The sequence below is a fragment of the Luteibacter sp. GL_149 genome, from assembly GCF_057834065.1.
The window spans coordinates 2812615-2869185 of the sequence record NZ_CM174395.1 but is presented as its reverse complement, the minus strand read 5'-3'; the positions used below and the strand labels follow the sequence as shown (position 1 = coordinate 2869185).

52 protein-coding genes, 1 other RNA gene and 1 riboswitch (1 of these 54 only partly in view) are annotated in these 56571 nt (G+C 61.2%); of the genes, 29 read left to right on the top strand and 24 right to left on the bottom strand.

Annotation, left to right across the window (positions count from 1 at the left end; genetic code table 11):
* Positions 1 to 91: 91 nt before the first annotated feature.
* The 3 genes from AC3IR3_RS12680 (at position 92) to AC3IR3_RS12670 (ending at position 7738) form a co-directional block, all read left to right on the top strand.
* Positions 92 to 1303: a hypothetical protein gene (locus AC3IR3_RS12680; RefSeq protein ID WP_489192578.1), complete on the top strand. Its 1212-nt coding sequence runs from the start codon at positions 92 to 94 to the stop codon at positions 1301 to 1303.
* Positions 1304 to 1548: 245 nt separating this feature from the next.
* Positions 1549 to 2523 carry a hypothetical protein gene (locus AC3IR3_RS12675; protein WP_489192577.1) on the top strand — a complete coding sequence of 325 codons (975 nt, stop codon included), beginning with the start codon at positions 1549 to 1551 and terminating at the stop codon, positions 2521 to 2523.
* A 31-nt stretch (positions 2524 to 2554) separates the two neighbouring features.
* A complete protein-coding gene (locus AC3IR3_RS12670) occupies positions 2555 to 7738 on the top strand; it encodes an RHS repeat domain-containing protein (RefSeq protein ID WP_489192575.1) in 5184 nt (1727 codons plus the stop codon).
* Between the two features lie 165 nt (positions 7739 to 7903).
* Here the strand turns inward: AC3IR3_RS12670 and AC3IR3_RS12665 are convergent, their stop codons facing one another.
* The gene (locus tag AC3IR3_RS12665; RefSeq protein WP_489192573.1) at positions 7904 to 8122 is read right to left on the bottom strand and encodes a CsbD family protein; all 219 of its coding nucleotides are present in this window, start codon (positions 8120 to 8122) and stop codon (positions 7904 to 7906) included.
* A 164-nt stretch (positions 8123 to 8286) separates the two neighbouring features.
* Between AC3IR3_RS12665 and AC3IR3_RS12660 the strand changes: the two genes are divergently transcribed.
* Both AC3IR3_RS12660 and AC3IR3_RS12655 read left to right on the top strand, forming a co-directional pair.
* Positions 8287 to 9609 carry an Nramp family divalent metal transporter gene (locus AC3IR3_RS12660; protein ID WP_489192571.1) on the top strand — a complete coding sequence of 441 codons (1323 nt, stop codon included), beginning with the start codon at positions 8287 to 8289 and terminating at the stop codon, positions 9607 to 9609.
* A 72-nt stretch (positions 9610 to 9681) separates the two neighbouring features.
* Entirely contained in the window at positions 9682 to 10188 is a 507-nt protein-coding gene (locus AC3IR3_RS12655) for a DUF6496 domain-containing protein (RefSeq protein WP_489192569.1), read from the top strand.
* 54 nt (positions 10189 to 10242) lie between these two features.
* On the opposite strand, the gene purB is transcribed toward AC3IR3_RS12655, so the two are convergent.
* The gene (gene purB, locus AC3IR3_RS12650) at positions 10243 to 11610 is read right to left on the bottom strand and encodes an adenylosuccinate lyase (protein WP_489192567.1); all 1368 of its coding nucleotides are present in this window, start codon (positions 11608 to 11610) and stop codon (positions 10243 to 10245) included.
* A 285-nt stretch (positions 11611 to 11895) separates the two neighbouring features.
* On the opposite strand from purB, the gene AC3IR3_RS12645 reads away from it, so the two are divergent.
* A complete protein-coding gene (locus AC3IR3_RS12645) occupies positions 11896 to 13293 on the top strand; it encodes a class II fumarate hydratase (protein WP_489192566.1) in 1398 nt (465 codons plus the stop codon).
* A gap of 179 nt (positions 13294 to 13472) precedes the next feature.
* On the opposite strand, the gene AC3IR3_RS12640 is transcribed toward AC3IR3_RS12645, so the two are convergent.
* The 6 genes from AC3IR3_RS12640 to AC3IR3_RS12615 are packed head-to-tail and all read right to left on the bottom strand — an operon-like array spanning position 13473 to position 17499.
* A complete protein-coding gene (locus tag AC3IR3_RS12640) occupies positions 13473 to 14717 on the bottom strand; it encodes a serine hydrolase domain-containing protein (RefSeq protein WP_489192564.1) in 1245 nt (414 codons plus the stop codon).
* Between the two features lie 36 nt (positions 14718 to 14753).
* Positions 14754 to 15713, bottom strand: coding sequence for a hypothetical protein (locus AC3IR3_RS12635; protein ID WP_489192563.1), 960 nt, complete (start codon positions 15711 to 15713; stop codon positions 14754 to 14756).
* The gene (locus AC3IR3_RS12630) at positions 15710 to 16567 is read right to left on the bottom strand and encodes an ABC transporter ATP-binding protein (protein ID WP_132142918.1); all 858 of its coding nucleotides are present in this window, start codon (positions 16565 to 16567) and stop codon (positions 15710 to 15712) included. Before AC3IR3_RS12630 ends, AC3IR3_RS12635 begins: the two co-directional genes overlap by 4 nt.
* Entirely contained in the window at positions 16564 to 16938 is a 375-nt protein-coding gene (locus AC3IR3_RS12625) for a GntR family transcriptional regulator (protein WP_132142916.1), read from the bottom strand. The genes AC3IR3_RS12630 and AC3IR3_RS12625 overlap by 4 nt, the downstream gene beginning before the upstream one ends.
* A 4-nt stretch (positions 16939 to 16942) precedes the next feature.
* A complete protein-coding gene (locus tag AC3IR3_RS12620; protein ID WP_489192561.1) occupies positions 16943 to 17278 on the bottom strand; it encodes a hypothetical protein in 336 nt (111 codons plus the stop codon).
* 38 nt (positions 17279 to 17316) lie between these two features.
* Positions 17317 to 17499 (bottom strand): hypothetical protein, encoded by a 183-nt coding sequence (locus AC3IR3_RS12615; RefSeq protein ID WP_489192559.1) that lies wholly within the window; start codon positions 17497 to 17499, stop codon positions 17317 to 17319.
* Positions 17500 to 17711: 212 nt separating this feature from the next.
* Between AC3IR3_RS12615 and AC3IR3_RS12610 the strand changes: the two genes are divergently transcribed.
* A complete protein-coding gene (locus AC3IR3_RS12610) occupies positions 17712 to 18506 on the top strand; it encodes an SDR family NAD(P)-dependent oxidoreductase (RefSeq protein ID WP_489192558.1) in 795 nt (264 codons plus the stop codon).
* 238 nt (positions 18507 to 18744) lie between these two features.
* Here the strand turns inward: AC3IR3_RS12610 and AC3IR3_RS12605 are convergent, their stop codons facing one another.
* Positions 18745 to 21012: a TonB-dependent receptor gene (locus AC3IR3_RS12605; RefSeq protein ID WP_489192556.1), complete on the bottom strand. Its 2268-nt coding sequence runs from the start codon at positions 21010 to 21012 to the stop codon at positions 18745 to 18747.
* Between the two features lie 305 nt (positions 21013 to 21317).
* Here AC3IR3_RS12605 and AC3IR3_RS12600 point away from each other — a divergent pair, with 305 nt between their 5' ends.
* Positions 21318 to 22724, top strand: a complete 1407-nt coding sequence (locus AC3IR3_RS12600; RefSeq protein ID WP_489192554.1) for a porin — start codon at positions 21318 to 21320, stop codon at positions 22722 to 22724.
* Positions 22725 to 22847: 123 nt separating this feature from the next.
* Here the strand turns inward: AC3IR3_RS12600 and AC3IR3_RS12595 are convergent, their stop codons facing one another.
* Positions 22848 to 24566, bottom strand: coding sequence for a M28 family metallopeptidase (locus AC3IR3_RS12595; RefSeq protein WP_489192553.1), 1719 nt, complete (start codon positions 24564 to 24566; stop codon positions 22848 to 22850).
* A gap of 113 nt (positions 24567 to 24679) precedes the next feature.
* On the opposite strand from AC3IR3_RS12595, the gene AC3IR3_RS12590 reads away from it, so the two are divergent.
* The 3 genes from AC3IR3_RS12590 to AC3IR3_RS12580 all read left to right on the top strand — a co-directional run bounded on the left by AC3IR3_RS12590 (position 24680) and on the right by AC3IR3_RS12580 (position 28645).
* A complete protein-coding gene (locus AC3IR3_RS12590; protein ID WP_489192552.1) occupies positions 24680 to 26038 on the top strand; it encodes an Hsp70 family protein in 1359 nt (452 codons plus the stop codon).
* Between the two features lie 392 nt (positions 26039 to 26430).
* Complete coding sequence (locus AC3IR3_RS12585; protein ID WP_489192551.1) at positions 26431 to 27423, top strand: helix-turn-helix domain-containing protein; 993 nt, start codon at positions 26431 to 26433, stop codon at positions 27421 to 27423.
* Positions 27424 to 27685: 262 nt separating this feature from the next.
* Positions 27686 to 28645, top strand: coding sequence for an LD-carboxypeptidase (locus tag AC3IR3_RS12580; protein ID WP_489192549.1), 960 nt, complete (start codon positions 27686 to 27688; stop codon positions 28643 to 28645).
* Between the two features lie 36 nt (positions 28646 to 28681).
* On the opposite strand, the gene AC3IR3_RS12575 is transcribed toward AC3IR3_RS12580, so the two are convergent.
* The 3 genes from AC3IR3_RS12575 to AC3IR3_RS12565 form a co-directional block, all read right to left on the bottom strand.
* Entirely contained in the window at positions 28682 to 29023 is a 342-nt protein-coding gene (locus AC3IR3_RS12575) for a type II toxin-antitoxin system HicB family antitoxin (RefSeq protein WP_489192547.1), read from the bottom strand.
* The gene (locus tag AC3IR3_RS12570) at positions 29020 to 29274 is read right to left on the bottom strand and encodes a type II toxin-antitoxin system HicA family toxin (RefSeq protein WP_489192545.1); all 255 of its coding nucleotides are present in this window, start codon (positions 29272 to 29274) and stop codon (positions 29020 to 29022) included. Before AC3IR3_RS12570 ends, AC3IR3_RS12575 begins: the two co-directional genes overlap by 4 nt.
* Positions 29275 to 29369: 95 nt before the next feature.
* On the bottom strand, positions 29370 to 29807 hold the full coding sequence (locus AC3IR3_RS12565) for a MarR family winged helix-turn-helix transcriptional regulator (protein ID WP_489192543.1): 438 nt from the start codon (positions 29805 to 29807) through the stop codon (positions 29370 to 29372).
* A gap of 75 nt (positions 29808 to 29882) precedes the next feature.
* On the opposite strand from AC3IR3_RS12565, the gene AC3IR3_RS12560 reads away from it, so the two are divergent.
* The 6 genes from AC3IR3_RS12560 to AC3IR3_RS12535 all read left to right on the top strand — a co-directional run bounded on the left by AC3IR3_RS12560 (position 29883) and on the right by AC3IR3_RS12535 (position 36787).
* Positions 29883 to 31013 (top strand): FAD-dependent oxidoreductase, encoded by a 1131-nt coding sequence (locus AC3IR3_RS12560; protein WP_489192541.1) that lies wholly within the window; start codon positions 29883 to 29885, stop codon positions 31011 to 31013.
* 472 nt (positions 31014 to 31485) lie between these two features.
* Positions 31486 to 32151: a dihydrofolate reductase family protein gene (locus tag AC3IR3_RS12555; protein ID WP_489192539.1), complete on the top strand. Its 666-nt coding sequence runs from the start codon at positions 31486 to 31488 to the stop codon at positions 32149 to 32151.
* Between the two features lie 788 nt (positions 32152 to 32939).
* Complete coding sequence (locus tag AC3IR3_RS12550; protein WP_489192537.1) at positions 32940 to 33320, top strand: YciI family protein; 381 nt, start codon at positions 32940 to 32942, stop codon at positions 33318 to 33320.
* A 285-nt stretch (positions 33321 to 33605) separates the two neighbouring features.
* Positions 33606 to 33779, top strand: coding sequence for a hypothetical protein (locus tag AC3IR3_RS12545; RefSeq protein ID WP_489192535.1), 174 nt, complete (start codon positions 33606 to 33608; stop codon positions 33777 to 33779).
* 252 nt (positions 33780 to 34031) lie between these two features.
* Entirely contained in the window at positions 34032 to 35342 is a 1311-nt protein-coding gene (locus tag AC3IR3_RS12540) for a DUF1254 domain-containing protein (protein ID WP_489192534.1), read from the top strand.
* A gap of 23 nt (positions 35343 to 35365) precedes the next feature.
* The gene (locus AC3IR3_RS12535; RefSeq protein ID WP_489192532.1) at positions 35366 to 36787 is read left to right on the top strand and encodes a DUF1214 domain-containing protein; all 1422 of its coding nucleotides are present in this window, start codon (positions 35366 to 35368) and stop codon (positions 36785 to 36787) included.
* Positions 36788 to 36944: 157 nt separating this feature from the next.
* Here AC3IR3_RS12535 and AC3IR3_RS12530 read toward each other — a convergent pair whose 3' ends face one another.
* Positions 36945 to 37229, bottom strand: a complete 285-nt coding sequence (locus tag AC3IR3_RS12530; protein ID WP_489192530.1) for a helix-turn-helix domain-containing protein — start codon at positions 37227 to 37229, stop codon at positions 36945 to 36947.
* Between AC3IR3_RS12530 and AC3IR3_RS12525 the strand changes: the two genes are divergently transcribed.
* On the top strand, positions 37161 to 37541 hold the full coding sequence (locus AC3IR3_RS12525; protein ID WP_489192529.1) for a PLxRFG domain-containing protein: 381 nt from the start codon (positions 37161 to 37163) through the stop codon (positions 37539 to 37541). The genes AC3IR3_RS12530 and AC3IR3_RS12525 overlap by 69 nt on opposite strands.
* Positions 37542 to 37658: 117 nt before the next feature.
* Positions 37659 to 37937 carry a hypothetical protein gene (locus tag AC3IR3_RS12520; RefSeq protein ID WP_489192528.1) on the top strand — a complete coding sequence of 93 codons (279 nt, stop codon included), beginning with the start codon at positions 37659 to 37661 and terminating at the stop codon, positions 37935 to 37937.
* A 101-nt stretch (positions 37938 to 38038) separates the two neighbouring features.
* Here the strand turns inward: AC3IR3_RS12520 and AC3IR3_RS12515 are convergent, their stop codons facing one another.
* From AC3IR3_RS12515 to smpB, 6 genes are all read right to left on the bottom strand, one after another.
* Positions 38039 to 38311 (bottom strand): hypothetical protein, encoded by a 273-nt coding sequence (locus AC3IR3_RS12515; protein WP_489192526.1) that lies wholly within the window; start codon positions 38309 to 38311, stop codon positions 38039 to 38041.
* Between the two features lie 114 nt (positions 38312 to 38425).
* Positions 38426 to 38857, bottom strand: a complete 432-nt coding sequence (locus AC3IR3_RS12510; protein ID WP_489192525.1) for a hypothetical protein — start codon at positions 38855 to 38857, stop codon at positions 38426 to 38428.
* Between the two features lie 471 nt (positions 38858 to 39328).
* Positions 39329 to 39685 (bottom strand): hypothetical protein, encoded by a 357-nt coding sequence (locus AC3IR3_RS12505; RefSeq protein ID WP_489192524.1) that lies wholly within the window; start codon positions 39683 to 39685, stop codon positions 39329 to 39331.
* Between the two features lie 101 nt (positions 39686 to 39786).
* A protein-coding gene (locus tag AC3IR3_RS12500) for an IS3 family transposase (protein WP_489192523.1) occupies positions 39787 to 40862 on the bottom strand; the annotation gives its coding sequence in 2 pieces (ribosomal slippage) (positions 39787 to 40604 and positions 40604 to 40862; 1077 coding nt in all).
* Between the two features lie 218 nt (positions 40863 to 41080).
* Positions 41081 to 41434, bottom strand: a transfer-messenger RNA (tmRNA) gene (gene ssrA / locus AC3IR3_RS12495).
* 81 nt (positions 41435 to 41515) lie between these two features.
* Positions 41516 to 42016 carry an SsrA-binding protein SmpB gene (gene smpB / locus AC3IR3_RS12490; RefSeq protein WP_132147625.1) on the bottom strand — a complete coding sequence of 167 codons (501 nt, stop codon included), beginning with the start codon at positions 42014 to 42016 and terminating at the stop codon, positions 41516 to 41518.
* A 95-nt stretch (positions 42017 to 42111) separates the two neighbouring features.
* Here smpB and AC3IR3_RS12485 point away from each other — a divergent pair, with 95 nt between their 5' ends.
* Positions 42112 to 42540 carry a type II toxin-antitoxin system RatA family toxin gene (locus AC3IR3_RS12485; protein WP_132147622.1) on the top strand — a complete coding sequence of 143 codons (429 nt, stop codon included), beginning with the start codon at positions 42112 to 42114 and terminating at the stop codon, positions 42538 to 42540.
* Positions 42533 to 42817, top strand: a complete 285-nt coding sequence (locus AC3IR3_RS12480) for an RnfH family protein (RefSeq protein WP_489192520.1) — start codon at positions 42533 to 42535, stop codon at positions 42815 to 42817. The genes AC3IR3_RS12485 and AC3IR3_RS12480 overlap by 8 nt, the downstream gene beginning before the upstream one ends.
* Positions 42818 to 42820: 3 nt before the next feature.
* On the opposite strand, the gene AC3IR3_RS12475 is transcribed toward AC3IR3_RS12480, so the two are convergent.
* On the bottom strand, positions 42821 to 43297 hold the full coding sequence (locus AC3IR3_RS12475; protein WP_489192519.1) for an outer membrane protein assembly factor BamE: 477 nt from the start codon (positions 43295 to 43297) through the stop codon (positions 42821 to 42823).
* 71 nt (positions 43298 to 43368) lie between these two features.
* On the opposite strand from AC3IR3_RS12475, the gene fur reads away from it, so the two are divergent.
* Entirely contained in the window at positions 43369 to 43782 is a 414-nt protein-coding gene (fur, locus tag AC3IR3_RS12470; RefSeq protein WP_132147613.1) for a ferric iron uptake transcriptional regulator, read from the top strand.
* 428 nt (positions 43783 to 44210) lie between these two features.
* Here fur and AC3IR3_RS12465 read toward each other — a convergent pair whose 3' ends face one another.
* Positions 44211 to 45824 carry an MASE1 domain-containing sensor histidine kinase gene (locus AC3IR3_RS12465; protein ID WP_489192517.1) on the bottom strand — a complete coding sequence of 538 codons (1614 nt, stop codon included), beginning with the start codon at positions 45822 to 45824 and terminating at the stop codon, positions 44211 to 44213.
* Positions 45825 to 45909: 85 nt separating this feature from the next.
* On the opposite strand from AC3IR3_RS12465, the gene AC3IR3_RS12460 reads away from it, so the two are divergent.
* Complete coding sequence (locus AC3IR3_RS12460) at positions 45910 to 46539, top strand: response regulator transcription factor (protein ID WP_132147607.1); 630 nt, start codon at positions 45910 to 45912, stop codon at positions 46537 to 46539.
* Positions 46540 to 46579: 40 nt separating this feature from the next.
* On the opposite strand, the gene recN is transcribed toward AC3IR3_RS12460, so the two are convergent.
* On the bottom strand, positions 46580 to 48250 hold the full coding sequence (recN, locus tag AC3IR3_RS12455) for a DNA repair protein RecN (RefSeq protein ID WP_489192514.1): 1671 nt from the start codon (positions 48248 to 48250) through the stop codon (positions 46580 to 46582).
* Between the two features lie 144 nt (positions 48251 to 48394).
* Between recN and hrcA the strand changes: the two genes are divergently transcribed.
* From hrcA to AC3IR3_RS12425, 6 genes are all read left to right on the top strand, one after another.
* On the top strand, positions 48395 to 49456 hold the full coding sequence (gene hrcA, locus AC3IR3_RS12450) for a heat-inducible transcriptional repressor HrcA (RefSeq protein ID WP_489192513.1): 1062 nt from the start codon (positions 48395 to 48397) through the stop codon (positions 49454 to 49456).
* Positions 49457 to 49538: 82 nt separating this feature from the next.
* Entirely contained in the window at positions 49539 to 50078 is a 540-nt protein-coding gene (gene grpE / locus AC3IR3_RS12445) for a nucleotide exchange factor GrpE (RefSeq protein WP_132147598.1), read from the top strand.
* Positions 50079 to 50208: 130 nt separating this feature from the next.
* Entirely contained in the window at positions 50209 to 52137 is a 1929-nt protein-coding gene (gene dnaK, locus AC3IR3_RS12440) for a molecular chaperone DnaK (RefSeq protein ID WP_489192511.1), read from the top strand.
* A 110-nt stretch (positions 52138 to 52247) separates the two neighbouring features.
* Positions 52248 to 53375 (top strand): molecular chaperone DnaJ, encoded by a 1128-nt coding sequence (gene dnaJ / locus AC3IR3_RS12435; RefSeq protein ID WP_489192509.1) that lies wholly within the window; start codon positions 52248 to 52250, stop codon positions 53373 to 53375.
* 85 nt (positions 53376 to 53460) lie between these two features.
* Complete coding sequence (gene dapB, locus AC3IR3_RS12430; RefSeq protein ID WP_489192507.1) at positions 53461 to 54261, top strand: 4-hydroxy-tetrahydrodipicolinate reductase; 801 nt, start codon at positions 53461 to 53463, stop codon at positions 54259 to 54261.
* A 234-nt stretch (positions 54262 to 54495) separates the two neighbouring features.
* Positions 54496 to 54597, top strand: a riboswitch (yybP-ykoY riboswitch).
* Between the two features lie 108 nt (positions 54598 to 54705).
* Positions 54706 to 55713: a sodium:calcium antiporter gene (locus AC3IR3_RS12425; RefSeq protein WP_489192505.1), complete on the top strand. Its 1008-nt coding sequence runs from the start codon at positions 54706 to 54708 to the stop codon at positions 55711 to 55713.
* A 201-nt stretch (positions 55714 to 55914) separates the two neighbouring features.
* Here the strand turns inward: AC3IR3_RS12425 and AC3IR3_RS12420 are convergent, their stop codons facing one another.
* Positions 55915 to 56571, bottom strand: the 3' portion of a protein-coding gene (locus AC3IR3_RS12420) for a 2OG-Fe(II) oxygenase family protein (protein WP_489192503.1). Its footprint extends 63 nt past the window's final position; 657 of the gene's 720 nt are visible here — the last part of the coding sequence; its start codon lies beyond the right edge, outside the window — the gene reads right to left on this strand; its stop codon occupies positions 55915 to 55917.

Below are 56571 nucleotides of genomic sequence, written 5' to 3'. Positions count from 1 at the left end.
GTGCACCTACGACTGAAGTGATATTGCGGGTGGGTGATTATGTCGGGATGCTCGTACTTGTCATTGGCTGGCAAGTAGCGAGGGACGTACCGTGAAACTGACGAAGCGCACGACCACGACGACAAAAAAAACCCGCAAGATCGAAGAAGAATGGGCGGACGGGTCAGGCGAGGTTATCAGACACGCCGAGGATCACTATGCGGCCCATGCGGTTGGCATAAGCGAAGAGAAGCAGGCAACGTGGACCCACCCCAGCGTCTTTTATATCGAGTACCCACCGGCGGCTGGTGCCAATGAGCCCCCTTCGGTCAAGGTGTTTGCGAACGGCCGGCAGCAGATACGGATTCGAGTCATTATATCGGCTCGCAACGCCGCCGAAGAATACGTTCCGCTGGACATTGAAACGCTCAAGACAATAACCCTTGTCAATTACAATACCGGGCTCCCACTTCCTTCCGGGTGGAGTACGTCCTTCATAAAGAATGAGTATACATATGACTCATCGGTTATTTCTGGAGTTGGCCCCGATGCATCGTTGACGGAGGTTATTTTTTCCGATCACGACAATCGCCCCGGGCCGCGACCCCGGGTTCCGGATCAGAATGAAATTGATATTTACATCACAACGACGGATATCAGTGACAATGCCGTGCGTATTGCGGCGTCGATTAAGCCAAACGGGTCGTCGTATACATATCAGACCCGGCCGGGTGCATCGGGTGGGGGGCCTGGTAGTTTCGATAGCTCGGTGAATGTCTATGGCCGGCCACCTTTGAATCCGGGCCTGGCCGATTTTAAGGTCGAAGAGGTGGGTCTTAACCACCAGGTTAAGAACTTTTATGCATCAAATTATTATTTCTCTCTGGAATATCAGAACGTTAAGCATATAGATCTTATTCGCCTGGAGCCTCAGGGGAGTGAGGAGCGTCTGAATGTCCATGTCGACCTTGGTGACAATGGTGGGTGGGAAGGGAGTTTTACCATCTGTCAGAAAAAATACAGTACGAATAGATGGGATTTCAGCAGGGCATATGTGCCGTCCTATCTGGACAATAAAGAGCTGAGTACTATTTTAGTAAGTCCTCCTGTTCAGAATGCAAGGTATGGGTCGATTGTTTATGTTCATCATCAATTTAATAAGAACTGGCATTTTTACTGGGATGCGCCATTTGCCAACAGGGCTGGCCAGGTTATCCAGCAGAAGGTGTATTTTGTCGACGAATACGGTAATCGTCATAAAGTAGTGGTTGGCTTTCGTGCGCAGGATGAATTTCGGTGGCTTACGGTTGTTTCGAAATGGTAAATGCACAGGTGCTATTGGTTTAGTCTGGGTTCTGTATGTAGAGGAAGTAATGCGACCGCTCGACCGATCGACGGCTAAGCGAATCAAGAAGGGTGTCGTAATTTTTTCTCACAGATTGTACGAGGATGCGTCTTATGATTTCCCTGATTCGTTCATTAAGGCGGTTATACGGAATGTTTTGGGGGAGGCGAGATGGCGGGTCTGGTCGGGACCGGAAAAGAAACAATTGTCCTGCATGGACATGCGTGGAGTTTCGTACGAATCTCGCTTCGCCAAGCAAATTTGTCTATATCAACGGTTTGCAGCAGATCAGGGTTGAGGTGGTCTTTCTTTTTACTGATGGGGCGGGGAAGACAGTAAAACTTTCCGATAGTGAGAAGAAAAGTCTGGCCATTATTTACTATAAAACCGGAGAATCTGTTCCTGTCGACCACGGCATGAGTGCCGGGTGGGTAGCTAGTCCTGGTGTTGAAGATATTGGCGACGAACGTTTCTATAAAGGATATGCATTTAATCCCGATGAGCAGGTTTCGCCGGTGGCACGGCGCGAAGGAGGGCGTGAGTACTTCTATTTCTATGTTGCGTGTCGGAGTGGGGCGGCACAACCAATGGACTTGGGTGCCTCGATAAGATGTGACAGTGATCATTGGATTTATCGCTCCAGTGGAGATTGCACCGATGATCTGGGGGACGAGTATCCCGATCGGTATCCCGGTACGCCTCTGAAAGTTAACAGCGTTTCGCCGGTCGCCTATCCGATCGATAACTATCCATGGTTGGAGGAAGTCGTTTCCGGTGGTGAAACCAATCCGACATTCGAGAAGCACTATATTTTGTCTTTCAAGGATGGGACTGGTGAGCCTGGGCTGAGAAAATTGAGTCTGGAACCTAAGGGCATGATTCAGTGGCATGACAAGGTCTCGACTGAGTCTCGGGCGAGTTACACGGGATACGCCGAACCGAACTCCATGGACCTGATCTGGAACACCGATAGTGTCGTGCCTGTGGGTTCGTCGGCACGACCCGTACTGACTTCTGCGAGAAAGAACATGGGGGTCGTGGTCCTGGCTGGCAGGAGTGACATTCCTTATCAGAGCTCGCATGAAAATGGCCCTTGCAAGATCGCTGCCGTGGACGGATACGGAAACACGGTCAACCTGACAGTACGTTTCGAGAACGCTACGTCCGAAGGGCGACTGAAATTGATTCTTACGAAGTGAATTCGGAGCGTCGCGATTCACGGGAATCCCCATGCGCAAGCAAGCCGCGGTGCCCAAGCCCGCCCGAGTCCCCAAGCCGGCCAAAGCGCGCCCGTCTGGCGGGGGAAGCAAACGCAAGACGATCCTGGCGGGCGACACCGGCGGCATCCACTCGAACGCCTTCAATTTCCTGAGTTGCGTTACGACCGGGGTGGACCCCCGTACGGGGATGTATTCGTGCTCGATCAGCCTGCCGGGCGTGGCGGCCAATGGCCTGTGCGGGCCGACGGTGGGTTTGGGCCTGAGCTTCAGCGCGCTGAACCCGGCGAACGCGGGATTCGGTCGTGGCTGGTCGCTGTCGACGACGCGCTACGACGGCCGGCGGCAGGTGTTGCAGCTCTCGACCGGCGAGTCGTTCAAGGCGGACAGGCTGGTCGCCGGGACGATGACCTTCAAGGACCGCAAGCTGCGTTCGTTCGATATGGTCCAGGAGGCCGGCGGTTACCGGGTGACCCACAAATCGGGCCTGTCGGAGTTTCTGAAAACCGATCCGGGCAGCGACGGCGTGGCGGTGTTGCGTGAGATCCGTTCGCCGGAAGGCTACGTAGTGACGTTGCAGCAGCAATCGACAAACGGCATCACCCGCCTGATGAGTATGTCGGACCGGTCCGGGGTGTTGCTCGCCGTGGCCTATCAAACCGGCCGGGCCACGGTGACCCTGCACCCGGACACGCCGCAGGCCAGCGTTTTCACCCTGCACCAGACCAACGATCGGCTGGTGACGCTGGCGTTGCCGGAGGGGACCGGCGAGGGCTGGGCGTTCGGTTACGAGTCGACCGCCACGGGATTGCTGCTGCTGAAGACGACGACCGTGCCGACCGGTGGGCGGGAAGAGGCGCTCTATAAGCTGGCCGGGCATCAATTGCCCGGCGGGGCGGAGCGGCCGCTGACGCACATGCCGGTGGTCGATACGTTCCGGCGCTACCCCGGCCACGGCCAGCCGACGATGGTGACCCGGTATACCTATTCGGCCCGTAATTTCTTTGGCTACGGGGCGCTGGACGACTGGATGGACGATGAGGACAACCTCTATCGGATCGTCGCCGTGGCGGGAGCCCCTTACCTCTACAGCTCGACCGAAACGGCGATGGACGGCATCGACGCGGTGAAAACCATCGAGCGGACCTTCAACCGGTTTCATCTGCTGACCCGCGAGGTCACCACGCAGGATGGGTGCATCAGCGAGACAGTGACCGAGTACGACGAGAACCCCTCGTGGCCGTTCGATCGGCAGCCGCCGTGGTGTCAGTTGCCGGTCAAAACGATCGAGACGCTTTCCCGGGTCGGTTCGCCGGACACCCGCGTGATGGTGGAAAGTCGCACGTACGACGCGCATGGCAATCTGCTGACGCACACGGATGCGCGCGGTGCGCTGGAAACCAACACGTACTACCCGATGGAAGGGATCGTCGGGTTTTGTCCGGCCGATCCGCTGGGCTTCGTGCGCTGCCTGCAGGAAAAGCGGGTGCGACCGCCGGAAGGGACGCTGGGGCCGGTGCGGTTGACCCGCCATCGCTACGAGCTGCTGCCTTCGCTCGTCGATGGAGCACCGAAGCATCTGGTATCGGTTTACGAAGCGATCCAAGAAGAAGCCGCCGATGGTGCCGCGCTCCTGTTGAGCGAGACGATCACGGTCTTCATGGCCGACGGCGGCGAGCATCACGGCCGGCTATCGCGCGTCATCTCGACGGTCGGTGGCGTCGAAAACGCGACTGAATATGCCTACGAGGCTCCGGTCATCGAGACCAATGCGCGCAACGAGGCGTTGCCCACACTGGTCGTCGCCGCCACACGCATCGGCAGCAACGGTCATGACAGCCTGCGGATGACCACGCGCAGCGCGCGCTCGCTGTTCAGTGGGCAGGCCGTCCTGGAACAAGGGCCTGGTGGTGTGTTGATGCGTTATGCACATGATGCGCTGGGGCGTCGGGTGCTCGAAACCGTCGCGGCCGATTCGGACTTCGCGGCCACGAACACCACGGACTATTCGGTATCGAACGGTGGGAGCTGGGTGGAGACGACCAACGTCGCCGGTCAGCATGCGCGCACCGAACTGGATGGCTTCGGGCGCGAAGTCCGCCGGGTGGCGATCGACTGGATGGGCGACGGCCTCGAGCACGAGATATGGAAAATGGCGTTCGACACCCGCGGCCGCAAGCTATCGGAAACGACGACGGATGTCGGTGTGCCGGTAGCCAGGCGTGTGACGCGACGTAAGGCGAAAACACTTATCGCGACGAAGGCGGTCACGTTGCCGCTGACCACACGCTATCGCTACGACGGCTGGGGCAACTGCATCGAGACGGTCGGTCCCGACGGGGTCATCGCGCACAACCGGGAGGATCCCATCCTTCGGACGGTCGAAAGCTGGCAGGAGGTCATCGCCGCAGGCTTGCGCCAGCGTAGCGGCAGCCTACGAACCACCAGCTCGCCGAGCGGCAAGCCGCTGACGGTCGAGCGCCTGAATGCGCAAGGGATCGTGCAAAACACGCGTCGCTATGCTTACGACGGACTGGATCGCTGCATCGTCGACACGGCGTCGGCACCCGGCACCGTGGACAAGGTCACCCGGTATCGTTACGACGTCTACGACCGATTGATTGAAACGACGTTACCGGATGGCGCAGTCGTCACCCGCGACTATGCCGCGTACAGAGACGAAGCGATCGTCGAGGCGATCCGCATTCGCCATGCGTCGCTCGGAGGTACCGACATCATCCTGGGTCGACAGGCGTTCGACGGACTGGGGCGACGCACACTCTTTCGCGCCGGTCGGCGGGACATCCGTTACGCCTATGTCGATAACGCATCGGGGAGTCCCGGGCAGATCCATCTGCCCTCGGGAAAAACGCTGACGTGTCGTTACGAGAAGCATCTGGGCGACCGTCTGGTGGAACTGTCCAGTACAAGCGACACGGCGACCTTCGTGCACGACAAGATACGTGGCGCGCTGACGTCGGCGAACAACGCGCTGGGCACGCAGACGGTGAGCTATCTGCCGTCCGGCCGTGTCGACCAGGAGACCTATCGCTATGCAGGCGATCCCGGTACCTCCCGGCAAACCCAGTACGGCTATACGTTATTGGGCTTGTCGACCGCATACACCGGCGTCGACGGCGAGGTTCGCCGTGCGAGTTACGACACGCTCGGTCGACTGGCCACGGTGCAGGGCGATACGCTGACTGTCACGGTTTCCTATGACGCGTTCTCGCGAACACACCGCCTTGTCACGCAGACCCGCGACGGTACGCGCTCGATGGACACGGTGCTGAGTTACGACGAGGACGGGCGGGAGATCGAACGCGTCCTCACCGCGCGTGTCGGCGCGACGACGCAGGTCCAGACGCTGACCCAGACCTATACGCCCGACGACAAGCTTGCCACGCGCCGCTTGCGCATGGACGAAGAGGCGCGCGGGGAAACCTATATCTACGATGTGTGCGGCCGGTTGACACACTATGTCTGCACGGGCACCCATGGGCCGCAGGATTCTTCGGGGCACACGATCGCCGAACAGGTCTTCACCTTCGATGCGCTGAACAATATCCGCACGCTTGTGACTGCTTATGCGGAGACGAATGAGCCGACGAAGACCAGCACCTTTAGTTACAACACAGACGACCCGACTCAACTCGTCGATATCCTTCACCAGCAGTCAGCACGCGCGGACGAACACCAGACATTGGCATACGACGAATCCGGAAATCTGACGAGCGACGAGGCAGGCCGTCGGCTCGAGTACGACGCGATGGGGCGTCTGATCGGCTGGACGCATGCCGGCGAACGACGCGGCTACCGTTATGACCCGCTTGATCGGATCGGCGCGGTCGTCGATACGGCCGGTACGCGCTATCGCTACTACCAGGGCGGTCAGGTTGCCCACGAAGCCGGCGAGCACGAGTCCTCGTCCTTCCATGGTATCGGCGGTACGGTACTCGCGCAGACACGTCTGGCCAACGCGATCGGCCAGACCATCCTGCTTGGCAACGATGCTCAGAGCTCCGTGGTGAGCGAAGCGGGCGACGTGCTGAAAACGCCAGCCTACGGGCCGCACGGGCACCGGGCGGATGACGCCGGCGATAGCGACATGGCTTATGCGGGCGAACTGAAGGATCGGGATACCAGGTGGTATCCGCTAGGCAGTTATCGTGTGTACAACCCGGCGCTGATGCGTTTCCATAGCCCCGATGCGGCCAGCCCGTTCGGCAAGGGCGGTCTCAACGCGTACGCTTATTGCGCGGGCGATCCGGTCAACCATATCGACCCCAGTGGCGAAGGCCTGCTCGACTGGATACTGATCGGCATCGGCGCGATCGGTACGGCGATCGGTGTCGGCCTTTCATTCGGCACGTTGGCCCCCGCCGCCGCGGCCTTGTGGGCCGGTGCGGCTGTGACTTTCAGTCAGGCCGCCGCAGTGGTTTCGACTGGCGTGGGCATCATGTCGGTGGCTACCGGAGCCGCATCCGTCGCGCTCAATGAAACGGGACATGCGTCCGAAGGCCGTGTGCTGGGCTGGATGTCTATGGGCTATGGCGTGGGCTCGGCCGTCGTGGGCGCGGCACCCGCTGTTGCCGCAGGACTGAATAAGGTTCGTAGCGCGTATAAGGCCATTAGCGAACTGCCGGTTAGATTGCGCAATGCCGGTGGGGCACCTCGTGGTCTTCCGAATATGCGGCGAATACCTGGGCCGGTACTGGATGAAATGCCGGATGTCGTTCTCGACAATGTCACAGGAAATCTGCGTGCGGGGGCGGACCGCATTAATGCGGCGGCGGTCTTTCCGGGTGCGCGACAATCATTGTTGAACCGCGGATTGCTAAGCCAAAGTATGTTCGATGAGTATCCCGAAGGAATCAACATCAACAACATGACGACAAGGATTCAGCTTCGTCATGCCTCTGCCGGTTTGCATCGTACGATTTCACCCGACGACCTTGCCAGGAGCGGCTTCGATCGCGAAACGCTCCTGTCGCTTCGTCCCGGCGATCTTCATCCCACGGGACCTCGCCAGGTAATTTTTAACGCTCGGGGAGAATATGAAGGACATATGCTAGGGGTACGTCAAGGACGTTTCATGGATGGGGAGCTTAGTTACCGCCGGTTCCTGCAGACAGAAAATATCAACGACTACTATGAATATCTGCAGCAGTACGTTATCGCGAGGACGGCCCCTTAATGCCGATGACATGAGGCATCGCTCGCCGTAGAAGCGCTCTCAAACGCGATTCCTGCGAAGCGGAAGGCCGACAATCGGCTATCGCTTCAGGAAATCACGCCCAAGAGCACTCCCGTATGGCTACCGCTGGTCCAGTGAGCGACGCGCCTTCACGACAAACATCGTTCAATGATGCGAACGCTTGTCTGTATCGCGTGCAGCATCGACGTGCTTGCCGTGTTCGTTCTGCATCTTGCCCGCGTTCTTTTCAATGTTGCCGGCAACCTGCTTGGCGGTGTTGCCGGTTACCTTGCCAAGACCTTCCTTGATGGCGCCTTTTACTTCGTGTTTCATGCCTTCGGTACGATTCTTGTCCATCGTGTTTCTCCTCGCGATCTGCGGCATTGCAGATCCTGCGATTAGCGCGCCGCACGCATAATCTTTCCGTGAAGTGTCCGTGCGGAGGCCGTCACCTTAGGGCGGCGACGTTCGCACGCGGCGCGAATTTCTGGGTAGCATGAGACGCGAGCGAGCCGCTCGTCTTCGTTCTTCGTGGATAAGCCCGCCCCATGTTCCGTTTGCCCAAGACCGCCACGGCGCCGTTCTGTCCTTCCGAGGTGGCCGGTTCGGTCGTCGTGTCGCCAGATGCTCCGTTCTGGAAGCAGCTTTTCCGATTTGCCGGGCCCGGCCTGCTGGTCGCCGTGGGGTATATGGATCCGGGCAACTGGGCTACCGATATCGAGGCGGGTTCACGCTATGGTTACCGGCTGCTGTTCGTTGTCGTGTTGTCCAGTCTGGCGGCTATCGTGCTCCAGTGCCTGGCCGCGCGCCTGGGTATTGCTACCGGCAAGGATCTCGCGCGGCTTTCCAGCGAACGCTATTCGCCGGCCGTGGGTCGCATGCAATGGGTACTGGCCGAAATATCGATCGTCGCCTGCGACCTGGCCGAGGTACTTGGCAGCGCGCTCGCATTCCATCTTCTGTTCGGCGTGTCGTTGCCGGTCGGGGTGGCGCTGACCGCGCTGGACACGTTTATCGTCCTGGGATTGCAGGGCAGGGGATTCCGGCGCGTCGAGGCAATTATCCTCGGGCTGGTCGGTACGATCGCGATCTGTTTCCTGGTCGAACTGCTGCTCATCCGGCCACACTGGCCGGATGTCGCGGCGGGATTCGTACCGTCGCTTCACGCGCTTTCGTCGCGTGAGCCGCTGTATCTGGCCATCGGAATCCTTGGCGCCACGATCATGCCGCATAACCTGTACCTGCACTCGTCGATCGTCCAGACGCGCGTTGTGGGGGCGGGCGATTCAGGTCGGCGCCGGGCGATCCGGTTGACCCGCATCGACACGATCGTGTCTCTTCTGATCGCACTGACGATCAACGCGGCCATCCTGATCCTGGCTGGCGCCGCCTTTCATTCGACCGGACGCACGGACGTTGCCGACATCAGCGACGCATACCAGCTGCTCGCACCGATCGCGGGCACCACGGCGGCGGCGGTGATTTTCGCGATAGGGCTCTTCGCATCGGGCCAGAGCTCGACGTTCACCGGGACCATCGCGGGGCAGGTGATCATGGACGGATTCCTGCGTCTGAAGATTCCCTGCTGGCAGCGTCGGCTGATCACGCGTGGTCTGGCGATCGTGCCGGCCTTCATCGGAGTGATGCTATTGGGCGACCGGGCGGTGGGGCAGCTGCTCGTCGCCAGTCAGGTGGTGCTGAGCCTGCAACTGCCGTTCGCGATGTATCCGCTGATTCGATGCACGGACGATCGACAACTCATGGGCAGCTTCGTCAATACGCGATCTGTATCGGTTTGCGCATGGCTGTTCTTCGCGGTGATTTCAGGCGCGAACTTCTGGCTGGTGCTGCAAGTGTGTGGTGTCGCGTGACCCGATCGCGACGTAGGTATCACATAGTCGCGTGCAGTCTCGGGCATCGTGGATATCACCGGAGACGTTGCCATGCCCGAGAAGAAAACCATCGCCAAAGCCCGCGAGGACAAGCGCCGGGGCAAAGCTCCGTCCACCCAGGCGGGTGAATTCGTTCACGAGGAAATCGAACATATTCGCGAGGGCAAGCACGGCGCCCGATCGACGAAGCAAGCCATTGCCATCGGTCTTTCCAAGGCGCGTCGTGCCGGCGTGAAGATCGGCGCGGGAAAATCCGCGAGCACGGTCACGAAGAAGAAGGCAGCATCCGATACCAGGGCGTCGCGGAAGCGTTCGTCGGGCACGGCGGCGAAGACGTCGCCGACGCGTTCGCGTGCGACGACGAGGGCGTTGAAGAAAGAAGGCCACGCTGCCGCGTCCAAGCGGGCGCTTTCGGCGCAGGCACGCAAGAGCGCGGCGAAACGTCCGGCGGCGAGCCGTTCGGCTGCAGCGAAGAAGGCCGCGCATACGAAGGGTGCGGCGGGGCGTTCGGCAGCCGCGAAGAAAGCGGCACGTACGCGCGCAAAAAAGGTGTCTTGACCGGTACGACGGCGAGAAATATCCCTCGCCGTCGTACCGTGCAGGCAATGTCGTTCAGACGTTCTTCGCCAGAACGTCGGCCAGACCGATATAGCTACCCGGCGTCAGGTCGAGTAATCGCTGCCTGGCATCGGCGGGCATATCCAGCCCGGTGATAAACGCACGCATCGAATCGCGAGTAATACCCTGGCCACGCGTGAGCGCTTTCAGCTGTTCGTACGGCTCGGGCAGGCCGTAACGGCGCATGACGGTCTGCACGGCTTCGGCCAGCACTTCCCAACTGGCGTCAAGATCGGCCGCGATGCGCTCGGGGTTCGCGTTGAGCTTGCCCAGGCCTTTCTGCAGCGACTCGACGGCAACCAGCGTATGTCCGAAGGCCGTACCCAGCGCGCGCAACACCGTGGAGTCGGTGAGATCGCGCTGCCAGCGGCTGATGGGCAGTTTTTCGGCGAAGTGGCCGAGCAGGGCATTGGCCAGACCGAAGTTGCCTTCGGCGTTCTCGAAGTCGATGGGGTTGACCTTGTGCGGCATCGTCGACGAACCGACTTCGCCTGCTTTCAGGGCTTGCTTGAAGTAGCCGAGCGAGATGTAACCCCAGATGTCGCGGGAGAGATCGATCAGAATGATGTTCACGCGACGCAGTACGTCCGCGAATTCCGCGATGCCGTCGTGCGGCTCGATCTGGGTGGTATACGGATTGAAGGTCAGGCCGAGACCGGTGACGAAGCGATCCGCCAGTACCGGCCAGTCGACATCGGGATACGAAATGACATGCGCGTTGTAGTTGCCGACGGCGCCGTTGATCTTGCCCGGAATGTCGATGGCGACGAACTGGCGACGCTGGCGCTCCAGACGGGCGACGACGTTGGCCAGTTCCTTGCCCATCGTGCTTGGCGACGCGGTCTGGCCGTGCGTACGCGAAAGCAGCGAAAGTCCGGCATGCGTATGCGCCAGTTCGCGCAACCGGGCGATGAGCGCATCCAGGGCGGGAAGCAATACGTCCTGACGCGCGTCGCGCAGCATCAGCGAGTAGGCGAGATTGTTGATATCTTCGCTGGTGCACGCGAAGTGGACGAATTCCTTCGCTTGGGCGAGTGCCGGTTCGTTGCCGATGCGCTCTTTGATGAAGTACTCGACGGCTTTGACGTCGTGATTCGTCGTCGCCTCGATTTCCTTGATGCGTTCGCCGTCGTCCACGCTGAAGCCCTCGGCGATGGCGGTCAGGCGCGCCACGGCCTCGGCCGGGAAGTCGGGCAGTTCGACGATGCCCGGGTGGGCCGCCAGTGCCAGCAGCCAGTGGATTTCGACGTGCACGCGGCGGTGCATGAGGCCGAACTCGCTGAAGATCGGACGAAGCGGACCGGCCTTGGCGGCGTAACGGCCGTCCAGGGGCGAAAGAGCGGTCAGCGTGGCGTGGGACATGGCGGGGGCCTGGGTGAAGTGAGACGAAGCGGGGGATTATAGCGTGAGGCGGGGCGGGCTCTTTTGGGGATGGGGGATGGGTAGTGGGGGCGTGTCTCCGGCAATCGCATGAGGGAACGGCTAGCGCCATGCGGACGGTGCCTCCGCCGGACGGATCCAGCCCCCTCGGGCGATCGCCGGGACTGCGCGCCCACTACCCATCCCCCATCCCCGCTTCATCCCCACTTGCCTCCAGCCCCAACACCGCCACTTAATAGAAAGACCCCCGAAAACCGGAGCCCCCGCATGACCAAGTACCGTACCGAACGCGACAGCATGGGCGAGCTGAAAGTACCTGTCAGCGCCCTGTATGGCGCGCAGACCCAGCGCGCTGTCGACAATTTCCCGGTCTCGGGGCTCACTATGCCGCGCGAGTTCATCCGCGCGCTGGGCCTGATCAAGGCCGCCGCCGCCGAGGCTAATGTGAAGCTCGGGCAGCTGAAAAAAGGCGAGGCGAAGGCCATCCGTGCCGCCGCCGAGCGGGTGGCCTCGGGCGAGGTCGACAACCAGTTCCCCATCGATGTCTTCCAGACCGGGTCGGGGACCAGTTCCAACATGAACGCCAATGAGGTCATCGCGCACCTCGCCGCACTCGCCGGTTCGAAAGTTCATCCGAACGATCACGTCAACGCGGGCCAGAGTTCCAACGATGTCATCCCCACCGCGATTCTCGTCAGCGCGACGCTGGCGACGCACGAAAAACTGCTGCCGGCGCTGAAGCACCTCGGCAAGACGATCGACAAGCGCGCACGTGAATTGAAGAAGGTGGCCAAGACCGGGCGCACGCATCTGATGGATGCCATGCCGATCACGTTCGGCCAGGAGCTTTCCGGTTGGTCCGCCCAGATCGCTGCCGCGTCGGAACGCATTGTCGACACGTTGAAGCGTACACGTCGCCTGCCGCAGGGGGGCACCGCCGTCGGTACGGGTATCAACGCCGATCCGAAATTCGGGCCGGCCGTGGCCGTCGAACTTTCGAAACTGACCGGCGTGAAATTCGAGTCGTCCGACAATTATTTCGCAGGCATGGCCGCTCAGGATGCCCCGGTCGAGCTATCGGGCCAGCTGCGTGCACTGGCCGTGGCCGTGATGAAGATTTCGAACGATTTGCGCTGGATGAATTCCGGTCCGCTGGCCGGTCTGGGCGAGATCGAACTGCCGGCATTGCAGCCGGGCTCGTCGATCATGCCAGGCAAGGTGAACCCTGTGATCCCCGAGGCCGCCGCCATGGTCGCCGCGCAGGTCATAGGCAACGACGCGACCATCGCCGTGGCCGGTCAGTCGGGCAATTTCCAGTTGAACGTGATGCTGCCGGTGATCGCGTACAACCTGCTTCAGTCGATCGAGATCCTGGCCAACGTTACAACGTTGCTCGCGGATAAGGCGATCGCTGGATTCAAAGTGAATACGGATCATATTCGCGAGGCGTTGGATAAGAATCCGATCCTGGTGACAGCGCTCAATCCGGTGATCGGGTATGAGAAGGGCGCGGCGACGGCGAAGCAGGCTTATAAGGAAAAACGGCCGATTCTGGATGTGGCGCTGGAGACGACGGGGCTATCGAAGGGTGAGCTGGCTGCGTTGCTCGATCCCATGGCGTTGACGAAGGGTGGGATTCATGGAGGTGGCGGTGGTGGCGGTTGATTGAGGGTATGGCGCGCTGAAAGCGTGAACTGGCCGTATCGCTAAAATCCATTGCACCGCACGGGGCCCCTGCCTGCGCAGGGGCGACGGTGAGGGGTAGGTTTCATCTCATGTCGTTCCTGCGCAGGCTTCGAACCCAGGGCGATGCGAACGGTTTCGCGACCCCGTCCGTTCAGGTTCTACAACGTGCAAGCCGGATGCGCATTCATCACGGGCTTCGCCGTCCGCCACTCCGGATGATCGTACGGAATGTAACTGTCCCAGTACCACGGAAAGCACGTCTTCCCGAGTACATCGTCGATCAGATACGTAAAGATCTTCTCGCCGTTCGAGCTATTGCTCATCAGCAGTACGCAGTTCTTCGAGTCCTCGATACACACGGCGACGTTGTTCGTCCCGTCGTCGTGCCCCTCCTTGAAGAACGCGTTGCCCTGCGGCGACGTGAACGTTCCCACGCCCAGCGCGTAACCCAGCGATATCCCGTCGTTGTCGCTGGAGTCGGGCAGGCCGATGGTCGGAAATTGCCGCACCGACCGGATACGAACGACAGGCGTCAACCAGCGCTTATGCGCCGCATCGCTCAAGCTTTCGCCACGGACCATGCCGGCAAGCAGATTCGCGTAATCGGCGACGGTCGTGTCCATCGAGCCGGCCGCCCGCACGGAACCGCGTTGTTTGTGTCCCAGTGCCTTGCCGTTTTCGTCATAACCGATGGCGACGTTCGCGGCGAAATCGTCGCGCCAGGTCATCGAGGTGCGGCGCATGTCGAAGCGTGCGAACAGATGTTCGCGCATCAATGTATCGACGTCTATGTTCTTGCCGTTTTCCAGTACGAACTGGAGCAGGTTGATGCCTTCGCCCGAATAGGCGAAGCGCGTTCCTGGATCGAAATAGAACTGGAGTTTGCCGTTCGGATCGTCATCCTTGCCGGGTTGCCAGAAGCGGAAGTTCGCGAATCCGGAACGGTGACTGAGCAGAATGGCCGGCGTCAGCGACTTCCAGCGCCGATCATTCGAAAGATCCGCATATTTTTCATACGAGGAAAGTGGTTTGGGCAGGTCTTTGTCGATCGTGCCGTCCGGGTCGAGCCGCCCCTCGTCGACCAGCGTCATCGTGGCGTAGCCGAACGCGGCCTTGGTCAGCGACGCCGCGTACATGATCGTATCGGTCTGTAGTGGCAATCCCTTTTCGACATCGCGTTTGCCATACGCTTTTACGCTGACGACGCGGCCGTTCTCGATGATAGCCACGCCGAGGCCCGGCACGTTCGCCGCTTCCATCAGCTGTGCGATGCGGCGATCCAGATCGGTGCCGCGCAGGCGGGTATGACTGGTTGCGACCGGATGTGTCGCGCAGCCCGCGAGCAGCATGCCAAGCAGGATGGGAAGCGTGCGACGGAGTATGTCGATCTCCTCACGGCTCATGGAAAGACGGCTCCCGAGGGAGCCGTCTTTGTTCGATCAGGTATCTTCGCGCCAGCGGCGGAACCAGATGGCGCCGGCGATCATCAGCGCTCCGGCGATGGCTCCGACCCAGATGTTCGGCGAGGCCAGCGTGCTGTAGTGGTAGGAGAGGCCTACAGCGTCCAGGATCGAACCGGGGTCGTGCTTGTCGAGGTAATCGAGATTATCTGCGTAGCGAACCCACCCGCCGGGGATGATGCTGAGCAGCAGGCGTCCCGGCACGTTGATCCAGAACCACTGGGCGGACCGTTCGAAGATGCCCATCAGACCGAACCACTGGACAACGACCGCGGCACCGATCGGGAGAGCGATAGCCCAGAGGAACGGTTTGCTACGAGCCCAGGCGGAGCAGAGCAGCAGCCAGCCGATCGTCGGCAATGCCCAGAGTGCATACAGCGGGATCAGGCAGATCAGATTGAAGGCGACACGGAACGGATGGGCCTCGACCAGGAACTGCCAGAGCGGCACGCCGTGCAGCGTTGCGACGATGGTTGCCATCAAGGCCAGGACCAGGCCGCCGAGGACACCGACCACCACACCGATCACGGGGGCGACGAGAGCGGCACTGGCTACCTTGGACAGCACGGTGTTGGTGTCGGAGATGGGTAACGATTTCCAGAACAGGACGCTGCGATCGCGACGGTCGTCGTACAGCGCGCCAAGGCAATAGAAGAAGACGACGATGGCGGTGACGGCGAGGATAAGCGCGGTGAAGCCGTAGAGCGTGACATCCAGTGCCGCGCCGGCGACCGCCAGACCGTGTTCGTCCAGATGGCTCAGCGTGTCGACTTCGCCGGTGAAGTGGAAGCCGCCCATCCGGCGCCCCATCACTTCGCCGACCACCATGGCCATCAGGTTCAGCACCAGGAAGACGATGGCGGTGATCAGGGGGGCCCGGTAGAAGCCGCCCCGGTTCTCCCAGAACTCGCGTTTCACGAGCCAATAGAAGGTTTTCATGCGTAGGTTCCCTTCATGGTGGCGACGAAGAGGTCGCCGATCGACGGCCGTCGCACTTCGCCCAGCTCTTCCAGCTGCGGGCGACTCACGTTGTCGAACAGGAAAATGCTCTTGCCGAATACCTGGCGTTCGTCGAGGGGTTTCAGTTCCCGTGCCGCGGCTGCCCGTTCGGCACCTACCAGCACTTCGGTAAACCGTTCGCCCAGGGCTTCCATGTCGGTATCCAGGACGATCTTGCCGTCGCGGATGAACATCAGGTCGGTGAGGATGTGTTCGATCTCCTCGACCTGGTGGGTCGTGACGACGATCGTCTTGTTCTCGTCGAAGTAGTCTTCGAGCAGGCTCTGGTAGAACTGCTTGCGATAGAGGATGTCCAGGCCCAGCGTCGGCTCGTCCAGAATCAGCAGGCGGGCATCGATGGCCATGACCAGGGCAAGGTGCAGCTGCACGATCATGCCCTTGGACATCTGCTTGACCTTCTGATCCGGCTGCAGCTTCGTGCGGGCCAGGAAGGACTCGCATTTGGCGCGATCGAAGCGCGGATGCACGTTGGCGACGAAGTCGACGGCGTCCTTCACCTTGATCCAGCGCGGCAAGACGGCCACGTCGGCGATGAAGCAGACCTGTTCCATCAGCTGGTCGCGCTGCTTGCGTGGGTCAAGTCCCAGCACCGACAGCTCGCCGGTAAACGTGGTCAATCCCAGGATGGCCTTCAGCGCGGTCGTCTTGCCGGCGCCGTTCGGACCGATCAGGCCGACGATGCGTCCGGCGCCGATCTGGAAGCTGGCGCCATCCAGCGCCAGGGAATTCTTGTAGCGCTTGGTGAGGCCGGTGGCGGTAATGACCGCGCTCATGACTGATCCTCCGCAGAGCCCGAGGCCTCGCGCATCAGGGTTTTCAGATCCAGGCCCATGCGCTGCAGGCGGGCGAACAGCGCCGGCCACTCTTCGCGCAGGAAGCGCTCCCTTTCGGACTTAAGCAGCGCTTCGCGCGCTCCATCGATGACGAACATGCCCAATCCCCTCCGTTTTTCAACCAGTTGTTCGTCCACCAGCTCCTGATACGCCTTGGAAACGGTCAACGGGTTGATCTGAAAATCCCCCGCGACCTGACGTACCGACGGCAGCGGGTCGCCCTCGCTCAAGGCGCCGTCCAGGATCATCGCGACTACGCGCTCGCGCAGTTGACGGTAGATCGGGACGCTGTCGTTCCAGGTAATGGACATGTAGTTAATCCTTGGCCGTACGGCTCAAAACATTGCCAAACGAATAGTAGGGCATGGCCAGCTGCGAACCGAGAAGCGCCATCGCGCGCTCCTCGGCGTTGCGCCGGATAGCCGCTGCCGCGTTATCCAGTGTCGCCTCGCTCGTCCGGGTCGCCTCGCGCACATCTGCGGCGGTGGGGCGGACCGTGACGGGGGCCAGGTCGATGACGCGTACGCCGTTGATCGTGGCGGGCGCGGCGGCGAGTGTGGGAATGCGGTCATCGAAGGAGCGCAAGACGAACACGCTGGCTCCGGCGATCAGCAGGGAGGCGGTGACGGCTATCAGGTTCGGCGCTTTCATGGGGAAACTCCGATGACGGTTTTAAGCGGGCGGTGCGGTTAGAGGGAGGCGACGTTCGCGCCGGCGTCGGCGTAGACGACGATCGGTGCCATGTCGGTGACGTGCGTGCCGTTGATTTCGGTCAGCGGGGCGGCGGTCGTGCTGCTTTCGTGGAAAACGGCGATCGAGGCGGCGGCGAGAACGAAGGAGGCTGTCAGGGCGATGTAGTTCGGGCTTTTCATGTTGTTCTCCAGTAGTGGTCTGGGTGACCGGTGTTGTAGTGAACTATAACACCATAATTTGAGTCGTCAACAAGAATTTCGTGAAATTCCATATGACTTATGGCCTACGGGGTGGTTGCCGCGGTCACTGGTGTGATGCGCTAGCACGCCAGAACGTTGATACGCCGCGTTTGGGGCATCATCGGGGCTTTATTCGGTCGACGAGGCGAGTCATGGAGTCGGGTCTTAAGGACAGGCGGGTGCTGGTTACCGGGGCCAGCAAGGGCATCGGGCTGGCCTGTGCCAGGGCATTCGCGGCCGAAGGCGCCAGCGTCGTGGGTGTCTCCCGGAGCATCGATAACCTGCATGCGGCCAGGGAGGATCTGCGCCGTGCCGGGTTCGATATGGATGTTCATGCCGTGGACCTGCGCGACAGCAAGGCCGCCGCGGCACTGATCGCTTCGCTGGAGGAGGGAGGTACGGCGATCGATGTCCTGGTGAACTCCGCGGGAGCCGCGCGACGTTTCCCTCTGGACGAGCTGGGGCACGAAGCGTTTCAGGGTGCGCTGGACGCCAAGTACTTCACCTATCTCAATGTGCTCGCGCCCCTGATCAAGCGTATGGCGGCGCGCGGGCGCGGCAGTATCGTCAATATCGTCAATATCGTCGGCCAGGGCGGGAAGCAGGCCAATCCGATTCATATCGCGGGCGGCGGAGCGAACGCCGCGTTGATGCTCGCCTCGGTGGGTTATGCCCGTGCGTACGCCGACAAGGGCTTGCGGGTGAACGTCATCAATCCCGGCATGACTCGTACCGATCGGGTGGAAGAGGGCATCTCGGCGTCGATGCGTGCTTCGGGGCGTGGGCGTGAGGAGCTTTTGGCCGAGCAGGTTGCCGAGATCCCCATGGGGCGTATGGCGGAGCCGGATGAGATCGCGAACGTTGCCGTGTTTCTAGCCAGCGATCTGGCCAGCTATGTGACGGGTGCCGTGATTCCGATGGATGGGGCAAAGACTTCGGTGATCTGAAAAGCTGATCGGGTGTTTTCGCGAGAACCGATTGCATCGCACTAGGTTCCTGCCTGCGCAGGAACGACGAAGAGGGTTGCGCAAACATTTCCACAAACCTCAACGTCGCCCCTGCGCAGGCAGGGGCCCAGAGCGAACACGCACATTCGAGCGACATAGCGCACGATCGCGCTCTTAACCGCAGACGCAAAAAAAGGCCGGTCGCAAGCGACCGGCCTTTCCGTATCCACTAACCTGATTAAAGCTCCGCGCGGAACTCGATACCCACAACGCGCGGATCGTTCACGAACGCCGTACGGTTGTTGAAGTCGATGCCGCCGGTGATCACCTGCTTGCCCGTGATGTTGCGGCCGTACAGGGCGACTTCGCGCTTGCCGAAGTTCCAGTTGTAACCCACGCGCAGCCCGCCTTCGAGGAACGCCTTGCTGCGGAACTCGGCCGAGTCGTACAGGAAGAAGTTCACTTCCGAGCGATAGTTCCAGTCGGTGTAGACGAAGAATTCGCCGCTATCGCCGTACGGAATGCCGTAGCGTGCCGTGAACGTGCCGATCCACTTCGGCGCATTCGGCAGCGGGTTGCCGTCGATGATGGCGTTGCCGGTGCTGTTGAGCGGATCGAGGACGGTGCAACCGCCGCCGCAGGGTGCGACCGCCAGGTTCGGATCTTTCAGTTCCGTATGGTTGTAGCTGCCGCCGGCCGTGACGATGAGGTTCGGCGACAGGTAGGCTTCGAGGTCGAACTCGGCGCCGTAGCCCTCGGTCTTCTTCGCGTTGATCAGCTGCGTGACGTTGGTGGCGCCGCCAACCGCGGTGAGCTGCTGGTTGTGCATGTTGTACTTGTACACGTCGGCGTTGAAGCGGACCTTGTTGTCGTCGCTGGTGGTTTTCACGCCGAGCTCGTACGAGGTGATCGTTTCCGGCTTCGCCGTCGAGATCGAATTGCTGAAGTTGATGCGGCCCTGCACGCTGGGCGCGCGGAAGCCATTGGCGATGCGTGCGTAGACATTGGTGTTCGCTGCTACCGCCCAGGTGCCCGTGAGGTCGCCGCTCCAGCGTGCGTCGACCGGATCGGAAGTAAGCGGGGCCACCGGGCCGGTGAAGCCGAGCGTGCGCGTGGCCGTGAAGTTGCGCTTGTCGTGCGAATAACGCGCGCCGGCACGGACATCGAACGTATCCGTGAAGCTGTAGTCGGCCGAGCCGAAGATCGCCCACGCCTTCGTGCGCTGCGCCTGGCTGACGTCGCCATTCAGCACGTGGTTGTTGAGCGTGTCGTAGGAGAAGTTGCGGATCGCGATGTCTTCGTCGAAGTAGTACGTGCCGACCTGCCACTTCAGCTGATTCGACGGATCGTTCGCAAGGCGGAATTCCTGCGTGATCTGGCGATCCTTCGGGAGCGCGTCGGCGGTTTCCGAATAGAACGGCGTGGTGTAGCGATTGCCCAGACCCGGCGTCGCGGGTGTTTCGGAGGCGTCGTAGCCGCCATCGATGTCGCCGAGACTGTACGTGGTGGCGCGCTCCAGACCCGTGATCGACGTGAGCGTCAGGTCGCCGAAGTGCCAGTTCATGTGCAGGTTGCTGCCCCACGTGAACAGGTGCTGGCGGTTTTTGCCGTCCTGCGCGACGGTCTCGCGGTCGAAACCGGGAACGAAGCTAGGGCCGCCGAGTTCGATGGCGTTGGCGCGATTGACCATCGCGCTGCCGTCGAGCCAGCGGGCATGGACATTGATCAGCGCATCGAACGTTTCGCTGGCTTTGTACAGCGCCTGCAGGCGAATGGCGCGGTCGTTGTAACCGCCCAGCGCATTCTTCTCGCCGGTATAGGCGTTGTCGATCCAGCCATCGCGATGCTGGGCCAGCGCGGACACGCGTGCGGACCAGTTCGGGCTGAGCGCGCCGCCAAGGGCGGCTTCGGCGTTGGCGGTACCCAGCGAACCGTACGAAACGCGCGCGTAGCCCGTGGTTTCCTGCGTCGGCTTGCGCGATTCGAACTTGATGACGCCGGCGGGTGAGTTACGACCGAACAGCGTGCCCTGCGGACCGCGCAACACTTCGACCTGTTCCAGATCGAACAGCGGGAAGCCCTTCAGGATCGGATTTTCCTGGACGATGTCGTCAAAGACCATCGATACCGGCTGCGAAGCGTTGAGATCGAAATCGCTATTGCCCAGACCGCGGATATAGAAGCGCGGGAACTCGCGACCGTAAGAGGTTTCGGCGTAGACGCTCGGCGCGCGCGATGCCAGCTGAAGCACGCCATCGCCGGCCTGGCCGAATGCTTCGAGCTTTTCGGCAGGGAGCACAGTCATGGAAATCGGCACTTTCTGCATGTCTTCGACACGCTTTTCGGCGGTGACGTTGATGGTTTGCAGCGTTGCCGTTTTCGGCGGCGCGGTGCCGGTGTTTTCGGCGGGAGCATTTTGCGCGACGGCGGAGCCGGCAGCGAGGACGGCGGCGATGTGCAGGGCAATGGCAAGACGTCGCGGCGTCCGCGTGTTCCCGAAGGTCATGGTCGTAAGTTCCCGATTGGCTTGAAGGTCGTGGAGCGCGACAGGCGCGGTTATTGACCGGCCACCCCTTGAACGCCGTTCCCCTGGCTGCGCGCTGGCGGAACGGATTATCCCCCGGCATCGCTACGTTACGAAAGTGTTGCGCTGCGGCAACGAAAAGGTTACTGCCCGGCCCGAGTCTGTCATCCCGGCGAAATATTGGCCGGTTAACGTCGCGCCGCTCTCGGGCGATAAGTGCGCGTTGACATCTGTTGATGCCTATATCGCCGACGTTTGAGTATTTTCTCAAAATGATGAGGTTAGGGATGAAGAAGCGAGCGCTGGCTACCGCCATGTGGGGAATGTGTGCCTCGGTGACTGCCGAGACCGCGCCCCAGGCGGCTCTGGAGCTGTACGTCGATACGAAAACGCAGCAGATTTACGCCGAGCCGGGTCCGGGCAGGCAGAAACTGGGGCGTTTTGTGCGCGCGGAAGAGGGCTCCGCGGCGGGCGTGGCCGCGACGCAGCCCGCGACGGCCGGTGCCGCGACTCCGGGGGCCGTCGTTGCGGCACCGGCCGCGTCTTCCGCGAAAAGCAGCAAGTGGTACGACCGCATCGGCCTTCGCGGGTATGTACAGATGCGCTACAACCAGGAAGCCGGCGGCGACGCCAAGGATTTGCGAGCGCCGGGCGACAAGTTCATCGGCAAGGATCAGGGTTTCGGCATCCGCCGCGCACGCGTGGTACTGAGTGGCGATGTCTCCGATCGCATGTCGATCTACCTGCAGCCCGATCTGGCCAGCACGCCTACGGGTTCAAGCACGACGAATTTCGCGCAGTTGCGCGATGCGTATGCGGACATCTATTTCGATAAGGCGAAGACGTTCCGCGTGCGTGCTGGTCAGTCGAAGGTGCCTTACGGTTGGGAGGATCTGCAGTCGAGCCAGAACCGTCTGGCGATGGATCGTGCCGATGCGCTCAACTCGGCGGTGCGCGACGAGCGCGATCTGGGTCTGTTCTTCTATTACTCCCCGAGCGTGGCTGCCGAACGTTTCTCGTACCTGCAGAAGTCGGGTCTTAAAGGGTCGGGCGATTACGGCGTCGTCGGTCTCGGTTTCTACAATGGGCAGGGCGCCAATCGCCCCGACCGTAACGACCAGCTGCACACGGTGCTGCACCTGACCTATCCGTTCAAGTTCGCGAACGGGCAATATCTTGAAGTGGGTGCCGACGCGTATACCGGCCGTTACAAGGTCGCGTCGCCGACATCGGTTTCCATCGGCGGATCGACGTTTACGCCGACCGTCAATGCATCTGCCGAGGGTTCGGTCGATCGCCGTGTCGCCGCCCACGTTATCTACTATCCGCAGCCGTTCGGCTTTCAGGCGGAGTGGACGGTAGGTCGCGGTCCCGAGCTGGATGTCGCGCGCAAGACGATCCGCACGAAGTCGCTACGCGGCGGCTATGCGCAGGTCATGTACAAGTTCGACGGCGAGTTCGGTTCGCTGATGCCGTACGTGAAGTGGCAGACGTATCGCGGCGGTTCGAAATTCGATACCAATGCACCGCGGATGCTGGTGGACGAGCTCGATGTCGGTGTGGAGTGGCAGCCGATGAAGGAAGTGGAGATCGCGGTGGCGTACGCGAATATGCGCCGCACGGATGTCACCACGGCGCCGTATGCGCGAGTGGATGGCAATCTGATCCGGTTGCAGCTGCAGCTGAATTATTGATCCGGATTGGCGATATTCCCTGTAGGAGCACGCCCGCGCGCGAAAGCCAGTGTGCGATATCGCATGGTAACTGCGGTTCGGCACACAGGCTTTCGCGCGCAGGCGCGCTCCTACAGATACGGCTCAGCGTTTCGTGGCTTTTTCGCGGGCCGCGCGGAACTCGCTGGTTTCGCGCCATTTCGGGAATACATCGCTATTGGCGAGCGTTTCGCCCAGCTCGTAGAACGCCTTCACGTTCTGCGTCACTCCCGTGAAATCCCAGCGCGAATCGTAAACGTCGGTTGGCTGGTGGTAGTGATTTTTCACGTAATCCTCGGCGGCGGCTTCGCCAGCCGCCTTACCGCCCTGGATCATGTCGACACCGCCGTTCGCCGCCAGCGCGGGTACGCCGGCCTTGGCGAAATTGAAATGATCGGAACGGAAGTAGTGGCCTTTCTCCGGTGAGGCGTCGCCGCTGATCACGCGATTGTCCTTGGCCAATACCTCCTTGAACGTGTCTTCGAGGTCGCTCTGGCCGAGTCCGACCACCTCCATGTCATGGGTGGGTCCGGTGATGGGCAGCGCATCCATATTGATGTCGGCAACAGTCTTGTCGAGCGGGAAGGGCGGATGGGCGACGTAGTATTTCGAGCCCAGCAGGCCGGATTCCTCCATCGTTACCGCCGCGAAGATGACACTGCGTTCTGGCTGCTCGCCGGCGAACTTGCCCGCGATTTCCAGCAGAGCGGCGATACCCGTCCCGTTGTCCACGGCACCATTGTAGATCTGGTGACCTTTCAGCGAAGGATCTTTGCCCAGATGGTCCCAGTGCGCGGTATAGATGACGGCCTCGTCCGGCCGTTTGCTGCCCTTGATCATGGCGACGACGTTGTTGCTGGTCGCGTGGGCAATCGTGCTGTCGAGTTTGATGGACGCCTTTGCGTCCAGCGGAACAGCCTTGAAGCCGCGCACGTCGGCCTGTTTGGCCAGCGTATCGAAATCCTTACCGGCTTTGGCGAACAGGCGTTGTGCCGCTTCATGGGTAAGCCAGCCGGCGACTGCCAGGCGCGGCGCGGGGTCCTCGCGTTCGGGCAGGTCCAGGCGTGGGGTGCTCCAGCTGGACTGGACCACGTTCCAGCCATAAGCGGCCGGTTCGGTCTGGTGGACGATGAATGCCGCCGCGGCGCCCTGGCGGGCTGCCTCTTCGAACTTGTATGTCCAGCGACCGTAGTAGGTCATCTCCCGGCCCTTGAACAGACTGGTATCGCTGCCATTCCAGCCGGGGTCGTTCACCAGGATGACGACGGTCTTGCCCTTGACGTCGATGCCGTCGAAGTCGTTCCAGTTGGCTTCGGGCGCATCGACGCCGTAGCCGACGAAGACCACATCCGAATCCTTCAGTTCTACCTCGGGCTTGGCCTGCAAGGTGCCCACGACCATTTCGGAGCCGAAGGCAAAGGCCTCGTTCGTGCCGCCTTCGGCGACGTTGAGTTTCAGAGTGTCCTGTCCCTGTAGCGCGGTCGATACCACCGGCACGGCCTGGAACCAGTCGCCCTTGTTGCCCGGCGTCAGGCCCAGTCGTTTGAACTCTTCCACGAGGTAATGCGTGGTCAGGCGCTCGCCGAGCGTGCCGGGTTTACGCCCCTCGTATTCGTCCGATGAAATCGTGCGCAGGTGGGCAGCGAAGTCGTCGGCCGTGATCTCGGGCGAGAACGTATGCGGCTCGTTGCTCACCGCCGGCATGGGCGGGGGCGGGGAGGTCGAGGATTTTGCCGGTGCGCTGGCGGTTTTTTCTTCGTCGTGCGACTGGCAGCCGCCGAGGACAAGTAGGGCGATGGTCGAGGCGAGGACTAGTCGGCGCATTCGGGAGCTCGCTGCTTTGGGTTTCGTCGAGTGTAGTCAAGTCCGCCATTCCCCGCACTGGCCTCGCGCTACCGGTTAAGCCACAATGTCCGGTTCCCCAGAGCCCTTTCCCCATGCGCATCGGTATCGACTTCGGAACCAGCTATTCCGCCGCGGCCGCCATCATCGATGGCGACCTGAGGCTGGTGCGCTTCGGCGATGCGCGGCAATTCCGGACGGCCGTGTTTTTCCCAGAGGTCGTGCCCAACGTCGAGGACTTCGTGCTGACGCCTGCGCTGGAAGCGCAGGTGGATGCGATCGTGCGCGCCTCGCGCGCCGACGAGCGGCTGGCCGGTTTGCCTGCGCGTCCGGAAATGCAGTTGCACCGGGAAGCCGTGCGCATCGTGCGGCGCCAGTGGATGGAGGAGCAGACCCGTGCGGTATCGGCGTCGGTGGCGAGCTTCCAGGACGCGATGTTCGGCGAGGACGCCGTCGATGCCTATCTGGAGGAGGGCACGGGAAATCTGATCGAATCGCCGAAATCGATGTTCGGCTACAAGCTCGATCCGCGCGTTCGCAAAACGATCGTCAGTATCGCCGCGCACATCCTGGAACATATCCGTCTTACCGCTACCCAGCAGTTCGGCGTGCCCGTACGTGAGGCCGTGATCGGCCGTCCGGTCGAATTCCGTAGCTCGATGGGGCCGGCCGGCGGCGAACAGGCGCTTGGCATCCTTCGCGAAGCGGCCGACATCGCGGGTTTCGACGCCGTGACGTTCCTGGAAGAGCCGGCCGCGGCAGCGATGGCTTACCACATGGAGCTGACCGAGCGGCAGCGTGCCGTGATCGTCGACATCGGCGGCGGTACGACGGACGTCGCTTATGCGGAGCTGGGCGGCGGTATCGCACCGATCGTCCACCGCAGCTGGGGCCTGCCGCGCGGCGGTACGGATCTGGATGTCGGCGTGAGCCTGCACAGTTTCATGCCGCACTTCGGCAAGGATTTGTCGGGTGTGCCGGTACATCACTTCGTCGAAGCGGCCAGCGTGCACAATCTTCCGAAACAGCGTGAATTCCGCAAACAGGACTACCGTCTGGTCGACGAACCCTTTGGTGCGCGTCTGCGCGCGCTTCAGTCGACAGGCGCTACCACGCGCCTGAACCAGTCGGCCGAGCGCATGAAGATCGATCTCAGCTCGGCCCCGACGGCGTCGGCCACGCTCGATTTCATCGAAGCGGATCTCACGATCGAAGCGAACGATGCGGATTTCCAGGCGGCATCGGACGATTTCCTCGATCGCATGCAGCGCCTGCTCGAGGAAACCCGCAACGATCTGCCCGAGGCTCCGGGCAGCATCTTCCTTACCGGCGGTACGTCCCGGTCTCCTCAGGTCCAGGCGCGCGTGCGGACGAGTTTTCCAGGTATCTCCGTGGTCCATGGCGACCCCTCCCTGGGCGTGGTTTCCGGCCTGGCGCGCGCCGCGCTGGGGTAATGGCGGGCAGTAGTTCTACTTAAACCCGCCATACTTTCGGTACGCAAAACCGGCAAATTCACACCGCATTGCTCTATTTGCGTCATATACATGACCAAACGGCTCGACATGGCGTGAAATTCGCCTGAGGGATTGCGCATATGCAGGGTAAATACCGTATCGTCGACCGCGCTCGAACGGTCTTCTCACGGGAAGGGGGTATCCAGTGATAAGCGAGTTCCTATTTTCTTCGATCACCTTTACCAGGACAGCCGTCGGGCTGCGGACGCGAGTGCGCGTCGTTCCAGTCCGCTTTGTCAGACGAAGGTCGTCGGAGCCTCCTCTCGCGGTGCGATTCCATAGCAACTGACTTCAGACCATCGTCAATAGGGATCGCCCAAGGAGAGACGGCAATGTCGATAAAGTCCGACAAGCAGGGGTTGGACAGGTGGGAAGAATTCGATCTGGTCACCCTGGGGTCAGCCCTCAGGTTCTGCGATGTGGATCTGCTGATGCTCAATCCGGCACGACCACGCGCGACGATTGCATCGGCTATGTGCGATGCGGCGTATTACATGACCGTCGACCTCGGTTTCGACGTACGTGGCAGCTTTACGGTGCCCGAAGAGTGGTGCCTGCTCGCCTACGTCCATCATGCGTCCGAACGTAGCTGGTGCCAGGGAGTCAGTGTGGACTCGGACATGGCGGTGACGCTTCTGCCCGGTGTGTCGACCGACTTCATGTTCGAGCGCGGCGCACGGGTGACACTGGTGCTGGTCCCGGCATCGCGGTTTCGCGCATGCTTCGCGGCACGGGGAGAAGGCGATCCCGAGGCCAGCTCGCAGCGGCTGCGCCTGTTCTGGTCGCGCTCGCCCGAGTTGGCCAGGGCATACGAGCAAATCCGGGACGAGCTGCCCTGGGATGGCGGAGCGGTACTTGCGCCGGTCGACGATCTGATAAACAGGCATATCGCCGCCGCGATGGCTTCCACATCGGAAGATCGCCCGGTGTCGTCGCGAGGCCGGCGTGCGCATTACCTGGTGCTGCGTCGTGCCGAACGTTTCATGCGTGCCAACCTGCGTCGCGATATCTATGCGCAGGAGCTTTGCCAGGCCGCCGGCGCCAGCGAACGTGGTCTGCGCTATGCCTTCGACGATCTGCTCGGCGTGCCACCCAACCGTTATCTGGCCATGCTTCGGCTGTGCGTCGCACATCGCAGCCTCGTGACGGCGGAGGCCGGGCGTCGTTCGGTCAAGTCGGTCGCGTTGAGTTGCGGCATGTGGGATCTCTCGCGGTTCGCCGAAAAGTATCGGCACATGTTCGGCGAGCAGCCACGCGAAACGCTTACGCGTGCGACGCAGCCTTCGGACGATCTTTCGCTGGTGGACGAATACGACGGCTGGTAGCCGTCGTATTCACGCGCTGCCGAAAACGGCCGTCGCTTTGCCGGAAACGCTCCGCACGTTGCCGTTTGCGGTGATCGCGCCATCCGTTATCGTCTTCTAATCGACCCTGGGCCCGCCGTATTCCATCGGAGCCGGGCCTTTCAGCGCGCCGTTCGCTGGGGGTCGCATCATGGTTATCGCAAAAATACCGAATTTCGCGAATTTCGGTTGCCTTGTGGATGGAGGAAGCGTATTGGTTAGCCCATCCAGCCACAGGGTCCCTATGCCAAAACGATTCGACATACGGATCATTGCGCCATCCGGTTATGCGGAGGACCGCGCGGCCTGTCAGCGCGCCATCGAACGCCTGGAAGCCGCCGGACACAAAGTGTCAGGCGGGGATATCGTGGATCGTATCGACCTGCGTTTCGCGGGAAACGACGAGCAGCGCGCCTCGGATATCAACGCGATCGCCGATCCGGATCGCCCCGTCCCCGACATATTCCTGGCCGCCCACGGCGGCTATGGCGCCATCGCCATCCTCGATCGGCTGGATTATCGGGGCATTCGCGAACGCCTGCTCGAAACGTCGGCCGTTCTGGTGGGACACGGCGATTTCACCGTCCTGCAGGCGGCGCTGTATGCCCGCTGCGGTCTGACGAGCATGCATGGTCCGATGCTGGCGAGCGATTTCGGCGCGGGCTTTCTTCGCGATTCCACGTGGCGGCATTTCTGGCATACCGTGCAGTCGCCAGCGACCCATGTGGCGTGGCAGGTGCCCGACGATGTCGATGACGTCCAGGTGGAAGGCACGCTTTGGGGCGGCAATCTGTCGGCGATCTGCAGCCTTCTGGGTACGTCGTACTTTCCATGCATCGACGACGGCATCCTGTTTATCGAAGAATCGGGCGAGCATGCTTTTCGCATCGAGCGCATGCTTTTCGAGCTGAAACTCGCCGGCGTTCTCGACGCGCAGCGCGCGATCATCGTCGGCAGTCTCGGTGGGCAACGTATCAGTGAGTACGACAACGGCTACGACACCGATCACGCCCTGCGCCGCGCTGCGCAAGGCACGCTAACCCCGTTGCTTCGCGGCATTTCGATCGGACACGGCATGGACAAAGTCACGTTACCCTTCGGCGGACGCGCGGCGCTGGAAGTGATCGATGGCACGGCATCGCTGGAAGTATCGCGTTATCGATACGCAGGCCAGGCCTCGGCGCCGCGCGCCATGTCGACCTGAGTTTCGTTGCAAAAGATCGGGCGCTGCTTCAGCGGATCACGCGCATTCGGCGAGCTCGTGTTCCAGTGCGTGCTGAACCAACTGGTTCATGCTGACACCTCTGGCGGCTGCCACTTCGACGGCGCGGGCATGTAGCTCCGGCGGAATTCGGGCCTGAAATTTCCCCGAGAAATGTTTCACCGGAGGAATGCCGTTGATCCGGCAGGCTTCCAGAAACACCTTGAGGGACGTTGCGCCTTCCTTGCGCAACGAGGCGACATCCGCGGCATAGAAATCGGCTCCGCCGTTAAGTCCGACGAACTCTCCCCGAAGTAGCTCGGCTTCCGGGTCGAAGTGGATGACGGCGCGATAGCCATCGATAAGCATCATGTTGTTCATGGCTGTACTCCGTGGCGTTCTAACCACTTTCGCAGACTCGCGACCGCTCCCTTATCTGTATCCGGACGAGGGTGGGGGCGGTGAAACACCTGGATCTCGCCGTAAAGAACCACGGTGACCCGGGATCCTTCGGCTTCCGTAATGACTGCGCCGAGTTCGCGGAGCAGCGCTTCGATGTCGGACCATCTGACATTGCCGGAAACGGGGCGGGTGTAGATCGAGGCGAGCGTCCGTGCGTGCTTGGCTTTCATGCGCGAATGGTACTATAAATCGGTACCATTCTGGATGGAAGTAGCAACTGACACCCCCAGATCGATGCGCGTGTTGAACCCGGCGATGCGATGGGTCAGCTTGGACTATCGAGGTTCGCGATCACCTTTTCGAGTAGCGACACCAGGGTATCGCGCTCGGCGTCCGTGAATCCCTTTAGCGCCTCCGCGTTGCCGCGTACGAGCTCTTTGTGCGCCTTGGGTAGCAGAGCCTTCGCGGCCGGGGTGAGGCTTACGAAGCTACTCCGTCGATCGGCGGGATCGGGCGTCCGTTCGACGAGCCCATCTCGTTCCATACGGGAAAGAAGCTGCGCCATGGTCGGTTGCTCTACCTGGATGAGTGCCGCGAGCGAGGCCTGTGTCCGGGGCAGTCCATCCTTCAGTGTGCCCAGCACGGGTAGCTGGGCCGCACTGATGCCAAGAGCGCGCAGGCGCGGTTCGCCTCGGCGGAGAAGGAGCCGGGAAGCGCGATTGATGAAGTGTCCCGCGAGGGATGAAAGCGGTGGTTCCGACACGATTCGTCTCCGATACATTGCATCCTATGTAAAAAGATAGGATGCTATGCATATCATACTGTGGGAGTGGGGCTCGTGGCGCAATCGTTACATATCGGGATCGTCGGCGCGGGACCCGCGGGCCTTACATTGGCGCGCGTGCTTCAGGAGCGCGGCATCCGTGCATCGGTATTCGAGGCAGAGCTTTCGACCTCGCATCGCACGCAGGGCGGATCGCTCGACATGCACGCGGAATCCGGCCAACGTGCACTGCAAATCGCCGGCCTGTATGGGGCGTTTGGCGACATCGCACGATACGAGGATCAGGGCTCCCGCGTGTACGACCGTTCCGGCGCACTGCTGTTCGACGAACAGGAAGACGGCGATCGGCCGGAAGTCGATCGGGGCATATTGCGCGACCTGCTTCTGGCATCGCTCGCGCCCGATACGGTGCAATGGGGCATGCGTGTGTCGTCGGTACAGCGCGCCGACGATGGGTTCGAGTTGGCGTTCGTCGAGGGACAAACCGCGCGATTCGATGTGGTCGTCGGTACGGACGGCGCGTGGTCGCGCACACGTGCACAGCTTTCACCGATCTTGCCGTTTTACACCGGTGTGCTCTTCGTTGAGCTCGGCATCGACGATGTCGATCGCCAACATCCCGACATCGCGAACCTTGTGGGGCGCGGCAAAATATTCGCGCTTGGCGACGAGAAAGGCCTTATCGCACAGCGCAATGCCAACGGCCATGTTCGCGTCTATGCGGCATTGAAGGTGCCCGAAGACTGGGGGCGCGAGTCGCAGTCGGCGGCAGACGAATCCAAAAGCTTGCGCGATCAACTGCTGGCCGAATTCGAGTCATGGGATGCGTCGCTGTTGTCCCTCATCGGCCCGGCCGCGACGCATCTGGCGTTCCGTCCGCTATGGTCCTTGCCGCCCGGGCATCGTTGGCCGCACCAGAAGGGCATCACTGTCATCGGCGATGCCGCGCATCTTATGACGCCTTTCGGCGGCGAAGGCGCGAATCTGGCGATGCTCGACGCCGCCGAACTCGGGCTGGCGCTTGCATCGGGCAACGATTGGCTCAGGGCTGTCGAGCAATTCGAAGAAACGATGTGGACGCGTGCGGAAGGTGCCGCTCGCGGAGCGCTTGAAGGACTAAACGAGGCGATGTCGATCGACGGTCGCGAGCGGGTGCTCGCGCATATGCATTCACACGAGGCCTGATCGTTTTTACACCGTCGCAGCACGGCCTTTCCGATGCCTCGTGCACGCGCCTGAATGCAGTTGGCGCGTGGTTTTTCTCGGTGCAAGTCGCAAACAAGATGCGCTCCGCACCAAGCGACATGAGTGCACCCGTCAAGGAGGCCGTCGATACGTTGCCACTCGTCGCGATCCAGACGTTGTTGCGCATGCAGTAAGTGGGCGGATGCTTCGCCCGGTGAGTGGCGTTGAAGGTCCAGCCCTGATCGAAGCGAGTCATGTGACAGGGCGGCAGCTCTCCCATATGACCAAGGATCAACCTGGCCTTCGGATAGTCGGATATCAATCCCAGGTCGGATCCACCGCGGGTCCTCTGATCTCGCGCCTCGGACCGTGTCGAAATGTGCTCCCGCCGTTCGTCGTAGTTCTGTAAAGAGGCAAAAATGGACATTGGCATCCTGGTTCTACCCACCATCGCAAGGATTAAGGAGGAATTATGGCTACCTCAACGGCAACAAAGAGAAAGCTGGTATTGAAGATGTCCGTCTCGCTGGACGGCTTTGTCTGTGGACCGAACGGCGAGGTCGACTGGATATTCCGGACATCGGGGGGAGCCGATTCCACCGAATGGGTTCTCAATACGCTTAGCGAAGCCGGCGTGCACATCATGGGAAGCCGTAGCTATTACGACATGGCGGCGTTCTGGCCCTATTCGGACATGCCGATCGCACCTCCGATGAACGACATCCCCAAGGTCATTTTTTCGAGGGAAGGGATCAAGGGCGGCACGCAGATGGATCGGACGACGGCGGCGTTCGCCGAAGCAAAAGCGCGCAATGCGGAGCGGCATGACGCCACGCCGACAGCGGCGGTCCTGCAGTCCTGGGCCGAGCCCACGGTGGCAAGCGGGGACCTCGTGGAGGAGGTTCTCCGACTGAAGGAGCAGCCGGGCAATTTCATCCTTGCGCATGGAGGCGCCCGGTTCGCCCAAAGCCTCGTTGCCTCTGGCCTCATTGACGAATATCGACTGGGCATCCATCCGGTGGTACTGGGCCGAGGCCAACCGCTGTTCTCCGAACTGAGCAGCCCCGTTGATTTGCGCCTGATCAGCACGACCCCCTTCGCCTCTGGCGTCGTGGCAGCCGTCTACCAGCCAGCATGAATCGTCGCGCGCGGGAGCGCGAGACACGATGGCAGGAAGCCACGTATCCAGCAGAACGCCATCGTGCCGACCCAGGTCGAAGCATGAAAAAAGGGCAGGCCTGCCCGATAAAACGGGAAGGCCTGCCCTTGAGGTCACTTGGCGATTAAGCCGAGAATACGTGTGGCCGTCCGGCATTGAAGACACCAATCAGCCGACTCAACAGGACGCGTTGCTCAAATGGGCACGCATCGCCAGGTGGCCCTGCCGTTGACTACGCCGACGAATTGAGCCACTTGCCCATCTGGACACACTGGCGCGTTTCTATAGCCGCCTTGGTTCGGATCCCTGTGGTCGCCTATCCCGCTGGCGTTCGCAGATACAGCTGCCGCAATCAAAACCAAACCAGCGAATATGATCTTCATATCGACCTTCTCCCTTTTGGTGAGCACGATTTGATAAGCACGACCAGCGGATATCCACATTTACCAAACGTGGATATCGTTGCTGTCTATACGCTTTGTCGAATGGGCTTGCAACCGAGGCGTGCCAGCAGAACGAACGGTCTCCAGGGAAAGGGTCCTTCACATTCGGGCCAACTCAGAGTGTTTTTCGCCGAAACTTAATCGCTCCGACCCTTTGATCTCCGGGAGCAGGAAGCCACGTATGACGATCGATCCAGGAGGAGCATCGGTTGGACGTGTCCGCGACGCATCGAGAAGGCAGCCTATGCGGCAATATTCAACGTGAGTCGCTTGTCGATTTCCCTCAGTCTCGTTCGTCGTATTACCGAGACACTAGGAGGAGCCATGAAATACCTGACCTTTATCCGTCATTCCGAGTCTTATCGCCAATCCGGGCCGCCGGCTGCACTAATGGATGCGATGGGAAAATTCGTAGAGAAGTCCCTTAAGAGCGGAGTTCTGGTTGATACCGGTGGTCTGCTGCCGAGCAAGGACGGCGTTCGCGTGCGGCTCGCCAACGGCAAGATCATCGTAACGGACGGCCCCTTTATCGAGAGCAAGGAAGTAATCGGTGGCTGGGCGATCTTGAAGGCGGACTCGAAGGCGGAAGCCGTCCGAGTTGCAACTGAGTTTATGGAGTTGCATCGAAAGTACTGGCCCGGATTCGACGGCGAGTCGGAGGTGCGGCCGATGTTCGACCCCGGAGTAGCGCCACCGGCGACCTGATTCGCCGCTATTGACCCGTTGAAGCCGTTCGCGACCCGGCGTGATCTATCGCTTTGCGATAAATCATACTGATCTTGTTTCTGCGGCCAGGGTCGCGTCGCACTTTGCGGCCGCATCGCGAATCAGGGTAGCGACACTCAAGATCAAGTCTTCGGCCGTGGGGTTCATCCGACCAGCATAGGGCAGCAACCAGTCGCGGGCTTTGAGACGGAGGAGTTGCAGGCTATGAGCGAGAGCGCGCAGCGCTCCACACCCGCGCCTCTGGCGCCACGATGAGGAGGTCCGATGAGCCATGCCGACGCGCTGTTCGATGATCTGCTGACTGTTCGTTCCTACCGCTCTAGCGGAAAGCTGACCACGCTGGAACGCTGGTTTCAGCGGGTAAGCCATCGTTGCCTCATGGTGGCACTGGCGGGCATGGCATTGCGCGCGCGCTCCTTTCTTGCATCCATACAGTAGTTTTTCGGTATTCCAGACGCCGAATGCCCCCTATCTTTCTGTCGCATCCCCCTCAGGCGCACAGACATGCTCAGGTCGAGACCACTAGCACTCGTTGCCAGCATCGCTGTCGCAACATCTGCCCTCACCGGTGTTGCACAGGCAGCAGATAAAGCGACCGCTTCGTCTCCGGCTCCCGAAATCCATAGTGGGCTCAGCTCCTCGCCGCCCGGCCCGATCGCTGGCACGCGTATTACCGAAGCCTATGCGCGGATGATTGCCCGCGAAGCCTATTTCTGGGCCTGGCCGATGATCAACGTGTATAACCGCCGGCTTGCCTTCAAGGATCTCCCCGAACCAGGCCTGATGGGTGGGTTTGTGCCGGTAGCCCCGCTCAACCGCCTGAGCCTGCTCAGCGACTACATAGGGCCGGAGGAGCGCGAGGTTGCCTGTCCGAACCAGGACGTGGTGTATGGCGCTGGCAGCATCGGCCTGGATGTCGAACCCGTCGTACTTCAGGTCCCCGACTTCGGCGACCGCTTCTGGGTTTATCAGGTCGTGGATCTGCGGACCGACAGCTTCGCGGACCTGGGCAAAATGTATGGCACCAGGCCCGGTTTCTATCTGCTGGTTGGACCCGACTGGAAGGGCAAGGTGCCCAAGGGCATTAGCGGCGTATTCCACGCCAAGACCAATACGGGCTTCGTCATCCCGCGCGTATTCATGGACGCGACTGCCGAAGACAAACAGGCGGTTCAGCCGTTGGTCAACCAGATCGACATGTATCCGCTATCCATGTTCGACGGCAAGATGAAGCAGCGCGATTGGAGCAAGCAGCCGAAGTTAGCAGCACAGGGCGGTGGCAATGAGGAGGCCGTCTGGGTCATCCCGGACAAATTCGTGGATGAACTACCACTGGTGCTCAAGGACGCCAGGCCGCTGCCCGGCGAGGAAGCGCGCTACGCCGAAGTGCTGGCGGTAGTGGCGGCTGCCCAGAAAGATCCCAAGCTCAAAGCCGCCATGATCGATGAGGCCAAGAAGACCGAGCAGGAGGTGGTCGGCCCGCTGTTGCAGTTCCACAATTATGGTTTGCCGCTCGCCTACAACTGGACCACGCAGAGCAATGGCGCGTCGTTCGGCACCGACTACTTCACGCGTACGGCGGTGGCGAAGTCCAACATCTTCGTCAACAAGCCCAACGAGACCAAGTATTTCTATCAGGATCTCGACGAGACGGGTGGCCGTCTCAATGGCAGCAAGCGCTACACGGTGACTTTCGCCAAGAGCCAGGTACCGCCGGTAAAGGGCTTCTGGTCGCTTACTCTTTACAACCAGCATCATTTCTTCGCGCCAAACGACATCAAACGTTACTCGTTGGGCACCAAGAACAAAGACCTCAAGCTCAATGATGACGGCTCGCTGACGATCTACGTGCAGCCGGATGCACCCGCCGAAGCCCACCGCGCCAATTGGCTACCGTCACCGAAGGGTGAGGACTTCTCGCTCTACATCCGTACCTACTGGCCAACGGCAACGATTACGGAAGGGCAGTGGGCACCGCCCGCCGTGTCTCTCGCCAACTGAGCCCAATCCTTCAGGAGATGGCCATGCAGCATGTGGATCAGGCATTCACCGTTCCCTCGATGACGCGTCGTTCCCTACCTTCTGCGGCTTTTCTCGGTTGCCTGATGGTTGGTGCGCTCACAGCGTGCGGCAAACACGAGGAGCCGGCGCAACAGGCACCTCCACCCGCGGCTGCCGTTACTACCGCACCTGCGCCGGCTGCCAGCGTGATTTCCGATGCGGATATCGGCGATGCCTATCTCTATCTGCTGGGCCGTCTGCTGGTACTGCGTCAGGAACATCTCGATTTTCGCGACAACGGCTTCAAGTGGAACGAAGTCATTCACCATGAACCGGGTGGCGTTGCCTGGGCGAATCCGAACCTGGATGTCGCTTACAGCGAAGCATGGATCGGCATCGATGAGCACAGCTGCACCATCGTTGAAGTGCCCAAGATCGATGGCCGTTACTACACCATCCAGACGCTCAATGGCTGGAGCGAGACTACGGCCAACATCAACGAACGCAATTACCCGCAACATCCGTACGGTAAGTTTGCGTTCTGCCTGAAAGATGCCCAGGTGGATCTGCCCGCTGACACGCAGCGCATTGATCTTCCCAGCCGCAAGTCGCGCAGCTTGATGCGTGTGGAACTTGGCAAGGATCCCAAGCAGGCCGTGGCCCTGCAGCATCAGATCAAGCTGTACGCCACGGGCAAGCCGGATATTGCGCCGGCCGTCGAGATACCGATTTTCGCCAACGACAAGTTGCCCGGAGCGGAGGCTTTCGACACCGCCAAAGCCGTGCTGGACAGCGAGCCGGATATCAATCCGGGCATGGACGGCATCAGGCACAAGGTGGACGAGACGATCAGCCTGACCGCGAGCGATCGGAATCGCGTGCAGAAGGCCATCGAAACGGTGGCGTGGCCGAAATTCGAGGCCTCTTTCACGAAGCTTGGCACGACCAAGAACGGTTGGAACCGGCCGTCGACCATCGGCAAGTACGGCGATGACTGGATGACGCGCACCCTCATAAACTTTGCTGGTATCTGGGCCAATTCAAACGATGAGGCCGTCTACTTCAAGACCGACAGCGACGGTACTGGTGCCAGGCTCGATGGCGGTACCACCTACACGATGACCTTCCCGAAAGAAGATCTCCCTGCCTCGCATGTGAAGTATTTCTGGTCGGTGATTGCGGTGGACTCCAAGGATTTCCGCGTCATTCCCAATCCTAAGAATCGTTTCCTGCTCAACAGGGAATCGAAGCTGCAATACGGCAAGGATGGTTCGCTCACGCTGTACTTCGGATCGGACAAACCTGCCGTCGCACCGGACGGCAATTGGCTGCCCACGCCCAAGGGCCAGAACTACAACCTGACGTGGCGCTCGTATGGGCCGGACGACGCGACCGTTTCGGGGGCATCGTTCCCAGCGCCACTAGTCAAACAGGATAGCCACTAGTCGTATCAACCGAACCATGGGACGCCCGTCTGGCCTCATACCTTTCCTACGACAGCCCGGCCTATAACTGACGGATGTCTGGAGGTCTGCTTTGGGTCAGAAGCGGACCTTTCCAGCATAGCCAGCAGCAGCCGAGCCCACCAACGATCCATTTTGGTCAGACCGATTCCTGAAGCGCTCTATATATAGTTGCAGGTCCGACATTGAACCGTTCTGCCAGCTGAGGGACGGAGAATTTCTCCTCCTCCCGTAGCGTTCTGATCCGCTTGCACTGCTCGGGTGTCAGGGCTCGCTTCCGTCCGAAAGCGCCCCCTTTTTCCTTAGCTTTTGCGATGCCGTCACTTTGCCGTTCCGCTCGAATATCGTTCTCAAATTGAGCGAAGGCGCCAAATCGGTCGACGACGCCGTGCGCTACGCGGACGAGATCGTCAACGGCACGCATTTCGATTTCAGCAATGCGAACCGTGCGCGCTATATGCAGGGTAACGTCGCGAAGGTGGTCACTCAGTTCAAGAGCTACAGCCTAGGCATGAGCTGGGTGCTTTATCGCAACCTGTATAAGGCGATGAAGGGCGAGACCCCTGAGGTCAGGCAGCTGGCGCGCCGGACGCTCACCGGCGTCCTGGGCATGACCGGGCTGCTGGCCGGCACGATAGGCCTGGGCAAGGCCACACTTGGCGTGGGGGCGAGACAATGCTGCCGAAGTTCGCTAAGGACGGCATGCAAGCTGTGCGCTTCGCCAGCGAGGGCGTGAACAACCTTCGGGGCGACCCAATTGTGACCGATGTCAGTACGCCGGAGCAGCTGATTCAGGCGATGGGCTTCCAGCCGGACGCGAATCGCGGAGCAGCAGCGCGTCAACAGCGCTTTCATGAACTACCGGCTGTCGATTCAGGACCGTCGACAGTCGCTCGTGAATGCCTTCGCGATGGCCACGCAAAGCGGCGACGGCGAGGATCGGGCGGATGCCCTGGCCAAGATTCGTGAATTCAATCGGAAATTTCCGGAAATCGCTGTCGGTATGGCCAATCTGCACGCATCACTACGGACGCGGGCGCAGCGATCGGCGCAGGCCGAGAACTGCATCATGCTCAATCGAAAGTTGGCCAGCCGCGTTCGCGAGGAGGTTGGCCCAATGGCGGCGAACTAGGCCATACTCGTCCAGCTATTTACCGAACCAGCTCAAGGGCTTGCCGCCGCGGTGGACCATTGTGATGAGAAATGTCGACAACTAGTCCAGTTGGGCGAAGCCTATAGGTCGTCGGTGTAGTCGATCTTCTTCACAGCTGACCCTATGGCAAGTGCCAGGGCCATGAGTACCACCGCTCCGATCAGGGCAATACCGATGCCCATCATTATGAGGAGAGCTCCGGTGTCGTATTCCTGTTTCGCTCGGATCAGGTAGAGCCCGGCACCGAAAAGCCCTGCGGAAATCGGCAGGACAGGACGACTTATCCGGTGCACCCACCGCTTCTTACTACCGATCGCTGCCTGCACTTGGCGATCAAACTCTTCGTCATTCATAATTGTCCTTGGCGCCTTGGCGCCTTGGCTCCTACAGGTTTTCGGCCGCCTTCATCTCGACTTGAGTCCCGAGGGATATGCTCCGTCACATGTGCGGCCGCTATGCCACAATGATTAATGCCGCCGCTCGCGACTGTGACTCTCTATCGTTATGTGTTTGCCAGGGTCACCATCAATGTCCAAACCGGTCAATCCGCATTCGGACAGGCTGATGCCATATGAGTAGTTGTTTGCACGAAATAAGCCTCTAATTTCGACGTATTTGCCATTATATAAACTTTCTTTCTCGCCAAGATTGCCCGTATTGAGAAGGCTCAGGCAACCAGAGTTCCTTGCCCAATAGTCCTTGTCGTAGCCTAAGCGCTGCACCAAGTACATTGACTCTGGCCCGATAACCAGGAAGCCGTGTAGCGTTAATTGCTGGCCATCATATTGCTCACGGTTGGCGTTTAGCATCTGGATGTCCAGTACGTTATCTGCTGCCGAAACGGAGCCAGTCCCTGGCAGCATGAAAAGCACTAGCAATAGCAGTGAGAAAAGCTTCATTCGGCTGGCCTTACAGCGTCAATTGCTGGTTGCTGAGCGTTCACCGATTGCTCAAGTTTATTCGCCTCACGAGAAGTGAACGCCCCTTTGTTACAGAACAACTTCTTGCTGCCGGAGCCAACGAGCAATCCATGAGATATTTTAGATGTTTCATCTTGCTATGTTTGGTTGTCTGCGCATCGGCGATATGTGCCAGCGAGGAACAGGAAATTCCACTGCTTACGATCCCCTGGGCAGTCCAGTCGGTCCAGCACCAGTTGCCTGATGACTGACAACCCGCGCGCAGTACATGGCAGGCGAACATGCGACGTATATCCAGCTTAAGACCGGATTCGATGTGAGGATGCCAGCCATAGTTGCTCATACGTGATTCACCCTGATGTGGTTGCGCAGCCAGCCAGGGACGCAAGGAGGTTTCAACAGCCTGCTCGTGCTTTGTGGGGCCGTAGGGAGTGAATCTGTAATCTCTTCCTAATTGAAAAATCCGATATGGAATTTTGAAATGATCTTCCCATCGCGAATCAACGCATAATAGTACGGATCTCCAACATTATTGTATTGGCTCGCCCTTAAACAATTTATCAGACGTAGTTGATCTCCTGGTCGAATGCTCGACGTCATTTCGATCCACTCCGGATATTTTTCTGGATTTGGATTGCCAATCCTCTTCGCGTCTTCGATAACCTCGGACTGACTCAGTGGCACAGATACCCGACACTCCGGAAGACCTAGCTGATTGGCAATCGACTTTGGTTCCATTTCTACTGTTGCCGGCGCAGAAGCGCAGGCTGCAACTACGAAAGCAATGGCGATGGCCGTGACGAGCACACGAGCTCCGGATCGACTCTTAGAGGAGCAGTGTTTAATGGATAGCATCCGAAGCACGACGTCCCCCCGCCTTCAGTAGCGGTCCGATTTTGAGTCCGGGATTAATGTAACTGTTTCGCGTAAGCAGCGGGAGTCAGTCCGCCGAGTGCCTTCTTCGGTCGCTCTTCATTGTATTCCCGTCGCCAGTTTTCGATCTCGGTTCGGGCATGCAGCAGGCTGGGAAACCAATGTTCGTTGAGGCATTCATCGCGAAGCCTTCCGTTGAACGATTCGATGTATGCGTTCTGGTTTGGCTTGCCAGGCTCGATCAATCGCAGCTGCACACCGCGTTCGTGCGCCCATGCGACCATGGCCTTGCCGCAGAACTCTTTTCCGTTGTCGCTGCGAATGATTTTCGGCAGCCCCCGAGTGACGGCCAGGCGATCCATGACACGCGTTACGCCGATACCTGAGATCGCCCGCTCAATCTCGATGGCGACAGCTTCATGCGTGGCGTCATCGACGATCGTCAGGCATTTCAAGACGCGCCCTTCGGCGGTGCGATCGAAGACGAAATCGATGGACCAAACCTCGTTCGCGGCCGCGGGCCGGAGCAGTGGCTGCCTTTCGGCCGGAGGCACCTTTTTCCTTTTGCGCCGACGCACCGGCAGGTTCGCCTCCTGGTACAGGCGCTCAACTCGCTTGTAATTGACCATCTGTCCGGCCTGGCGGAGCTTGAGGTAGATCATGCCGACGCCGTAGCGTTTATGGCGATTAGCCAGCGCGCAGATCGTCTCGCGCAGCTCGACGTTGGGGTCGGGCCGCGGTTCGTATCGGTAAGCGCTTGCGCTCATGCCGGCGATCGCCAGCGACCGGCGTTCACTCAGTTCCTTGCCGATCAGATAACGCACCAGCTCGCGCCGGTCCGGTGCGCTCACCATTTTTTTCGCAGAGCTTCCCTGATGACCTCATTTTCCAGAAGCTGCTCGGCCAGCAGCCTCTTAAGGCGGCCGTTCTCCGACTCCAGGTCCTTCAGCCGCTTGGCCTCGGGCACGCTCATGCCGCCGAACTTGCTTCGCCACAGGTAGTACGAGGCCTCGCTGAAGCCGTGCTTGCGGCACAGATCCTTGATCGGCATGCCGGCCTCGGCTTCACGCAGGAAACCAATGATCTGCTCTTCGGAAAAACGCTTCTTCACGTCCAATCTCCTTCTCGTGGGGGATTGAACTCGAAACCGGGGTGCTACTCAAATCTGGGGGAACGTCGGTGATCTGACAGGGCGCGCAGGTTCCATGCGGTCATCAAGCTCTCCAAAAAAACGAACCAAAAACGGACCAAACGTAGGCCATTCCAAACCATTCCACACCCATCAACGAAAAAGCCCCCTAAGCAATTCAATTACTTAGAGGGCCATATTGGTGGAGGTGGCGGGAGTCGAACCCGCGTCCGAAGGCGTTTAATCCCCGGATCTACATGCTTAGCTCACCGTTGGATCTCGTTTGCCGACAGCACGGCGTGCTAAGCGCGCCGGCAAACCAGACTGCTAATTCTTGCCTAAGACCCACAGTCAGAAGTCTTCGGCGATCCCGTGATAGTGACCCTACACCGACAAGCACGAGCACAAGTGGGTTCGGGGCTTACGCCTTAAGCGGCGAGAGCGTAGTTGTCGTCGTTGGCAACTATAAGTTTGCTGCTGGATTAACGAGGAAAGCTGCCCCCTCGGCATGCACCAAGCAATCGCACTACCCCCGTCGAAGCCAGAACACCCCCGAGGAGAAAGCTAATGAAAGCCTACGACAGTATATGGGGTCGGTTGCGCGATAGCCAATGGAATGCGCGTAACCGACCTCGCTAGCCAAGCTTGTTGTGCGCGCGCATGACGCGCTGCTTGTCCCGGCTCCACTCGCGTTCTTTTTCGGAATCGCGTTTGTCGTGGTCCTGTTTGCCGCGGGCGAGGCCGATTTCGACCTTTACCTTGTTGTTCTTCCAGTACATCGCTGTGGGAACGAGGGTGTAGCCCTTGCGTTCGACGGCGCCGATCAGGCGGTCGATTTCCTCGCGATGCAGTAGCAGCTTGCGGGTGCGCCGGTCTTCCGCGATGACGTGGGTCGACGCGCTGATCAGCGGCGGGATGGATGCGCCGATGAGGAAGATTTCACCATGCTGAACAATGGCATAGCAGCCATCGCCGAAGTTGATTCGACCTGCCCGCAAGGCTTTCAGTTCCCAGCCCTGGAGGGCGATGCCGGCCTCGTAGCGCTGGTCGATGTGGTATTCGTGGCGTGCGCGTTTATTCAGCGCGATCGTGCCGCCGCCGTCCTTTTCGGTGTCCTTTGCTTTTGCTTTTGCCATGTCCGTTAAAATCGGGGAATCGAGTCGTTGATACAAGGCCGGTCAGTCCATCGGCCGGATGATGAAGCTTTGAAGCGCGCCAAGACGAGGTATTCGTGATTCAGATTCGCCGTAGCGCACTGGTGCCGTACACGCCGGCGCAGATGTTCGACCTGGTCAACGATGTGGAAGCATACCCAAAGCGCTTTGCCTGGTGTGACGCCGCCCATGTAATCGAGCGCGACGGCAACGTACTCGTCGCCCGCCTCGACCTGAAATTCGCGGGTTTGCGTCAGAGCTTTACGACACGCAATGTCGCCGAGCGTCCGGAGCGAATGACCATGAAATTCGTGGAAGGACCGTTCAAATCGCTGGACGGCGTGTTCGGCTTCCATCCGTTGGGAGCATCCGGTTGCAAGGTTTCGCTGGAGCTGGATTTCGAATACTCGGGCCTGGGCGGCTCGGTGCTGAAACTCGGATTCCAGGGACTGGCGAACCGGATGGTCGACGATTTCTGCGACGAGGCTCGCCGAACCTATGGTTGATCGTCTCGCCATCGAAGTGGCTTACGCCGGGCCGGAAGGGCAGGTGATCGTTCCCCTGAGCGTGCCTTCCGGTACGACCGTAGGGCAGGCCATCGACCTGGCCCGGGCGTCGGGACTTCCCCCAAGGCTGTCGGTGGACCCGGATCGTCTGGGGATTTTCTCCCGACGGGTCGATGTCACGCGTTTGCTGGAACAGGGAGACCGTGTCGAGATCTATCGTCCGTTGACGATAGATCCCATGGATGCGAGAAGGCGCCGCGCATCGCGCGGCGCCTGATCGTCACTTCTTGGTGTCGTCGTCCGTACTGCCCTTGACGCCCACGCCGAAGCCGCCGCTGTCCTTGTTGTCGTCCTTGGTCTTGGACTTGTCGCCCTGGGTTTCATCCACCGGGTAGTTGGCGTTGTACTTCTTGGCGTCCTTCAACTGCTGCGTCGCGTCGCCGGCGAAGAAATCGCCTTCGGTGCGGACCAGGGTGTCGTTATTGAAGGTCAGGGTAAGGGTGCGCTTGGTCGGTGCGCCGCCGCGGTGCGAGAAGGTCGAGACGTAGTCCCAGCGATTCTGGTCGAACGGCGAGCTGACCGAGGGCGATCCGAGCAGGACGAGCACCTGGCGCTTGGTCAGGCCAGGCTGGAGCTGATCGACGTTTTTCTTGTCGAGCAGGTTGCCCTGCTGCACGTCGGGGGTATAGACGAGGCCACAGCCCGCGATGGCAACTGCCATCATGGCCAAACCCAGCGTGCGGATGAACTTTTGCATGCGTAGTTACGTCCGGATCGTGAAGCTGTCGATGATACACTAAGCGCCTTACGGCACCGCGAGGGGGTCTTATGGATCAGGAAACGAAAGAGCTCCGCAAGGCGGGTCTGAAAGTCACCCACCCGCGCATGCGGATATTGCAGATCTTCGAAGAGGCCGACGAACGTCACCTCACCGCCGAAGATATCTACAAGCGTCTGCTTGCGAACCAGGAGGACATCGGGCTGGCCACGGTCTACCGCGTCCTGACCCAGTTCGAAGCCGCCGGCATCGTGATGAAGCACAACTTCGAAGGCGGGCAGGCCGTTTACGAACTGGACCGTGGCAAGCACCATGACCACATGATCGATGTGGACAGCGGAAAGGTCATCGAGTTCATAAGCGAGGAGATCGAACGTCTCCAGCATCAGATCGCCGAACGCCATGGATATGTGATCGAGGATCACAGTCTGGTGCTCTACGTGCGCCCGAAAAAGCGCAAATAAGCACGTCGCGGGGGCATTTCAGGGGGCGCTGCAAGAGCGCTCCCGAGCGCGATCCCTGCGAAGACGGGCACAGATAAGTACGAATGACGAGGTGGTGTCCGGGAAGGGGGGGGGGGGCGCCGCGATCGTTCGCGTCCGGCATTCGGGAGATCGGGCAGCCCTACCAAGCGCACAAATAAAAACGCCGCCGGTGGACTCCTGTCCACCGGCGGCTTATCCGGCTTTCCCAAGGCTCGGAGATCGCGAATTGCTCGCGGCATCTCCGGTACACCCAAGTACACCGGCGAGGCTGACATCCTGTCGCCTCATCAGGCCAGTCGTCCCCACGACCGACCTGGGCTCGCCGTCTCTCGACGGCGGCTCCCCCACATCGATAATGGGATCGTAACGAAGCGTTCATCGACCCGGTATCGGAAAATTTCCTATAGCTACCCGGAGACGCCCGGTAGTAGCTGTTCCGAGACGGGACCGCTTCGCAGCAGAACGCGTAGATGCAGGCCCCGGATTTCGGGGCGGATGCGGAAGATGCCGCCCAGTGCGGTGATACGGTCGCTCATGCCCTGAAGGCCGCGTCCGCCGCTGTCCAGGCGGACGGGCGCCGGAGCCGGGGGCAGTCCCGCACCGTTGTCGCGTATGTCCAGAAGCGCAAGAGTGACGGCTCCGCGTACGCCAATACGAAGCCGCAGACGGAACTCGCTGGCGCCGGAGTGCCGCACGGCATTGGTGGCGCTTTCCTGGACGACGCGATAGATAGCGGTCAGGGTGTCGTCATCCAGAAGCCTCGGGTCGCCACTCAGGTCCGTACGGTAGTGAATGCCGGCGGCGGCCAGCATGTCCCGAAGCGGGCCCTCGTCCAGCGCGCGCAGCAGGCCGAACTCGTCGAGGACGGAAGGACGAAGGCTGTCCAGCATCCGGTGCAGTGCCCGTCGCATATGGGCCAGGATGCCGTTGATCGAGGTGCCGATATCCTCCAGGCCGGCCTGGCCCAGCCGGCCTTGCGCCAGCTTGATATGGGTCTGGATGGCGGTGAGGTTTTGGCCCAGTTCGTCGTGCAGCTCGGCAGCCATGTGCCGGCGCTGGCTTTCTTCGGCCTGAAGATTGCCGCGGGCGGCGTCGCGCAGCTGACGCGCCAGTTGATCCAGTCGCTGGTTCGCAGAAGCCAGATGCACGTTCTGCTGGGCGACCCGTTCGCTGCTGCGGCGCAGGGCGTCGGTGGCAGCGCCAAGCATCAGCGTGCCCGTGCCCGCCACGGCCAGGAACAGATGCGCCGCGGCGGTCGGCGCGCCCCGGCCCACCATATCGTCGGTGACATTCAGGCCCACGCTGGTGATCAGCATCGCCAGGCCGGCGCCGCGCCAGCCGTGCCGGAACGCGAAGAACAGCACGGGGGCCAGCGACAGTACGCGGGCAAACTGGGGTTGGGGCGAATATTCGGAAAGCGTGACCAGGATCGCCAGCGACGGAAGCATGACCAGCAAACCGTCAAGAAGAAGTTCGGCAAGCGCCGCCTGTGTCGGGCGTTCGCGTGCGATCAGCACCAGCACCGGCACCACCAGCAGAACGCCGAGATAGTTGCCAAGCAGGTCGCTACCGAAGGTGCTGCCCAGCATCTCCACCGGCGCGGCGGGGTGGAGGGACGCCATCATGGCGGCGTTGCCCGCGGTAGCCACCGTGGCGGTGACCATCGCGGAGAGCAGGAGGCGCGCCACGTCCTCGGGGGTATTCAGGCTGGCGTGCAGGTGGGCGCGACGGAGCAGCCAGAGACAGATGGCCGCCATGACCGGCTCGGGGACATCGCCAAGCAGGAAGCCCATGCCGCCGATCGGCATCCCGCTGCGCCATTCGCAGACGGCGCTGCCGGCGATTTCCGCGCCAATGATCCAGCCCCAGTCGCGTGTGCGCATCAGCAGCAACGCGCCGAAGCGCAGGCCGAAGGGCAGGACCCAGTAAGGTTGCTCCGTGGGCCAGAGCAATATCCAGAGGGCGAAGTAGCCTAAGCCGAGCAGGGGTCCGGCGTAGCGATGGAGGACGGTTGGGCGCATGGCGGAATGTTACATGGCGTCCGTTCGTTTCGATTCGGTGTCATGTGCATCCCCAAGCGTACGGTTCGCCTGTTACAGTCCGTTCATGCTGAGAATCGTACTTGTGGACGACCACGCCATCGTGCGTGAAGGTTTCAAAAGGCTCATCGAACTGGAGCCCGATCTCGACGTCGTGGCCGAATGCCGCAACGCCGACGAAGCCGTGGAAGCCGTTACCCAACACAGGCCCGACCTCGTGGCCGTCGACCTGTCGCTGCCCGACGGTAGCGGTCTGCCGTTGATCGAACACCTGGCCAGCATTTCTCCGGACATGCGCATCGTCGTTCTCAGCATGCACGACGGCGAGCCCTACGTATCCGAAGCGCTGCGTCGTGGTGCGAGCGGTTACGTGACCAAGGGCGTGGCACCGGAAGAGCTGGTGGAAGCGCTGCGCTCGGTCATGACGGGCCAGCAATATCTGAGTTCGGATCTTCGCCAGCGTCGTTCGGAACGTCCAAGCATCGAGTTGGACCCGGTCAACCGGCTGACCGCCCGCGAGCGTGAAGTATTCCTGCTTCTCGCGGCTGGCCGCGCCCCGAAACAGGTGGCGGCCGAACTCGGTATCGGTCAGAAGACGATCTACATTCACCGTGCGGCCGTCATGAACAAGCTTGGCGCGGGATCGGAACTGGATCTTTACCGCATGGCCTCGGAGCGGGGACTTATCCGCTCCTGATCGGGCGAGGGAACTCACCGCAACAGCGATTCCCTTGTCGTCAGCCCTGCGCGCTGTCGAGCATCTTCTTCGCGTGGGCCCGTGTTTCGCGGGTGATTTCGACGCCGCCCAGCATGCGCGACAGTTCGTCGCGGCGACCGCCGGCATTCAATACTTCGATTTGCGTATGGGTCGAGTCGCCATCGCTTTGCTTCGAGACAAGCAGATGCGCATGACCCTGCGCGGCGACCTGCGGAAGATGCGTCACGCAAAGCACCTGGACGCTTTCGCCCAGTGCCCGGAGTTTCTGTCCGACTACTTCGGCGACCGCGCCACCGATGCCCGTATCCACTTCGTCGAAGATCATGCAGCCGATCTGATCGTTGCCCAGCGTCGCCACTTCGATGGCAAGGCTGATGCGAGCAAGTTCGCCGCCGGAGGCGACTTTGCGCAGCGGACGCGGCGGCTGGCCGGGGTTGGCGCTGACCAGCAGCTCGCAACGTTCGCGGCCCTGCGGATCGGGATCGTCGCCTTCGGTCGCCTCCAATTGAACCACCAGACGGCCTCCCGTCATGCCCAGCTCGCCCATCAGGCCCGCGACGGCCGTACCGAGCAGGGTTGCCGCATCGAGGCGCGACTTGCTTAGATCGCCCGCGGCGGCGACATAGTCGCTCAGCAGCTTGTCGCGTTCGCGACCCAGCCGGTCCAGCGCGTCGCCCGCGCCTTCGAGTTCGGTCAGGCGCGCGCGTACGTCGTCGGCCTTGGTCGTCAGTTCGCCGATCGGTAGCCGGTAGCGGCGGGAGAGGTCATGCAGATGAGTGAGGTGGGTGTCGACCTCGGCCAGGCGTTCGGGGTCGAGTTCGACGTCCTGTGCGTAGCGGCCGAGACCATCGACGGCTTCACCCACCTGGATTTGCGCGCTGTCGAGCAATTCCAGTATCGGTGCGAGCGTGGCATCCAGTTCGGCCAGCCGGGACAGCTCGGCGTGCGCACGGAGCAGGGCGCGGCCGATGGCGAATTCACTTTCGCCGTCCAGCCATTCGACGACGCCGTTGGCACCTTCGGCCAGCCGTCCGGCATTGGCCAGGCGCCGGTGCTGGGCCTCCAGATCGTCCAGGGCACCGGGAGCCAGCGCCCAGCGGTCCAGTTCTTCCAGTTCGTGAGCCAGTAGTTCGATCTGGCGCTCGCGGTCATCGCCGCCAGACAGCGTACGAATGCGTGCGCCGACGTCGCGCCAGGCGCGCGCCGTATCGCGGACCCGGGCCACGCGTTCTTCGTTTTCCGCATAGGCGTCGAGCAACGCCATCTGGTGCTGGCGCGAAAGCAGGGCCTGGTGCTCGTGCTGTCCGTGGATTTCCAGGATCAGCGAGGCCAGTGTCGACATTTGCGCGAGGCTGGCGGGGCGTCCGTTGATCCACCCGCGCGAACTGCCCTCGGCGCGAATGACGCGACGCAGTTGGCAGGTCTCGCCGTCGTCGAGTTCTTCCTGGCGCAGCCAGTCGGCGGCCAGAGGCAAACCGGTGAGATCGAATTCGGCCGCGAGTTCGGCCCGGTCGCTGCCCGAGCGCACCATGCCCGAATCGGCGCGGGCGCCGGCCAGGAGCATGAGGGCATCGACCAGCAACGACTTGCCGGCACCGGTTTCGCCGCTGACCACGGTGAGACCGGGGCCAAATGCGATTTCGGCTTCTTCGACGACGGCGAACTGACGGACGTACAGCGAGGTGAGCATGGGCACCGGGAGCGCGACGGGACGCCGGCGATTGTAGCGGCTGCGAGTCGCAGGAATCGCGACAGCGTGCGTCGGACTTGCAACCTGCGTTGCCAGACCTTATTCATAGCGTCATAACTGGACATTCCACCGGCCGCCTCGCGCATGAATCCGTTCCAAGGTCACGACATCGATGCTCGCGCGCGACGGCTGCTGCGGTCGCTGATCGCCCAGTATCTGTCCGACGGCGAGCCGGTCGGGTCGCGGACGCTGGCCCGGTCGTCGGGGCTGGAAGTCAGTCCTGCCACCATTCGCAACATCATGGCCGACCTGGAAGAGGCCGGGCTGGTGGCTTCGCCGCACACGTCGGCGGGCCGGATCCCCACGCCACGCGGGCTACGCCTGTTCGTCGACAGCCTTCTGGAACTGAAACCGCTGGCGCGCGAGGACATGGCTTTCCTCCAGCGCGAACTGCCGCCGCACCAGACCAGTACGCGCGATCTCCTGGGCAATGCGTCCAACCTGCTGTCGGCGATGACGCGCTTCGCGGGCGTCGTTTCCGTCCCGCGCCAGGCCGACTTTCCGCTGCGGCACATCGACTTCGTCGGACTGCCCGACGCACGCGTCCTTGTGATCCTCGTCTTTTCGGACAACCAGGTGCAAAACCGGGTGGTCCAGCTGACCAAGCCGATCGAAGCGGGCGAACTCGAGCAGACCGCCAACTATCTCAACAGCCAGTTCACCGGGTTCCGCCTGGCGGACATCCGCGCCCACCTGCTTATCGAACTGCGCGAGGCGGGCAGCCAGCTCAACAGCCTGCTGGCCAGCACGGTCGAGCTGGCCTCTGCTTCGTTCGCGTCCGATGGCGAGGGCGACGATGTCCTCGTCAGCGGCCAGACGAATCTGATGGGTTATTCCGAACTCGCCGATATCGAGCGGCTTCGCGATCTATTCGACGCTTTCCAGCAAAAGCGCGACATGCTTCAGCTGATGGAAATGTGCGTCAAGGCACCGGGTGTCCGACTTTTCATCGGTGAAGAATCGGGTTTCTCCGCCCTCGACGGGTGCAGTGTGGTGACAGCCACTTACGGCGCAGGCGGCCGCATGCTTGGCGCGATCGGAGTTATTGGACCGACGCGTATGGCATATGAGCGCGTCATTCCGGTGGTCCAGGCGACAGCCGGACTGCTCAGCGACGCCTTGAATCGCGCGGCTGCGACCTCATAAACCGCCCCGGGAGGCGGATTTTTCCGCAAACATCGGCCCATCCTGAAGGATCGGGTCTAAGTAGCTGACGTTTGGAGTCCACATGCAGAACAACGAATCCCACGCGCCCGAGCCGGTGCAGGAAGGTACCTTGCCAGGCGACGAGCTAGCCGCCGAGTTCGATGCCCTTACCGGAAAGCTCGCCGCGGCGGAAGCCGAACTCGGGCAGATGCGCGAAACGGTGCTGCGCGAACGTGCCGAGCTGGAAAACCAGCGCCGCCGTTTGCAGCGGGACCTGGACCAGGCGCGTCGATTCGCCAACGAAAAGTTGTTGAGCGAGCTATTGCCGGTGTACGACGCCCTGTATAGCGGGCTGGCGGTGGAAAACAGCGATCTGGATAAAATGCGCCATGGCATCGAACTGACGCTGCAGGCATTGAACAAGGTCGCCGATGGCCATGGTCTGAAGATCGTGAGCCCGTTGCACCAGGCGTTCAATCCGGAGCATCACCAGGCGATCCAGGCGATCGATTCGAATGAGCACGCTCCCGGCACCGTGGTCAGCGTTCTGCAGAAGGGTTTCGTCCTGAATGACCGTTTGCTGCGTCCGGCGCTGGTCGTCGTAGCGAAAGACGCCGACTGAACGAATACCCGGCGCGCGTTCGTCACGCAGCGCCGCGGCGTCTGAAAAGTATTGAAACATTGGGGCCTAGCCCCACCTAGAAACCAGTCGCGGCCGCGGGGGCCGCATAAAATTTTTGGAGCAACGTGACATGGCCAAGATCATCGGCATCGACCTCGGTACGACCAACTCCTGCGTCGCAGTGATGGAAGGTTCGACCGCACGCGTCATCGAAAACTCGGAAGGCGATCGCACCACGCCGTCCATCATCGCCTTTACGAAGGACGGTGAAGTCCTGGTCGGCGCGCCGGCCAAGCGCCAGGGCGTGACCAATCCAAAGAACACCTTCTACGCGGTGAAGCGCCTCATCGGTCGCAAGTTCACCGACGCCGAAGTGCAGAAAGATATCAAGATCGTTCCCTACAAGATCGTTGCACACGACAACGGCGACGCGTGGGTGGAAACGTCCGACGGTAAAAAGATGCCGCCTTCGGAAATCTCCGCGAAGGTCCTGATGAAGATGAAGAAGACCGCCGAGGACTATCTTGGCGAGCCCGTCACCGAGGCGGTCATCACGGTGCCGGCCTACTTCAACGACAGCCAGCGCCAGGCGACCAAGGACGCGGGCCGGATCGCGGGCCTCGACGTCAAGCGCATCATCAACGAGCCGACCGCGGCCGCGCTGGCCTATGGCATCGACAAAAAAGACAACAAAGACCGCAAGATCGCGGTTTACGATCTGGGCGGCGGCACGTTCGACGTGTCGATCATCGAGATCGCGGAAGTCGACGGCGAGAAGCAGTTCGAAGTGCTTGCCACCAATGGCGACACCTTCCTGGGCGGCGAAGATTTCGACGTAAAGGTCATCGACTATCTCGTCGAGGAATTCAAGAAGGAGCAGGGCATCGACCTGCGCCAGGATCCGCTGGCACTGCAGCGTCTGAAGGACGCCGCCGAGCGCGCGAAGATCGAACTGTCCTCGTCGCACCAGACCGACGTCAACCTGCCGTACGTCACGGCGGACGCGTCGGGCCCGAAGCATCTGAATATCAAGCTGACCCGCGCCAAGCTGGAATCGCTGGTGGAAGACCTCGTCAAGCGCACTGTCGAACCGTGCCGCACCGCGTTGAACGACGCCGGCCTGCGTGTGTCGGACATCGACGAAGTGCTGCTGGTCGGCGGTCAGACCCGCATGCCCAAGGTGCAGGAAGCGGTGAAGGACTTCTTCGGCAAAGAGCCGCGCAAGGACGTCAATCCGGATGAGGCCGTCGCTGTCGGCGCCGCGATCCAGGGCGGCGTGCTGGGCGGTACGGTCAAGGACGTGCTGCTGCTCGACGTGACTCCGCTATCGCTGGGTATCGAGACGATGGGTGGTGTGTTCACCAAGCTGATCGAGAAGAACACGACGGTTCCGACCAAGGCATCGCAGACCTTCTCCACGGCCGACGACAACCAGACCGCGGTGACCGTGCACGTGCTGCAGGGTGAGCGCGACCGAGCCAAGTTCAACAAGTCGCTGGCCAAGTTCGACCTCACCGGCATCGACGCCGCGCCGCGTGGCATGCCGCAGGTCGAAGTCACCTTCGACATCGACGCCAACGGCATCATCCACGTGTCGGCCAAGGACAAAAAGACCGGCAAGGAGCAGAAGGTCGAGATCAAGTCCGGTTCGGGCCTTACCGAGGACGAGATCAAGCGGATGGTCGAGGACGCGGAAGCGAATCGCGAAGAAGACAAGAAGTTCCAGGAACTGGTCTCGGTGCGCAACAAGGCCGACCAACTCGTCCACGGTACGCGCAGCCAGCTCAAGGAGCACGGCGGCAAGATCCCGGCCGAGCAGCTCGCCAGCATCGATAGCGCCGTCTCGGACCTCGAGAAGGTGAAGGACACCGACGACAAGTCGGCCATCGAGGCGAAGATTGCCAACCTCGAGCAGGTCGCCCAGGCGCTTTACGCCGCGGCGCAGTCCGGCGGTGCGGAAGCCGACACCGGGCACCAGTCGGCACCGGGTGGCGGTTCGGCCCAGCCCGACGACGTGGTCGATGCCGAGTTCACGGAAGTCAAGGACGACAAGAAATAAATCCGTGAAGCATGAATGCTGAGCAATAAGTAGAATCCGCGCGGGCCCCCGTGGGCCCGCGTGGTTTTTTGGAGGCAGGGAATGTCGCGTTGCGACCGGTTGATAAGCAAATGAGCAAGCGCGATTACTACGAAATCCTTGGGGTCGAACGTTCGGTCACCGAGGTCGAGCTCAAGAAGTCGTTTCGTCGCATTGCGATGAAGTGTCACCCTGACCGCTGCCCGGACGATCCGGGAGCGCAGGAAAAATTCAAGGAAGCCAAAGAGGCCTACGAAATTCTTGCCGATGCGCAGAAGCGCGCGGCATACGACCAGTACGGCCACGCCGCGTTCGAAGGCGGTGGCTTCGGTCGTGGCGGTGGCGCCGGGTTCGGCGACGTCGGCGATATCTTCGGCGATATGTTTGGCGACATCTTCGGCGGTGGCGGCGGCCGGCAGCGCGCGCGTCGCGGTTCCGATCTTCGCTACATCATGGATCTCGATCTCGAAGAAGCCGTGTTCGGCGTCGAGAAGAAGATCGACGTGCCCACCCAGGTCAACTGCCAGCACTGCAACGGCACCGGATCGGAAGACGGAAAAGTGCGTACGTGCAGCACGTGCCACGGTCACGGCCGCGTGCGCATGCAGAACGGTATCTTCTCCATCCAGCAGGCATGCCCCACGTGCCACGGCAGCGGCCAGGCTATCGAGAAGCCCTGCAAGAAGTGCCATGGCGAAGGCCGGCTCGAAGAGTCGCGCACGTTGTCGGTACGCATTCCCGCAGGCGTCGACAATGGCGACCGCATCCGTCTGACGGGGCAGGGCGAGGCCGGTCCGGCGGGTTCGCCGGCAGGCGATCTCTACGTGGAAGTGCGCGTGCGCGAACACGCCATCTTCCAGCGCGACGGCAGCGATCTTTACTGTGAAGTGCCGATCCGTTTCGCGCAGGCCGCACTGGGTACCGATCTGAACGTGCCGACGCTGGAAGGCGACATCGCGATCGATGTGCCACCCGAAACCCAGACCGGGCATCAATTCCGTCTGCGCGGACGCGGCGTGAAATCGGTGCGGGGCGGCCGTACGGGCGATCTCATCTGCACCGTCGTGGTCGAGACGCCAGTACGCCTGACGAAGGAGCAGCGCGAACTGCTGCAACAGCTGGAAGCCACGTTCGATGGTGCCGATGCGGGCAAGCACACGCCACGCTCGACGACCTTCATCGATGGCGTCAAGCAGTTCTGGTCGCGCGTTACGGGTTGATCGCCAACGCCGTCGCTCTCCTGCACAAAAGAGCGATGGCGCGGCACTCTTGCTAGCATGCGTGTTTGATCCCGGAGTTCCCTGCATGACCCGTGCCCTACGTCTCGCCATCAGCGGCGCCTCCGGGCGCATGGGGACGGCATTGCTGTCCCTCGTGCGCGGCGATGCGCGGTTCGAACTGGTGCATGCCACGGTCACGCCGGATTCCGTTCATGCCGGCAAGCCCGTTTTCCTCGACGCGGTTCATCAGTTGCGTTTCGTCTCCGGCTGGGCCTCGGCACCGGCCATCGACGTCGTCATCGATTTCAGCGGTCCGGCGGGTCTCGCTGCCGCGCTCGATCATTGTGAAGCCCACGGTATCGCGCTGGTCACAGGCACCACTGGCCTCGACGGCGAACTGGATCAGCGGCTGACCAAGGCAGCCGAGCGCATCGCTGTGCTGCGTGCCGCCAATTTCAGTCTTGGCGTTGCCGTTCTTACCCGTCTGCTGAAAGAAGCCGCGTCGGCGCTCAGGAGCTGGGATCTCGATATCGTCGAAGCGCATCACGGACGCAAGGAAGATGCGCCCTCGGGCACCGCGCTGGCGCTCGGCGAAGCCGCGGCCGCGGCACGCGGCGCGACGCTGGACGAACTGGCCGTCTACGCACGCGAAGGCCGTCCCGGCGCGCGTGAAGCCGGCACGATCGGCTTCGCCGTCGTCCGTGGTGGCGATATCGTCGGCGAACACACAGCGATGCTCATGGGGCAGGGCGAGCGCGTGGAACTGTCGCATCGCGCGACGGACCGCTCGATCTTCGCCCGCGGTGCGCTGGAATCGGCGGCCTGGATCGCCGGCCGCGCCCCGGGCGCATGGTCGATAGACGATGTGATCGCCTCGAAAATCTAGCCGTCTCCCGCTCGCTTTTTTTGTAGGAGCCCGCTCGCGGGCGAAAGCCAACGGAGCGGCGATGCTGTGTGCAACATCCGCAGCCCACAGATCGGGCTCGCGGATATGAGCATCCGTCTTCCTCGCCCTGTTGGCTTTCGCACCGTCATTGATCTTTTGCTTGGCACAAGCCCGCAAACGAGCTCCTACAGGGAGGGGGAGGGGCGGAGGATCGCGCCCCGTGCTAACATCCGCCCCGATGTCATTGGGGAGTAGCCATCCTCGTTCCCCCTGAGGAGTTCGCGTCAACAGACTTGGCGGCCTTGTGCCCCATGGTGCGAACGGTAATCGTCACTTCGGTGACGGTCCGCCCGGCGAGACCTTTGGCCATCGACATGCTCACCCGAGCCGGGCGAGCGGTGTCGTTGCGCCATCGGTATACGCTCGCCCGGCTCAGACAAACGCATGCTTCTGACATGTTTCCTCTTTCTCGTTTCCGCGGGCGCGATTTATTTCGCCTGCGAGTACTTCGTCAATGGCGTCGAATGGTTCGGGCGCAAGCTCAGCCTTGGCGCCACCGCGACGGGTACCGTCCTGGCCGCCTTCGGGACGGCACTGCCTGAAAGCGCGGTGACCTTCGTCGCCGTGATGTTCGGCAAGACGCCGGAAGCGAAAGACATCGGTGTCGGTGCGGCATTGGGCGGCCCGCTGGTCCTGGCAACCATCGCCTATGCGGTGGTCGGCTTTGCACTGTTTCTGAATCAGCGACGGCTGAAGCGCGCCGACGATCGCATCCGCGTCGACCACAAGCGTCTCGCGCGCGATCAGTCCTGGTTCCTCGGCATCTTCGTCGTGAAGGTGGGTCTGGGTCTGGTGGCGTTCGCATGGAAACCCTGGCTCGGCGTGTTGTTCATCGCCTCGTACGGTCTTTACGTGTGGCGGGAGATGCGCGACGACGACAGTGCGCCGGAAGGCGAAGAAGACCTGGAACCCCTGAAATTCCGCCCCGGCGTGCCGGATCCCAGCATGGCGTGGGTGGCGACGCAGACCCTGCTCGCGTTGGTCGTGATCGCCATCGCCTCGCGAACCTTCGTGGGGCAACTGGAGGCTATCGGCGAGGCGTTCGCGCTGTCGCCGCATCTGGTAGCGCTGGTACTCAGCCCGGTCGCCACCGAGCTTCCGGAAACCGTCAACGCGTTGATCTGGGTACGTCAGGGCAAGGAACGGCTGGCGCTTGCCAATATTTCGGGCGCGATGATGATCCAGGCGACGATCCCGAGTTCGCTCGCCCTGTTCGCCACGCCATGGCTATTCGACGCACCGCTGATCGTTGCCGGTGCGATCACCGGCGTCGCGGTCGTCTTCCTCTGGATCATGTTCCGTCGCGGTGACGTAAGCGCGCGCTGGCTGATGCCGATCGGTTTGCTATACGGCGTGTTCGCCGCCTACGTGGCCTGGCATTTCACGAGCTAGCAAGATACCGCACGCCCTGTGGGAGCCCGCTTGCGGGCGAAAGCCAACGGAGCGAAGCAGACGGATGCTCACATTCGCGAGCCCGATCTGCGGGTTGCGGATGTCACGCACCGCATTTCCGCTCCGTTGGCTTTCGCACCGCCATTAGATCTTTTGCTTGGCACTAACCCGCAAGAGGGCTCCTACAGGGTCGTACTGCGCTTAATCCTTATGCGAAGCGCTCCGGTCCCGGCCCGCACCCAGCCGGCGATCCCACTTGCCGAAGATCTTCTTGAAAACCCGCGAGAACTTGCCGCGTTTGGTCTTGCGCAGCTTTTCCTCTTCGCTGGTGAGCCACGCGACCTGGATGACGCGTCGCTCGCCTTCGTAAGGCAGGTGCCCGTGGAAGGAGTTTTCGGTGCGGCGGAAGACGGCGAATTCGCCGAACAGCGGTTTCAGCTCGGGCGCGACGATGTCGTCGATGTTGTCGATGCCGCGCAGGAAGCGCAGGCAGCCGTCGCTGGTATCGGGCCACTGCTGGTTCAGATAGATCAGCGCCGTGGCCACCTTCGACTTGCTGTCGGTGTGGATGGTGCCGTGACGCCGGTTCAGCAGTTTGCAAAGGGTGATCAGGGTCGGATACTGGCCCAGGTTTTCGATGCCCAGGTGCCGGCCGATGGCCGCGGCGAAGGCCGGGGAGCTCATCTGCTCGACCAGCTCGTTCACCGAGGGGCCGCAGTCGCTGGCATCGTAGGGAAAGAAGCCGGCACTGGTGTACTGCGGGAAATCGCGCTCCAGGTCACTGCGCGCGTCGTCGGGTAACTGGCCGTGCGCGATCATGAACGGAAACGGCTCGCTGCGGACGTCGGTGTCGGAGCG

Bases quoted from the DNA above. Each gene is read 5' to 3' on its own strand.
- AC3IR3_RS12515 (WP_489192526.1), bottom strand. From the start codon at position 38,311: ATGAATGACGAAGAGTTTGATCGCCAAGTGCAGGCAGCGATCGGTAGT.
- AC3IR3_RS12480 (WP_489192520.1), top strand. From the start codon at position 42,533: ATGGTTGATCGTCTCGCCATCGAAGTGGCTTACGCCGGGCCGGAAGGG.
- AC3IR3_RS12655 (WP_489192569.1), top strand. From the start codon at position 9,682: ATGCCCGAGAAGAAAACCATCGCCAAAGCCCGCGAGGACAAGCGCCGG.
- AC3IR3_RS12510 (WP_489192525.1), bottom strand. From the start codon at position 38,857: ATGAAGCTTTTCTCACTGCTATTGCTAGTGCTTTTCATGCTGCCAGGG.
- AC3IR3_RS12625 (WP_132142916.1), bottom strand. From the start codon at position 16,938: ATGTCCATTACCTGGAACGACAGCGTCCCGATCTACCGTCAACTGCGC.
- AC3IR3_RS12595 (WP_489192553.1), bottom strand. From the start codon at position 24,566: ATGCGCCGACTAGTCCTCGCCTCGACCATCGCCCTACTTGTCCTCGGC.
- AC3IR3_RS12475 (WP_489192519.1), bottom strand. From the start codon at position 43,297: ATGCAAAAGTTCATCCGCACGCTGGGTTTGGCCATGATGGCAGTTGCC.
- AC3IR3_RS12605 (WP_489192556.1), bottom strand. From the start codon at position 21,012: ATGACCTTCGGGAACACGCGGACGCCGCGACGTCTTGCCATTGCCCTG.
- AC3IR3_RS12600 (WP_489192554.1), top strand. From the start codon at position 21,318: ATGAAGAAGCGAGCGCTGGCTACCGCCATGTGGGGAATGTGTGCCTCG.
- AC3IR3_RS12550 (WP_489192537.1), top strand. From the start codon at position 32,940: ATGAAATACCTGACCTTTATCCGTCATTCCGAGTCTTATCGCCAATCC.
- AC3IR3_RS12645 (WP_489192566.1), top strand. From the start codon at position 11,896: ATGACCAAGTACCGTACCGAACGCGACAGCATGGGCGAGCTGAAAGTA.
- AC3IR3_RS12425 (WP_489192505.1), top strand. From the start codon at position 54,706: ATGCTTCTGACATGTTTCCTCTTTCTCGTTTCCGCGGGCGCGATTTAT.
- AC3IR3_RS12615 (WP_489192559.1), bottom strand. From the start codon at position 17,499: ATGAAAAGCCCGAACTACATCGCCCTGACAGCCTCCTTCGTTCTCGCC.
- grpE (WP_132147598.1), top strand. From the start codon at position 49,539: ATGCAGAACAACGAATCCCACGCGCCCGAGCCGGTGCAGGAAGGTACC.
- AC3IR3_RS12585 (WP_489192551.1), top strand. From the start codon at position 26,431: ATGTCGATAAAGTCCGACAAGCAGGGGTTGGACAGGTGGGAAGAATTC.
- AC3IR3_RS12630 (WP_132142918.1), bottom strand. From the start codon at position 16,567: ATGAGCGCGGTCATTACCGCCACCGGCCTCACCAAGCGCTACAAGAAT.
- recN (WP_489192514.1), bottom strand. From the start codon at position 48,250: ATGCTCACCTCGCTGTACGTCCGTCAGTTCGCCGTCGTCGAAGAAGCC.
- AC3IR3_RS12460 (WP_132147607.1), top strand. From the start codon at position 45,910: ATGCTGAGAATCGTACTTGTGGACGACCACGCCATCGTGCGTGAAGGT.
- AC3IR3_RS12670 (WP_489192575.1), top strand. From the start codon at position 2,555: ATGCGCAAGCAAGCCGCGGTGCCCAAGCCCGCCCGAGTCCCCAAGCCG.
- AC3IR3_RS12620 (WP_489192561.1), bottom strand. From the start codon at position 17,278: ATGAAAGCGCCGAACCTGATAGCCGTCACCGCCTCCCTGCTGATCGCC.
- smpB (WP_132147625.1), bottom strand. From the start codon at position 42,016: ATGGCAAAAGCAAAAGCAAAGGACACCGAAAAGGACGGCGGCGGCACG.
- AC3IR3_RS12535 (WP_489192532.1), top strand. From the start codon at position 35,366: ATGCAGCATGTGGATCAGGCATTCACCGTTCCCTCGATGACGCGTCGT.
- AC3IR3_RS12610 (WP_489192558.1), top strand. From the start codon at position 17,712: ATGGAGTCGGGTCTTAAGGACAGGCGGGTGCTGGTTACCGGGGCCAGC.
- AC3IR3_RS12465 (WP_489192517.1), bottom strand. From the start codon at position 45,824: ATGCGCCCAACCGTCCTCCATCGCTACGCCGGACCCCTGCTCGGCTTA.
- fur (WP_132147613.1), top strand. From the start codon at position 43,369: ATGGATCAGGAAACGAAAGAGCTCCGCAAGGCGGGTCTGAAAGTCACC.
- AC3IR3_RS12580 (WP_489192549.1), top strand. From the start codon at position 27,686: ATGCCAAAACGATTCGACATACGGATCATTGCGCCATCCGGTTATGCG.
- AC3IR3_RS12570 (WP_489192545.1), bottom strand. From the start codon at position 29,274: ATGAAAGCCAAGCACGCACGGACGCTCGCCTCGATCTACACCCGCCCC.
- AC3IR3_RS12640 (WP_489192564.1), bottom strand. From the start codon at position 14,717: ATGAGCCGTGAGGAGATCGACATACTCCGTCGCACGCTTCCCATCCTG.
- purB (WP_489192567.1), bottom strand. From the start codon at position 11,610: ATGTCCCACGCCACGCTGACCGCTCTTTCGCCCCTGGACGGCCGTTAC.
- dnaJ (WP_489192509.1), top strand. From the start codon at position 52,248: ATGAGCAAGCGCGATTACTACGAAATCCTTGGGGTCGAACGTTCGGTC.
- AC3IR3_RS12520 (WP_489192528.1), top strand. From the start codon at position 37,659: ATGAACTACCGGCTGTCGATTCAGGACCGTCGACAGTCGCTCGTGAAT.
- AC3IR3_RS12555 (WP_489192539.1), top strand. From the start codon at position 31,486: ATGGCTACCTCAACGGCAACAAAGAGAAAGCTGGTATTGAAGATGTCC.
- AC3IR3_RS12660 (WP_489192571.1), top strand. From the start codon at position 8,287: ATGTTCCGTTTGCCCAAGACCGCCACGGCGCCGTTCTGTCCTTCCGAG.
- AC3IR3_RS12545 (WP_489192535.1), top strand. From the start codon at position 33,606: ATGAGCCATGCCGACGCGCTGTTCGATGATCTGCTGACTGTTCGTTCC.
- AC3IR3_RS12575 (WP_489192547.1), bottom strand. From the start codon at position 29,023: ATGAACAACATGATGCTTATCGATGGCTATCGCGCCGTCATCCACTTC.
- AC3IR3_RS12665 (WP_489192573.1), bottom strand. From the start codon at position 8,122: ATGCCGCAGATCGCGAGGAGAAACACGATGGACAAGAATCGTACCGAA.
- dapB (WP_489192507.1), top strand. From the start codon at position 53,461: ATGACCCGTGCCCTACGTCTCGCCATCAGCGGCGCCTCCGGGCGCATG.
- AC3IR3_RS12590 (WP_489192552.1), top strand. From the start codon at position 24,680: ATGCGCATCGGTATCGACTTCGGAACCAGCTATTCCGCCGCGGCCGCC.
- AC3IR3_RS12540 (WP_489192534.1), top strand. From the start codon at position 34,032: ATGATTGCCCGCGAAGCCTATTTCTGGGCCTGGCCGATGATCAACGTG.
- AC3IR3_RS12530 (WP_489192530.1), bottom strand. From the start codon at position 37,229: ATGCGTGCCGTTGACGATCTCGTCCGCGTAGCGCACGGCGTCGTCGAC.
- hrcA (WP_489192513.1), top strand. From the start codon at position 48,395: ATGAATCCGTTCCAAGGTCACGACATCGATGCTCGCGCGCGACGGCTG.
- dnaK (WP_489192511.1), top strand. From the start codon at position 50,209: ATGGCCAAGATCATCGGCATCGACCTCGGTACGACCAACTCCTGCGTC.
- AC3IR3_RS12635 (WP_489192563.1), bottom strand. From the start codon at position 15,713: ATGAAAACCTTCTATTGGCTCGTGAAACGCGAGTTCTGGGAGAACCGG.